Annotated in this window: 56 protein-coding genes, 4 tRNA genes, 1 rRNA gene and 1 pseudogene (1 of these 62 cut by a window edge); 5 read left to right on the top strand and 57 right to left on the bottom strand. The window is 60.3% G+C overall.

The genetic code is table 11. The features are described from left to right. A protein-coding gene (locus AB3X95_RS31120) for a penicillin-binding protein 1A (RefSeq protein ID WP_368623338.1) crosses the window boundary here: on the top strand, positions 1-512 show its end. The gene continues 1,885 nt to the left of window position 1, outside the view; 512 of the gene's 2,397 nt are visible here — the last part of the coding sequence; its start codon lies off the left edge, out of view; the stop codon is at positions 510-512. A gap of 100 nt (positions 513-612) precedes the next feature. Here AB3X95_RS31120 and cyaY read toward each other — a convergent pair whose 3' ends face one another. Next, the gene (gene cyaY / locus AB3X95_RS31125) at positions 613-933 is read right to left on the bottom strand and encodes an iron donor protein CyaY (RefSeq protein WP_176110110.1); all 321 of its coding nucleotides are present in this window, start codon (positions 931-933) and stop codon (positions 613-615) included. Positions 934-968: 35 nt separating this feature from the next. On the opposite strand from cyaY, the gene AB3X95_RS31130 reads away from it, so the two are divergent. Together AB3X95_RS31130 and lysA are read left to right on the top strand one after the other, a co-directional pair. Beyond that, the gene (locus tag AB3X95_RS31130; RefSeq protein WP_176124248.1) at positions 969-1,310 is read left to right on the top strand and encodes a lipoprotein; all 342 of its coding nucleotides are present in this window, start codon (positions 969-971) and stop codon (positions 1,308-1,310) included. Positions 1,311-1,319: 9 nt separating this feature from the next. Further along, on the top strand, positions 1,320-2,582 hold the full coding sequence (gene lysA / locus AB3X95_RS31135) for a diaminopimelate decarboxylase (protein ID WP_368623339.1): 1,263 nt from the start codon (positions 1,320-1,322) through the stop codon (positions 2,580-2,582). 120 nt (positions 2,583-2,702) lie between these two features. Here the strand turns inward: lysA and msrQ are convergent, their stop codons facing one another. The 5 genes from msrQ to AB3X95_RS31160 all read right to left on the bottom strand — a co-directional run bounded on the left by msrQ (position 2,703) and on the right by AB3X95_RS31160 (position 8,812). Further along, a complete protein-coding gene (msrQ, locus tag AB3X95_RS31140) occupies positions 2,703-3,404 on the bottom strand; it encodes a protein-methionine-sulfoxide reductase heme-binding subunit MsrQ (protein WP_368623340.1) in 702 nt (233 codons plus the stop codon). 10 nt (positions 3,405-3,414) lie between these two features. Beyond that, positions 3,415-4,410, bottom strand: a complete 996-nt coding sequence (gene msrP / locus AB3X95_RS31145) for a protein-methionine-sulfoxide reductase catalytic subunit MsrP (protein WP_368623341.1) — start codon at positions 4,408-4,410, stop codon at positions 3,415-3,417. Between the two features lie 206 nt (positions 4,411-4,616). Continuing rightward, positions 4,617-5,825, bottom strand: a complete 1,209-nt coding sequence (gene ccsB, locus AB3X95_RS31150; protein WP_368623342.1) for a c-type cytochrome biogenesis protein CcsB — start codon at positions 5,823-5,825, stop codon at positions 4,617-4,619. Positions 5,826-5,829: 4 nt separating this feature from the next. After that, positions 5,830-8,040: a cytochrome c biogenesis protein ResB gene (locus AB3X95_RS31155; protein ID WP_368623343.1), complete on the bottom strand. Its 2,211-nt coding sequence runs from the start codon at positions 8,038-8,040 to the stop codon at positions 5,830-5,832. A 118-nt stretch (positions 8,041-8,158) separates the two neighbouring features. Next, a complete protein-coding gene (locus tag AB3X95_RS31160) occupies positions 8,159-8,812 on the bottom strand; it encodes a cytochrome c (RefSeq protein WP_368623347.1) in 654 nt (217 codons plus the stop codon). 220 nt (positions 8,813-9,032) lie between these two features. Here AB3X95_RS31160 and yihA point away from each other — a divergent pair, with 220 nt between their 5' ends. Continuing rightward, positions 9,033-9,695 carry a ribosome biogenesis GTP-binding protein YihA/YsxC gene (yihA, locus tag AB3X95_RS31165; RefSeq protein WP_176124242.1) on the top strand — a complete coding sequence of 221 codons (663 nt, stop codon included), beginning with the start codon at positions 9,033-9,035 and terminating at the stop codon, positions 9,693-9,695. Between the two features lie 285 nt (positions 9,696-9,980). After that, complete coding sequence (gene hemB, locus AB3X95_RS31170; RefSeq protein ID WP_176124241.1) at positions 9,981-10,979, top strand: porphobilinogen synthase; 999 nt, start codon at positions 9,981-9,983, stop codon at positions 10,977-10,979. 117 nt (positions 10,980-11,096) lie between these two features. Here hemB and dsbD read toward each other — a convergent pair whose 3' ends face one another. From dsbD to rrf, 51 genes and pseudogenes are all read right to left on the bottom strand, one after another. Continuing rightward, positions 11,097-12,977, bottom strand: a complete 1,881-nt coding sequence (gene dsbD / locus AB3X95_RS31175; protein WP_368623344.1) for a protein-disulfide reductase DsbD — start codon at positions 12,975-12,977, stop codon at positions 11,097-11,099. Next, positions 12,970-13,296 carry a divalent-cation tolerance protein CutA gene (gene cutA / locus AB3X95_RS31180; protein WP_184228159.1) on the bottom strand — a complete coding sequence of 109 codons (327 nt, stop codon included), beginning with the start codon at positions 13,294-13,296 and terminating at the stop codon, positions 12,970-12,972. The genes dsbD and cutA overlap by 8 nt, the downstream gene beginning before the upstream one ends. 232 nt (positions 13,297-13,528) lie before the next feature. Further along, positions 13,529-13,949: pseudogene (locus tag AB3X95_RS31185) on the bottom strand (group II intron maturase-specific domain-containing protein); the annotation flags it as partial. Positions 13,950-14,402: 453 nt separating this feature from the next. Further along, positions 14,403-14,795, bottom strand: coding sequence for a 50S ribosomal protein L17 (gene rplQ, locus AB3X95_RS31190; protein ID WP_013090750.1), 393 nt, complete (start codon positions 14,793-14,795; stop codon positions 14,403-14,405). Positions 14,796-14,985: 190 nt separating this feature from the next. Further along, positions 14,986-15,963 (bottom strand): DNA-directed RNA polymerase subunit alpha, encoded by a 978-nt coding sequence (gene rpoA / locus AB3X95_RS31195; protein WP_007730697.1) that lies wholly within the window; start codon positions 15,961-15,963, stop codon positions 14,986-14,988. Between the two features lie 124 nt (positions 15,964-16,087). Beyond that, positions 16,088-16,711, bottom strand: a complete 624-nt coding sequence (gene rpsD, locus AB3X95_RS31200) for a 30S ribosomal protein S4 (RefSeq protein WP_013090752.1) — start codon at positions 16,709-16,711, stop codon at positions 16,088-16,090. 147 nt (positions 16,712-16,858) lie between these two features. Further along, positions 16,859-17,263: a 30S ribosomal protein S11 gene (rpsK, locus tag AB3X95_RS31205; protein WP_006052224.1), complete on the bottom strand. Its 405-nt coding sequence runs from the start codon at positions 17,261-17,263 to the stop codon at positions 16,859-16,861. Between the two features lie 28 nt (positions 17,264-17,291). Further along, entirely contained in the window at positions 17,292-17,657 is a 366-nt protein-coding gene (gene rpsM / locus AB3X95_RS31210; RefSeq protein ID WP_008923332.1) for a 30S ribosomal protein S13, read from the bottom strand. Positions 17,658-17,698: 41 nt separating this feature from the next. Then, positions 17,699-17,815, bottom strand: coding sequence for a 50S ribosomal protein L36 (rpmJ, locus tag AB3X95_RS31215; protein WP_004199844.1), 117 nt, complete (start codon positions 17,813-17,815; stop codon positions 17,699-17,701). Between the two features lie 20 nt (positions 17,816-17,835). Beyond that, complete coding sequence (infA, locus tag AB3X95_RS31220; RefSeq protein ID WP_004521905.1) at positions 17,836-18,054, bottom strand: translation initiation factor IF-1; 219 nt, start codon at positions 18,052-18,054, stop codon at positions 17,836-17,838. An 8-nt stretch (positions 18,055-18,062) separates the two neighbouring features. Beyond that, a complete protein-coding gene (gene secY, locus AB3X95_RS31225; RefSeq protein ID WP_013090753.1) occupies positions 18,063-19,409 on the bottom strand; it encodes a preprotein translocase subunit SecY in 1,347 nt (448 codons plus the stop codon). A gap of 46 nt (positions 19,410-19,455) precedes the next feature. After that, positions 19,456-19,890: a 50S ribosomal protein L15 gene (gene rplO / locus AB3X95_RS31230; protein ID WP_018420156.1), complete on the bottom strand. Its 435-nt coding sequence runs from the start codon at positions 19,888-19,890 to the stop codon at positions 19,456-19,458. A gap of 29 nt (positions 19,891-19,919) precedes the next feature. Further along, the gene (rpmD, locus tag AB3X95_RS31235) at positions 19,920-20,102 is read right to left on the bottom strand and encodes a 50S ribosomal protein L30 (protein WP_008923335.1); all 183 of its coding nucleotides are present in this window, start codon (positions 20,100-20,102) and stop codon (positions 19,920-19,922) included. Positions 20,103-20,113: 11 nt separating this feature from the next. After that, complete coding sequence (gene rpsE / locus AB3X95_RS31240) at positions 20,114-20,632, bottom strand: 30S ribosomal protein S5 (protein WP_004197945.1); 519 nt, start codon at positions 20,630-20,632, stop codon at positions 20,114-20,116. 14 nt (positions 20,633-20,646) lie between these two features. After that, positions 20,647-21,012 (bottom strand): 50S ribosomal protein L18, encoded by a 366-nt coding sequence (rplR, locus tag AB3X95_RS31245; protein WP_008923336.1) that lies wholly within the window; start codon positions 21,010-21,012, stop codon positions 20,647-20,649. A 12-nt stretch (positions 21,013-21,024) separates the two neighbouring features. Further along, entirely contained in the window at positions 21,025-21,555 is a 531-nt protein-coding gene (gene rplF / locus AB3X95_RS31250; protein WP_176110100.1) for a 50S ribosomal protein L6, read from the bottom strand. 18 nt (positions 21,556-21,573) lie between these two features. After that, the gene (gene rpsH, locus AB3X95_RS31255) at positions 21,574-21,969 is read right to left on the bottom strand and encodes a 30S ribosomal protein S8 (protein ID WP_006052216.1); all 396 of its coding nucleotides are present in this window, start codon (positions 21,967-21,969) and stop codon (positions 21,574-21,576) included. 14 nt (positions 21,970-21,983) lie between these two features. Further along, positions 21,984-22,289 (bottom strand): 30S ribosomal protein S14, encoded by a 306-nt coding sequence (gene rpsN, locus AB3X95_RS31260; RefSeq protein WP_090802162.1) that lies wholly within the window; start codon positions 22,287-22,289, stop codon positions 21,984-21,986. 7 nt (positions 22,290-22,296) lie between these two features. Beyond that, entirely contained in the window at positions 22,297-22,836 is a 540-nt protein-coding gene (gene rplE / locus AB3X95_RS31265; RefSeq protein ID WP_176110099.1) for a 50S ribosomal protein L5, read from the bottom strand. 16 nt (positions 22,837-22,852) lie between these two features. Continuing rightward, entirely contained in the window at positions 22,853-23,161 is a 309-nt protein-coding gene (rplX, locus tag AB3X95_RS31270) for a 50S ribosomal protein L24 (RefSeq protein ID WP_008923340.1), read from the bottom strand. Positions 23,162-23,170: 9 nt separating this feature from the next. Then, the gene (gene rplN, locus AB3X95_RS31275; RefSeq protein ID WP_006998478.1) at positions 23,171-23,539 is read right to left on the bottom strand and encodes a 50S ribosomal protein L14; all 369 of its coding nucleotides are present in this window, start codon (positions 23,537-23,539) and stop codon (positions 23,171-23,173) included. Between the two features lie 290 nt (positions 23,540-23,829). Beyond that, positions 23,830-24,102 carry a 30S ribosomal protein S17 gene (rpsQ, locus tag AB3X95_RS31280; protein ID WP_007180129.1) on the bottom strand — a complete coding sequence of 91 codons (273 nt, stop codon included), beginning with the start codon at positions 24,100-24,102 and terminating at the stop codon, positions 23,830-23,832. Continuing rightward, entirely contained in the window at positions 24,099-24,293 is a 195-nt protein-coding gene (gene rpmC / locus AB3X95_RS31285; protein ID WP_007180130.1) for a 50S ribosomal protein L29, read from the bottom strand. Before rpmC ends, rpsQ begins: the two co-directional genes overlap by 4 nt. A 10-nt stretch (positions 24,294-24,303) precedes the next feature. After that, positions 24,304-24,720, bottom strand: coding sequence for a 50S ribosomal protein L16 (gene rplP / locus AB3X95_RS31290; protein ID WP_008923342.1), 417 nt, complete (start codon positions 24,718-24,720; stop codon positions 24,304-24,306). Between the two features lie 2 nt (positions 24,721-24,722). Further along, entirely contained in the window at positions 24,723-25,529 is an 807-nt protein-coding gene (gene rpsC, locus AB3X95_RS31295) for a 30S ribosomal protein S3 (RefSeq protein ID WP_176110098.1), read from the bottom strand. Between the two features lie 11 nt (positions 25,530-25,540). After that, positions 25,541-25,870: a 50S ribosomal protein L22 gene (gene rplV, locus AB3X95_RS31300; protein WP_007730533.1), complete on the bottom strand. Its 330-nt coding sequence runs from the start codon at positions 25,868-25,870 to the stop codon at positions 25,541-25,543. A gap of 12 nt (positions 25,871-25,882) precedes the next feature. Further along, positions 25,883-26,158 carry a 30S ribosomal protein S19 gene (gene rpsS / locus AB3X95_RS31305; protein WP_006998484.1) on the bottom strand — a complete coding sequence of 92 codons (276 nt, stop codon included), beginning with the start codon at positions 26,156-26,158 and terminating at the stop codon, positions 25,883-25,885. Between the two features lie 10 nt (positions 26,159-26,168). Beyond that, positions 26,169-26,996 (bottom strand): 50S ribosomal protein L2, encoded by an 828-nt coding sequence (gene rplB, locus AB3X95_RS31310; protein ID WP_008923344.1) that lies wholly within the window; start codon positions 26,994-26,996, stop codon positions 26,169-26,171. Between the two features lie 2 nt (positions 26,997-26,998). Beyond that, on the bottom strand, positions 26,999-27,313 hold the full coding sequence (rplW, locus tag AB3X95_RS31315) for a 50S ribosomal protein L23 (RefSeq protein ID WP_008923345.1): 315 nt from the start codon (positions 27,311-27,313) through the stop codon (positions 26,999-27,001). Continuing rightward, entirely contained in the window at positions 27,310-27,930 is a 621-nt protein-coding gene (gene rplD / locus AB3X95_RS31320) for a 50S ribosomal protein L4 (RefSeq protein WP_008923346.1), read from the bottom strand. The genes rplW and rplD overlap by 4 nt, the downstream gene beginning before the upstream one ends. Next, positions 27,930-28,589, bottom strand: a complete 660-nt coding sequence (rplC, locus tag AB3X95_RS31325; RefSeq protein WP_176124239.1) for a 50S ribosomal protein L3 — start codon at positions 28,587-28,589, stop codon at positions 27,930-27,932. The genes rplD and rplC overlap by 1 nt, the downstream gene beginning before the upstream one ends. 199 nt (positions 28,590-28,788) lie before the next feature. Beyond that, positions 28,789-29,100 (bottom strand): 30S ribosomal protein S10, encoded by a 312-nt coding sequence (rpsJ, locus tag AB3X95_RS31330; protein ID WP_006998489.1) that lies wholly within the window; start codon positions 29,098-29,100, stop codon positions 28,789-28,791. A 127-nt stretch (positions 29,101-29,227) separates the two neighbouring features. After that, on the bottom strand, positions 29,228-30,418 hold the full coding sequence (tuf, locus tag AB3X95_RS31335) for an elongation factor Tu (RefSeq protein ID WP_013090760.1): 1,191 nt from the start codon (positions 30,416-30,418) through the stop codon (positions 29,228-29,230). Between the two features lie 48 nt (positions 30,419-30,466). Then, positions 30,467-32,569 (bottom strand): elongation factor G, encoded by a 2,103-nt coding sequence (gene fusA, locus AB3X95_RS31340; protein WP_013090761.1) that lies wholly within the window; start codon positions 32,567-32,569, stop codon positions 30,467-30,469. Positions 32,570-32,701: 132 nt separating this feature from the next. Next, positions 32,702-33,172 carry a 30S ribosomal protein S7 gene (rpsG, locus tag AB3X95_RS31345; protein ID WP_006053291.1) on the bottom strand — a complete coding sequence of 157 codons (471 nt, stop codon included), beginning with the start codon at positions 33,170-33,172 and terminating at the stop codon, positions 32,702-32,704. Between the two features lie 180 nt (positions 33,173-33,352). Next, positions 33,353-33,733, bottom strand: coding sequence for a 30S ribosomal protein S12 (gene rpsL, locus AB3X95_RS31350; RefSeq protein WP_006053290.1), 381 nt, complete (start codon positions 33,731-33,733; stop codon positions 33,353-33,355). Between the two features lie 220 nt (positions 33,734-33,953). Then, positions 33,954-35,801 carry a DNA helicase RecQ gene (gene recQ, locus AB3X95_RS31355; RefSeq protein WP_176124238.1) on the bottom strand — a complete coding sequence of 616 codons (1,848 nt, stop codon included), beginning with the start codon at positions 35,799-35,801 and terminating at the stop codon, positions 33,954-33,956. A 226-nt stretch (positions 35,802-36,027) separates the two neighbouring features. Then, positions 36,028-40,266 (bottom strand): DNA-directed RNA polymerase subunit beta', encoded by a 4,239-nt coding sequence (gene rpoC / locus AB3X95_RS31360; RefSeq protein WP_368623345.1) that lies wholly within the window; start codon positions 40,264-40,266, stop codon positions 36,028-36,030. Positions 40,267-40,287: 21 nt separating this feature from the next. Further along, entirely contained in the window at positions 40,288-44,394 is a 4,107-nt protein-coding gene (gene rpoB, locus AB3X95_RS31365) for a DNA-directed RNA polymerase subunit beta (protein ID WP_368623346.1), read from the bottom strand. Between the two features lie 369 nt (positions 44,395-44,763). Then, positions 44,764-45,141 carry a 50S ribosomal protein L7/L12 gene (rplL, locus tag AB3X95_RS31370; RefSeq protein ID WP_018420143.1) on the bottom strand — a complete coding sequence of 126 codons (378 nt, stop codon included), beginning with the start codon at positions 45,139-45,141 and terminating at the stop codon, positions 44,764-44,766. A 63-nt stretch (positions 45,142-45,204) separates the two neighbouring features. Beyond that, the gene (gene rplJ, locus AB3X95_RS31375; protein ID WP_176110093.1) at positions 45,205-45,708 is read right to left on the bottom strand and encodes a 50S ribosomal protein L10; all 504 of its coding nucleotides are present in this window, start codon (positions 45,706-45,708) and stop codon (positions 45,205-45,207) included. Positions 45,709-46,011: 303 nt separating this feature from the next. Continuing rightward, positions 46,012-46,710: a 50S ribosomal protein L1 gene (gene rplA, locus AB3X95_RS31380; protein ID WP_013090766.1), complete on the bottom strand. Its 699-nt coding sequence runs from the start codon at positions 46,708-46,710 to the stop codon at positions 46,012-46,014. Next, the gene (rplK, locus tag AB3X95_RS31385) at positions 46,711-47,142 is read right to left on the bottom strand and encodes a 50S ribosomal protein L11 (RefSeq protein WP_008922976.1); all 432 of its coding nucleotides are present in this window, start codon (positions 47,140-47,142) and stop codon (positions 46,711-46,713) included. 160 nt (positions 47,143-47,302) lie between these two features. After that, complete coding sequence (gene nusG / locus AB3X95_RS31390) at positions 47,303-47,860, bottom strand: transcription termination/antitermination protein NusG (protein ID WP_075303275.1); 558 nt, start codon at positions 47,858-47,860, stop codon at positions 47,303-47,305. Position 47,861: 1 nt separating this feature from the next. After that, positions 47,862-48,242 (bottom strand): preprotein translocase subunit SecE, encoded by a 381-nt coding sequence (gene secE, locus AB3X95_RS31395; protein WP_176124234.1) that lies wholly within the window; start codon positions 48,240-48,242, stop codon positions 47,862-47,864. A 35-nt stretch (positions 48,243-48,277) separates the two neighbouring features. After that, positions 48,278-48,353 (bottom strand) — tRNA-Trp (locus tag AB3X95_RS31400). A gap of 64 nt (positions 48,354-48,417) precedes the next feature. Beyond that, positions 48,418-49,608: an elongation factor Tu gene (tuf, locus tag AB3X95_RS31405; protein WP_013090760.1), complete on the bottom strand. Its 1,191-nt coding sequence runs from the start codon at positions 49,606-49,608 to the stop codon at positions 48,418-48,420. Between the two features lie 62 nt (positions 49,609-49,670). Further along, positions 49,671-49,745 (bottom strand) — tRNA-Thr (locus tag AB3X95_RS31410). A 16-nt stretch (positions 49,746-49,761) separates the two neighbouring features. After that, positions 49,762-49,835, bottom strand: a tRNA-Gly gene (locus tag AB3X95_RS31415). A gap of 40 nt (positions 49,836-49,875) precedes the next feature. Beyond that, positions 49,876-49,961 (bottom strand) — tRNA-Tyr (locus AB3X95_RS31420). Positions 49,962-50,117: 156 nt separating this feature from the next. Beyond that, positions 50,118-50,231, bottom strand: a 5S ribosomal RNA gene (gene rrf / locus AB3X95_RS31425). Positions 50,232-50,235 lie beyond the last annotated feature (4 nt).

A 50,235-nucleotide genomic window follows, 5' to 3' on the forward strand; every position in this document is an offset into this window, starting at 1 on the left:
GCCGAAACGCGCCGTATGCGATCCAACCGCGCAACGCCTATGTGATGAACAGCCTGCTGCAAAGCGTCGCGCAGCACGGCACCGGCGCGAAGAGCAACGTGCTCAAGCGCACCGATCTCGCCGGCAAGACCGGCACGACCAACGATTCCCGCGACGCCTGGTTCGCCGGCTATCAGCACACGCTCACCGCGATCGCGTGGATGGGCTACGACAATCCGCGCAGCCTCGGCGACAAGGAAACCGGCGGCGGCCTCGCGCTGCCGGTGTGGATCGAGTACATGGGACGCGCGCTGAAGGGTGTGCCCGAGTACAAGATGGCACGCCCCGACGACGTCAGCGAAATCGGCTCGGAGCTTTATTTCGACGATTTCACCCCGGGCCACGGGTTCATCGCAACGGTCGGCGTCAGTCAGGCGACGCTCGACGCCCAGGCGAGCGCCGCGGCCGCCGCGCCGGAACAGGTCGGCGAGCAGGAGAAGCAGGACATCATGAATCTGTTCCGCGGGCACTGAGGCCGCGTGGACGTACCGTTAGAAAGAAAAAACCGCCGCGTTCGTTACGCGGCGGTTTTGTTTTGAGAGCGTCTCGTGCTTCGCGCTCATTGCGCCACGCTCATTGCGCGGCGAACTGCACCGGCTCGCCAGCCTGCTCGGTCGCATACTGCGACAGCGCCGCGAAAAACTCCGAGCCGCTGCGCGTGTCGCGCCATTCGCCGTCGACGAAACGGAAGTGAAAACCACCGGCCTTCGCCGCGATCCAGATCTCGCTCATCGGCGGCTGAAGATTGACGATGATCTTCGTGCGGTTCTCGAATTCGAGCGTCAGAACGTTGCCGCTGCGCTCGAGCTCGATGTCGGCGTCGATGTCGTCGAGCGCGCTCTCGATGGCGGCCAGTACGGCTTCCGCACGGGTCAGGTAATCACTATCGGACATGCTAAACTCCATCGATTATTCATTCAGGGACAGTCATGCGAGTCGTAACTCGGATGCGCGCGGCAGCGCCCGGCCGCGCGATTGTAGCGGTTTTAGCCATTCTCGCAGGTTGTGCGCTCACCGGCTGCGGCCAACGCGGCTCGCTCTATCTGCCAACCGTACCGCCGCTGCCTGCCCCGCCGGCTCATCGCACGCAAACACCGTCGACCGATCAAACGCAGCCGGCTAACGGCGCGGCCAACGCGGACTCGATCCCGGACACCTCGGGCACGCCGCTCACGCTCGCCCCCGAAGACCAACTCAAGACGCCGCCCGCTTCGGCGGCATCGGCTCCCGCAGTGCCGCTGCCCGCCTCTGCCGTCCCTTCCGCTCAATAAGACTTTCGCATGACTCGATCCGCATTTGACTACGTCGACGGCGTATTGCACGCCGAAGGCGTGTCCGCCGTTTCCCTCGCCGAGCAGTTCGGCACGCCGCTGTACGTCTATTCGCGCGCCGCGCTCACCGCGGCGTGGAACGCCTATGCGGGCGCCTGCGCCGGGCGTCGCGCGAGCGTGCACGTGGCCGTCAAGGCCAATAGCAATCTGGCGGTGCTGAACGTATTCGCGCGCCTCGGCGCGGGCTTCGACATCGTGTCGGGCGGCGAACTCGCGCGCGTGCTCGCGGCCGGCGGCAAAGCGGAAAACACCGTGTTTTCGGGCGTCGGCAAGCAGGCGAGCGAAATGCGCGACGCGCTCGCGGCGGGCGTCAAATGCTTCAACGTCGAATCGATTCCCGAGCTCGATCGACTCAACGCGGTGGCGGGCGAGATGGGCAAGAAGGCGCCAGTGTCGCTGCGCGTGAATCCCGACGTCGACGCGAAAACGCATCCGTACATTTCCACCGGCCTGAAGACGAACAAGTTCGGCGTCGCGTTCGAGGATGCACGTGCCACTTATCAGGCGGCCGCGGCGATGGCGAATCTCGAGGTGGTCGGCATCGACTGCCATATCGGCTCGCAAATCACCGAAGTCGCGCCTTACCTCGACGCAATCGACAAAGTGCTGGAGCTCGTGGAGCAGATCGAGCAGGACGGCGTGACGATTCGCCATATCGACGTCGGCGGCGGCCTCGGCATCACATACGACGACGAAACGCCGCCGGAAATCGGCGAGTTCGTGCGCACGGTGCTCGATCGCATCGAAGCGCGCGGCCACGGTCACCGCGAAGTCTATTTCGAACCTGGCCGCTCGCTGGTCGGCAACGCGGGTGTGCTGCTCACGCGTCTCGAGTATCTGAAGCCGGGCGAGGACAAGAACTTCGCGATCGTCGACGCGGCGATGACCGATCTCGCACGCCCCGCGATGTACGACGCGTATCACGCAATCGAGCCGGTCGTGAAGCGCGACGTCCCTGCGCACGTCTATGACGTGGTCGGCCCGGTCTGCGAAAGCGGCGACTGGCTCGGCCGCGAACGGCTGCTCGCGGTCGAGCGCGGCGATCTGCTCGCGATCCGTTCGGCCGGCGCGTATGGCTTCGTGATGAGCTCGAACTACAACACCCGTGCGCGCGCCGCCGAAGTGATGGTGGATGGTACACAAGCGCACATAGTTCGCGCGCGCGAAGAGATCAGCCAGCTGTTTGCAGGCGAAACGATTCTGCCGGCGTAAACATTGGGGCTGGCTGCAGAGCCAACGGTAAATAAACCGCAGCAATAAAGAATGGCGATGCCTCCCCGGCATCGCCATTTTTCTTCGCAGCACCGTGCGTGACGCGAAAGGTTCGCGCAATCACCGTCGGCGCGTTGTCATCCTTCGCTCACGTATCCACACAACCAGCCGCCACCCCAGCAGCGCGATCATCACCGCGCCGTAAATCTTCGGCAGCAGCAGATCGTGCTTGCCCGCCTTCATCCACCAGAAATGCAGGATGGCGAGCGCGCCGATCACGTAGATCGCACGATGCAGCGTCTGCCAGCGACGCCCGAGCTTGCGCACCATCGCGCGCGGCGACGTGACCGCAAGCGCGATCAGCAGCACGAAGGCGGCGAAGCCCACCGTGATGAAGGGCCGCTTGCCGATGTCCTTCAGTATCTCCGCCACATCGAACCACTTGTCGAACCACAGGTACGTGGTGAAATGCAGCGTCGCATAGAAGAACGTATAGAGTCCGAGCATCCGACGGAAACGCACGAGCGCGGCGACGCCGGTCAGACGGCGCAGCGGCGTCACCGCTAGCGTGATGCACAGGAACACGAGCGTCCACAGGCCCGTCGAGCGGGTGATGAATTCGATCGGATTCGAACCGAGCCGGTCGGTCAGGCCAAACAGCACGAGGCGTGCGAGCGGATAGAGCGCCGCGACGAAGACCGCGACTTTCGCCGGGACGATCCAGCGCGCGCCGCCCGCGGCCCGCGGCTTGGCCGCCGACATCGGCGCCGTGCGCCGTGTCGCAGGCTCGCTGCGGGTGACAGTTTGCGTGTCGGTTGCCATCGCGCTCGCCTTAGAAGTTCTTCTTCAGGTCCATGCCTTGATAGAGCGATGCGACCTGATCGCCGTAACCGTTGAACATCAGTGTCTTGCGCTTCGGCGTAAAAAAGCCGTCTTCGCCGATACGCCGTTCCGTAGCCTGGCTCCAGCGCGGATGATCGACATTCGGATTCACATTCGAATAAAACCCATATTCGTTCGATGCGTACGTGTTCCAACTGGTCGGCGGCTGCTTCTCGACGAAACGAATTTTCACGAGCGACTTCGCGCTCTTGAAGCCGTACTTCCACGGCACCACCACGCGCACCGGCGCGCCGTTCTGATTCGGCAGCACCTGGCCGTAGAGGCCCATCGTCAGCAGCGTCAGTGGGTGCATCGCTTCGTCCATCCGCAGGCCTTCCGAGTACGGCCACTCGAGTATGGGCTGCGACAGCCCGGGCATCTGCGACGGATCGGCGAGCGTGATGAATTGCACGTACTTCGCATTGCCGGTCGGCTCGACGCGTTTAATTAACTCAGAAAGCGAGACGCCGATCCACGGCACCACGATCGACCAGCCTTCGACGCAGCGATGCCGGTACACACGTTCCTCGAGCGGCGCGAGCTTCAGCAGGTCGTCGATGTCATAGACCTTCGGATTCTTGATCTCACCCTCCACGCTCACCTTCCACGGATGCGGCCGCAACGTGCCCGCGTGCTGCGAGGGGTCGGATTTGTCGGTGCCGAACTCGTAGAAATTGTTGTAGGTGGTGATGTCCTTGTACGGCGTGATCTTGTCGAGCGCGACGAACCTGGTGTTGGTTTTCGCCGCGAGCTTCTGCGCCTTCGGATCGGGGGATGAGTATGTCGCGAGCGCCTCCCCGCTCACGCCGATCAGGCTGCCGAGCGCCATCGCGCCCGCTGCCTGCAGGATGCGTCGGCGGTTCTCGAACACGTGCCGCGGCGCGATTTCGCTGCGCGCGATGTCATCGCCGGTCAGTTGAATCCTGTCGCTTCGCTTGATCCACATCGTGCTGCTCCTTGCCGGCCCGCCGCGTCATGCGCGTTGCGGTGCCATATTGATGATCGCCCGTTTGGGGGCGCCTGTCATCCACGGGTACCTGCTCAGGTGCTTGATTGGTGAACACCGGGGCGCGACGAATATTCCGTCCACCATGAAAAAACCGCCGGTGCTAAAGCACGCGGCGGTTCTTAGTCGGTTCAGCGCGGCGGATCTTACAGCTTGCCGTAGCTATGCAAGCCCGACAGGAACATGTTCACGCCAAGGAACGCGAAGCTCGTGACCAGCAGGCCGGTCAGCGCCCACCATGCGGCGACCGCGCCGCGCAGGCCCTTCATCAGACGCATGTGCAGCCAGGCCGCGTAGTTCAGCCAGACGATCAGCGCCCAGGTCTCCTTCGGGTCCCAGCTCCAGTAGCCGCCCCACGCTTCGGCGGCCCACAGCGCGCCGAGAATCGTCGCGATCGTGAAGAACGCGAAGCCGACCGCGATCGACTTGTACATCACGTCGTCGAGCACGTCGAGCGCCGGAAGACGATCCGCAAGGACGCCGCGTTCCTTCGCCAGATAGGCGACGCCGACCATCGCCGACAGCGCGAAGCTGCCATAGCCGATGAAGTTCGCCGGCACGTGAATCTTCATCCACCAGCTTTGCAGCGCCGGCACGAGCGGCTGGATCTGCTGCGCATCGCGGGAGACCGAGTACCACATCAGGAAGCCGACGGCTGCGCTGATCACGAGCAGCACAAACGCGCCGAGCGCGCGCGTGTTGTAGTGCTGCTCGTAATACAGATAGAACAGCGCGGTGATCAGGCTGAACAGCACGAACACTTCATACAGATTCGAAATCGGAATATGGCCTACGTCCGAGCCGATCAGGTACGACTCGTACCAGCGCACCATCATGCCGACGAAACCCATCAGCACCGCCACCCACGTCATCTTCGAGCCGATCGCGGCGCCGGTCGGCGAGCGCGACAGCAAGGCGATCCAGTAGAACACGGTCGCGAAGACGAACAGCGCGCTCATCCACAGGATCGCGGACTGGCTGGACAGGAAATACTTGAGGAAGAACGCGTTGTCGGCGCGGCTCAGATCGCCTTGGTAGATCTGGATCGCAAGCAGCGACAGCGCGGCGATTCCCACCATCAGCGGACGCACCGGCTTCCAGCGCCAGCCGAGCACCAGGAAAACCGGCACCGAGCACACCAGCACCAGTTTGTCGTAGTAGTTCATGAACGGGTAGTACCGCGACAGCGCAAAGCCGGCGCCCCCGACCAGAGCGAGTGCGAACAGCCAGTCAAAGATACCCAGGCGTTTCAGGAACGGCCGTTCGTCGAATTGCTGGAGTTCGGGCGTGCTGCTCGCAAACGCCTTGTCGGCGCGTGAAGCAGAAGAAGAGGAGGAAACCTGAGTCAAGTCCATGATCTTACCGGGTCGAATCCTGTGAACTTGCCGACGGGGCGGCGGCCTGAGTGGCCGGACGGGCATCGGCTGCTTCGATGAGTTTCGCGCCCAGTGCGGCGCTCACGGCGTCGCGCGTCCGGACGAACTCCTTCTCGAAGTCTAGCGTCTTACGCGCGCTCGACATCGCCATCACGACGTTCGTGCCGTGGTCCGTATCCTTGAGCCAGAACCACAGACGCCGTTCGCGGACGTAGAACATCGAGAAGATGCCCAATACGAGAAGCAGGCTGCCAAGATACACGACTTTTTTGCCCGGCGCGCGCGTCAACTGAAATACCGAAGCTTGCACCTGCTTGAACGAGTCAAGCTGCAAATAGACCGGTGATCCATACAGAAAGCTGTCGGATATCGCATTAAGCGAGCTCTGAATGAAGCGGCTCGTATCGGCATTGGCCGGCGCGGCGGGCTCGCCGAGCCGCTGGCGCGACAGTTGCCATAGATCCCACGTGACGCCTTCGAGCATCCGAAGCAGCAGGCCCGCGGCCTTTTCCTGCTCGCCCTTCGGTACCGAGCGGTCGATAAACCCAGCGACTGCCTGGAAGCCGCCGAGCGTTTCGCCGTTCGGCATCTTCATGCTGGCGTCGGCGCCCGCAAAAAGGGTCAGCACGCGCAACGCGCTTTCCTCCAGATGTTGCTGCAACTCCGCATTCGAGCCCGACACCGAGCGCTGCGCAAACTGATGAGCGGCGATGGCGCGTTGGTTCGGGTCTTCGAGCGTGGCGCGCAGGTTCATCCATTCCTTCAGCGTGCCGCCGCTGTCAGCGGGAATGCGCAGGTAGCGGAAAGGATCGTCGGGATTCAGGCGCATGCCGGCGAGGAACATCTTCTCGCCGTTCACGTCGACGGGCAGCATGTAGTTGTTGTACTCGCGCGCCTGTCCATCCTTGCCGCGAATCTTGTACTGCACCGACGGGCCGACGTTGTGCAGGTCGAGCGGCTTCGAGGATTTCGCGCCGGAGCCGAGACGCTCGTCGAACGCTTCCTTCAGCGAGTGCTGCGCAGCGACCCCGCGCGCGTCGTTCTGGCCATTGGCGTTGGAGATGTTTTCGACGTTGATCGCGCGGAAGTCGGTGAATTCGACAGTCTGGCCGTCGGCGAGCGGCGTCGCTGAGCTCAACTGCGCGCTGCCGCCGATCGTGCCGCCAAACGGCGCGGGCTTCGCGCTCGGGCCGGACATCGGGAAGGCGGTCATCTGCATCTGCGAGCCGCCGTCCTGGAAACTCGACTGATAAATCGACACGCCGTCGTATTCGAACGGCTTGTTGACCTCGACGCGCGCCGGCACACGCGCGCCGGTCTTGTGATCGACCACGACGATGTCGCTCGCGAACAGCTTCGGCATGCCGGTCGTGTAGTAATCGACGATGAACTTGTTCAGTTCGATCGAAAACGGCAGGTCTTGGATCAGCGAACCGTTGGGCTGATTCAGGATTGCGGTCGACACGTGCTGCCCCTCGGGCACCCACGCGTAGCCGCGGAACGTCGGGTTCGACTGCGACAGCCGATGCTCGGGCGAAATCTCGCTGATAACGGTGTTCGAGTTGATCGGCGACTTGTCGAACAGCCACATTTGCAGCTTGATCGGCAGATTGCTGTCGAGCAGGCCGCCGAGGCAGATCACGACGATCGCGAGGTGCGCGGAGATGTAGCCGAACTTCGTCAGCGCGCCACGCTTTGCGGCGATCAGCGTCGCGCCGTCCGACTCACGCGTGACGAACTTGTAGCCGAGCTTCGCCGACAGTTTCGCGAGCACTGCCGCGGTCTGCGCGCGCGTGCCGTGCACGGCGAACTCGCCCTTGTGATGGAACGCACGAAGGCTGCCTTCGCGAACCTTGTCCTTCCAGCTCTTCGCATCGGCGAGCATCTTCGGCGCATTGCGGATCACGCAGAGCGACACCGACACCATCAGGAAGCCGAGAATCAGCATGAACCACCACGAGCTGTACACCGTGTAGAGGCTCAGCGCGCGGAAGATGTCCGCCCAGAACGGACCGAACTGGTTGACGTAGTTGGGATACGGATCGTCCTGCGTGAGGACGGTACCGATGATGCTGGCGATCGACAGAATCACGAGCAGCGCAATGGCGAAACGCATCGAGCTCAGGAGCTCGATGGAGCTGCGCATGACGCGATTGCCCGACTTCGACTGCAGACCCGACGTGGTGACGCTCATTCAAACTCCGACTGAACAGCAAAAAAGGGTGAAGGGCTGTCGTAGCTACGACACCCTCACCCTTTTCTTGTTTTTCACCGGCCTCGCCGGGCCGGTTGGATTCGCGCGGGCGAACCGCTTAATGCAGACCCGCGATGTAGTCGGCAACCGCCTTGATCTCGTTGTCCGACAAACGCGATGCTATCGCATGCATCGCGTCGCTGTTGTTACGAGCGCCCGGACCTTGCGTGAACGCGGTCAGCTGCGTCACCGAGTACTCGGCCCACTGTCCCGACAGGCGCGGATACTGGATCGGAATACCCTGTCCCGTGGGACCGTGGCAGGCCGCGCAGGCGGGCACGCCGCGGTCGGCAATCCCACCGCGATAGATCTGCTGCCCCACCGCGACCGTGTTCTTATTGTGCGCATAGCCAGGCTTGGGCGTCTGCGTCGAGAAGTAAGCCGCAACGTTGATCATGTCCTGATCGGAGAGCGCGGCGGCCATGCCTGCCATGATCGCATTATTGCGCGCGGCCTGTTTGGCGCCCGGTTGCGTCTTGAAATCTCGGAGCTGCTTGACGAGATACTCAGGATGCTGGCCCGCCAGCTTCGGATATGGACCGCCGGCACTGTTGCCGTCTGCCCCGTGACAAGACGCGCACACTTGTACCGCGATTGCCTGCCCCCGATTGATGTCCGGCTTTGCCGGATCTGCTGCTCGTGCCTGAATTGCCAAACCTGAAAGACCTGCCGTTACATGAAGCACCATCAGAGTCTTGCACAGTCGATTCATTCGCACACCCTGTCTCGTCTTGTGGGATTTTAGAGGTTCTGCAAAGTACGACGACGGCGACCGAGTGACCGCCAGGAGCCGCCAAGGCACGTGGGGCGGGCTCCCAAGGTTTTCAGTAAACCATCGTATTGTACAATAACTCGCTAATCGCTTAGACGCCAGTCGGGCTTGACCCCGTTCCCGCTGCGGGCTCCGCGGCGTCTCCAATCTGGCTTCCACCATGCCCTTCCTGCTCCACGAATCCCGCTTCTATACCACCGTCAATCATCTGCGTGACCTGCCGGCCACCGCGCAGCCCGAGATCGCTTTCGCGGGACGCTCGAATGCAGGCAAGTCGACGGCGATCAACGTGCTCTGCAATCAGAAGCGACTTGCGTTCGCGAGTAAGACGCCTGGCCGCACGCAGCACATCAATTATTTTTCGGTTGGCAAGGCAGATGAACCGGCCGGCTATCTGGTCGACCTGCCGGGCTACGGTTATGCGGAGGTGCCGGGAGCGGCGAAGGCTCACTGGGAAGCGTTGCTGTCCACGTACCTGCAATCGCGCTCGCAACTGCGCGGCATGATCCTGATGATGGATTCGCGCCGCCCGCTGACGGAGCTCGATCGACGCATGATCGAGTGGTTCGCGCCGACCGGCAAGCCGATCCACACGCTGCTCACCAAATGCGACAAATTGACGCGTCAGGAAAGCACGAACGCGTTGCGCACTGCGCAGAAGGGATTGGCCGAATATCGAGCCGCCGGCTATCGCGGCGAGTTGACCGCACAGCTCTTTTCGGCGCTCAAACGAACGGGCCTCGACGAAGCGCATGAGCTGATCGAGAGCTGGCTGATCCCCGGCGCGGTGGACGAAGCAGGTGAAAAGCCGGTTGCGGGCTGAATCACTATCGATGCCGGAATCCCTCAGCGCGCGTGACGCGTGATATGCCTTGAATACCCGTATGAGGGCGCATTTCCGTCCACCCATAAAAAAACCCGCCGCTTGAACGGCGGGTCAAACAGCCTAATCGAAAAACGACAGGCACCCGCTCAGGGAGGAGAAGCGGGGAGGTCAGCGCTAGGCGCCTTGCTCGATCGGTATGATATACCATTGTCTCGAAAAGTTTCCGGGAGCGGAGCCAGGTGCCATTTGTCCACTCCACCCATCCACGATCTTCGATTCGATATGAGCTTCTACCCGCACTACCGTCCGCGCCGCATGCGCCGTGACGACTTCTCGCGCCGCATGATGCGCGAAAACATCCTCACCACGAACGACCTGATTTACCCGGTATTTATCGTCGAGGGCACCAACGTTCGACAAGCGGTGCCGTCGATGCCGGGCGTCGAGCGCGTGTCGGTCGATCTGCTGATGGGCGTCGCGGAGCAGTGCGTCGAACTGGGCGTGCCGGTGCTGTCGCTGTTTCCCGCGATCGAGCACTCGCTGAAGACGCCCGAAGGCCGCGAAGCGGCCAACCCAGCGGGTCTGATCCCGCGCGCGGTGCGTGAATTGAAGAAAAATTTTCCGGAGCTCGGCGTGCTCACCGATGTCGCCCTCGATCCGTACACGAGCCACGGTCAGGACGGCGTGCTCGACGAAGCCGGCTACGTGATGAACGACGAGACCGTCGAAATCCTCGTCGAGCAGGCGCGCGCGCAGGCGGAAGCCGGCGTCGACATCGTCGCGCCGTCAGACATGATGGACGGCCGCATCGGCGCGATCCGCGAAATGCTCGAGAGCGAGGATCACATCCACACCCGCATCATGGCGTACGCGGCGAAGTACGCTTCGGCGTTCTACGGCCCGTTCCGCGATGCCGTCGGTTCCGCGACGAACCTCGGCAAGAGCAACAAGATGACCTACCAGATGGACCCGGCCAACTCGAACGAGGCGCTGCGCGAAGTGCAGGCCGACATCAACGAAGGCGCGGACATGGTGATGGTCAAGCCGGGCATGCCGTATCTGGACATCGTGCGTCGCGTGAAGGACGAGTTCCAGTTTCCTACCTACGTGTACCAGGTGAGCGGCGAATACGCGATGCTGAAAGCCGCCGCGCAGAACGGCTGGCTCGATCACGACAAGGTGATGATGGAATCGCTGCTGGCATTCAAGCGTGCCGGCGCGGACGGCGTGCTGACGTATTTCGCGCTGGATGCCGCGAAGATCCTGCGATCGCAAAAGTAAATCAACGCGCGGTTTAGCACGTCGAGACAACAAAAAGGAGACGAACCTTGGGTTTCGCCTCCTTTTTTTGCTGCTCGTTTGCGCCGGAGCGGCCTTTCAACACCCCGCGGCGTTCGATTACACCCCCGACGCACCAGCCCGATCCAGTGTGCGCAGGAATTTATCCGCCGATTCGTAGCCGACCACCCGCAGCACTTCCTTGCCCTCCTGATCGAAGAAAATAATCCCCGGCGGCCCGAACAGGTTGAAGCGCTTGAGCAGCGCCTGGTCGTCGGTATTGTTCGCAGTGACGTCGGCGCGCAGCAGATTCATCTGCTTCAGCTTCGCCTGAACGCGCGGGTCGCTGAAGGTGAATTTCTCCATTTCCCTGCAGCTCACGCACCAATCCGCGTAAAAATCGAGCATGGCAGGCTGTGCGGCCGTTTTGACGGCCTGGTCAAGCTGCTCCGATGAACGAACCGGTGCGAACGTCAAATCGCTTTGCGACGCCGTTGCGACCGCGCTGGAGCCATCTTTCGCGATGCCCGCCTGATTGCCGGCGCGAGCCGCGAGCACCGCCAGCGGGCGCAGCGGGTCCGACGATCCCGCGGCGAGGCCAATGAGAAGCGCGACCGCCCAGACGGCCATCACGACTCCGACCGCCCGCCCGAACCGGTGCCATATCGAGCCGCCCGCGACCGACCTGGAAAACAGGCCGAGGGCGACCGCCGCGATCAGCAGCCAGAGCGCACTCAACAGCATCGTCGCCGGGCCGCCGAGCACCGGCCAAACGATCCACAACGCCGCGGCGAGCAGAACCACGCCGAAAAACACTTTTACGCTGTCCATCCACTTGCCCGCGCGCGGCAGCAGCGTGCCCGCGCCGAGGCCAATAATTAGCAGCGGCAGCCCGAGCCCGATACCCATCGAGAAGAGCGCCGCGCCACCGAGCACGGCGTTGCCGGTGTGCGCGATGAACGCGAGCACCGCAAAAAGCGGTGCGGTCATGCACGCGCCGACAACCAGCGCCGACAGCGCGCCCATCACGGCGACTGCGGTAAATTTGCCGCCCGAGCGTCCCGCTGATACGCTCGACATCCGATCGCGCCAGCGCGGCGGCAGTTCGAGATCCACACCGGCGATCAGCAACAGCGCGAAAATCGTCAGAAGGCCGCCGAACGCGCCCAGCACCCACGGATTCTGCAGCCATGCGCCGAGACTCTGCCCGACGAGTGCCGCCGCGACGCCCAGCACCGTGTAGACGAGCGCCATCCCGATTACGTACGCGACCGACAGCGCGAAACCACGCCCACGCGTGACGCGCGCCCCCTCGCCGATGATGATCGCAGCCAGGATCGGAATCATTGGATACGAGCACGGCAGCAGGCTCAGAATTGCGCCCGCAACAAAATAAAGCCCTACGATCGCAAAGAAACCGCCTCGCTGTAGCAGCGTCTGCGCGTAGTCGGCGCTGGTCGCGCGTTCGTACCACGGTTCGTCATCAGCGGGCGCGAATTGGTGCGCGGTTGGACCCGCTGCTGCGCGGCCAGCCGGCTGCAGCGCCTCGCCGCTCACGTGATAAACGCGCTCCATCGGGGGGTAGCAGATGCCAGCTTCGGCGCAGCCCTGCGACGTCACCGCGAGATCGAACGGTCCGGCTGCCTGCTTCACCGGAATGTGAATCGTCACCTCGTTGTGATACGTCTCGACATTCTTGTTGAATGTCTGATCGAACTTCACGTGACCGTCGGGCAGTTGAGGCTCGCCAAGCGTCGCTGTGCCGTTGCGGGTCGCGAAAGCGAAGCGCTCGCGGTACATGTAGTAACCATCCGCAATCGTGTAGGTGACGACGACTTGCCCGGGCTGCTCGGTCGCACTGAACCGGAACGCGACCGACGGGTCGAGGAAGTCGTCCGCGGCGCGCGCGAGGGTGGCGAGTTGCGCGAGGAACACGCAGCCGAGCAGAAAGAATGCGGTGCGCAGCGTAGCGAGCGCGCGCCGGTCGAGACCGTTAAACATGAAGAGGGCGTTGGGTTTCAGCAGTGATCCACTGGCCGTAGGCGGCCGAGGCCGTCGCTTGCCATGAGAGGATTTCCGGCGTGTCGTAGGGATGGTGAGCCTGAATGTATTGTTCAAGTTCGAGCGCGCGAGCGGCGCTGGTCTTGAACAACAGCTGGATTTCCTGCGCAGTTTCGATCGCGCCCTGCCAGTGATAGCTCGAATGCACGCTGCCTAACTGCGTGACGCATGCACAAAGGCGCGCGGCGAGCGCGCTGGCGGCGAGTTTTTCAGCGACGGCCGCATCCGGCACCGTCGTCAGTACCAAGGTCACTTTCACACTCACACCAGGCTCCGGCGACGCAGGATTTCGATGCCGATATCGTATCACCTGGCCATATCGCCTCGCAGAGCGCCCCGCAGCGCGGCCGCGACATTTGGTCACTGCGACACGGCTTGCGGCATCGATGAAAAATTCGCCGCCAAATCGGCATAGGGGAGGGCCATGAGGCCGCACCCCTGCCACACCACCCGGCGTGCGGGTCCGCACCGGGCGGTTCGGGAAGTTGAGGTTATGAGAGCCGGGGTGCACCCAGCCGATCGAAGTATCCGAGAGTCAGCACGCTATTCAGGAGCTTGTCGCTGTCACGCCAGCAGCGGCGACTGCTCGCCGCCATCTGGTGCGCCACAGCGGGCGATGCCCCCAGCGCATGCATCGCTTAAGCTGGATGACACGCAACCGGTGACGCATCCACTCGTCCAGCGTCCGCCAGACTCGTGGCGTTTGCGCCAACCGGCGTACGCCTTCCAGCCCAGCACATAGGGCCGTAACCGTTCCACCACGTCCTTCATGCTGCGCCCGCCGTTACGGCCGGTCAGTTCACGAATGCGGCGTTTGAACGCCAGCAGCGGTTTGGTCGCCACCTTGCGCTTGATGACACCGCCGGACGCTACCCACAGGCTGTAGCCCAGGAACTTGCGACCGAACATCGACATGTCGCTGGACACTCCTTCCCGTTCGGCCCTTCGTCACCAGCTTCGGTCTCATCGACCTGTCCTGTGACTACTTCGGCCTCTGCTGACTTCTCGCTCCGGCTCGACGCCGTAGCCCTTTCAGGCATGAGGCGAGATCTCCCCAGGTAAGAACACACTCCTTCATCGCACAACCGCCGTATCTACGCCGCTTCGCCTTGGTCACGAGAGCTTTGTGGTTGCTTGCCCACTCGCCCTGCTCGACAGCGCCTTCTATCCGGTTCTTGTTCATCGGCTCGGGATTTACGCTCCACGCTTTCTCCCCACACCCGGTCGCCTTCATGCAGTTGCGCTTCACTTCATTCGCTATGACCAGCTTATGGCGGGACTTACACCCGCAGGAGTGCGCCCATGTTGCGCGCACAAACAAAAAAGCCAGGCGATGCGCCTGGCTTTTCGTTCAAACCAAAAAGCTTACTCAGCTTCTTGCACTTCCGTTTCTTCAACTTCCGGACGGTCGAGGAGTTCGACCAGTGCCATCGGCGCGTTATCGCCAACGCGGAAGCCGAACTTCAGCACGCGCAGGTAGCCGCCAGGACGGTTTGCGTAGCGCGGGCCGAGCACGTCGAACAGCTTCGTGACCGAGTCACGGTCGCGCAGGCGGTTGAACGCCAGACGACGGTTTGCCAGCGACGGCTTCTTGCCGAGCGTGATCAGCGGCTCGACGACTTTACGGAGTTCCTTCGCCTTCGGCAGCGTGGTCTTGATGACTTCGTGCTCGATCAGCGAGTTGGACATGTTACGGAGCATTGCCAGACGGTGGCTGCTCGTGCGGTTCAGTTTCCGCAGACCATGACGGTGACGCATGTTAATTCCTTCAGTTCAAAGTTTTGGTCCAGCTCTTCTATCGCACTCGTTCTGCAGCGTCGGCAGCAAACAGTGAGCGCACGGGCCGGTAGTTAAAAAAGACAAGACGCGGATTTTAAAGGAAAATCCGCGTCCTTGCCAGTCTAGTGCAACGGTGCAATCGCGGGTTATCCCCGACCGAGTTGTCCGCTTACTTGTCGAGACCAGCCGGCGGCCAGTTCTCGAGCTTCATGCCGAGCGTCAGACCGCGCGATGCCAGAACTTCCTTGATCTCGTTCAGCGACTTGCGACCGAGATTCGGAGTCTTGAGCAGTTCGTTCTCGGTACGTTGGATCAGGTCGCCGATGTAGTAGATGTTTTCGGCCTTCAGGCAGTTCGCGGAACGAACCGTCAGTTCGAGATCGTCGACCGGGCGCAGCAGGATCGGATCGATCTGCGGTGCGCGCGACGGCGCTTCCGCCGCTGCTTCGGTACCTTCCAGCGCCGCGAACACCGACAGCTGATCGACCAGAATGCGCGCCGATTGGCGGATCGCTTCTTCCGGCGAAATCACACCGTTGGTTTCGATGTTCATCACGAGCTTGTCGAGGTCGGTGCGCTGCTCGACGCGGGCGCTTTCGACCGCGTAGCTCACGCGACGAACCGGCGAAAACGACGCGTCCAGCACGATTCGGCCGATGATCTTGGCCGACTCTTCACCGTAACGACGCACATTGCCCGGCACATAGCCGCGGCCCTTTTCCACCTTGATCTGCACGTCGAGCTTGCCACCCTTCGACAGATGCGCAATCACGTGATCCGGATTGATGACTTCGCAGTCATGTGCGAGTTCGATATCGCCCGCTGTGACCACGCCTTCGCCTTCCTTGCGCAGCGTAACCGTCACTTCGTCACGGTTATGCAGCTTGAAGACGACGCCCTTCAGGTTCAACAACAGGTTGACCACATCCTCTTGCACACCGTCGAGCGTCGAATACTCATGCACAACGCCTGCAATCGTCACCTCGGTCGGGGCATAGCCGACCATCGACGACAACAGCACGCGCCGAAGCGCGTTACCCAAGGTGTGGCCATAACCGCGTTCAAACGGTTCCATGACCACTTTCGCGTGGCTCTCGCCAAGCGATTCAACTGCAATGATCTTGGGCTTCAACAAACTGGTTTGCATAGGTTTTCCTTTTCAATACCCTCGGCTCGTTACACCGATAAGGCTGACCGGTAACAACCTGAAAATAAACAGCCGAGACGCCCCCTTGCGCAACGCAATCAGGGCGCCCCGGCCGTCAATCCGATTACCGCGAATACAATTCGACGATCAGGCTTTCGTTGATGTCGCCAGCGATGTCGCTGCGTTCCGGCTTCTGCTTGAAGGTACCTTCGAACTTCTTCGCGTCGACCGCGACCCAGCTCGGCATGCCGCCTTGTTCAGCGAGCGACAACGCCTCGATGATGCGAGCCTGCTTGCGCTTCTGTTCGCGCACGGCAACGACGTCGCCAGCCTTCACTTGCATCGACGGGATGTTCGTCACGACGCCGTTCACCGTGATCGCCTTGTGGCCAACCAGCTGACGTGCTTCGGCACGCGTCGAGCCGAAGCCCATCCGATACACGACGTTGTCCAGACGCGATTCGAGCAGTTGCAGCAGGTTTTCACCCGTGTTGCCCTTCAGGCGGTCTGCTTCAGCGAAGTAGCGACGGAACTGGCGCTCGAGGACACCGTAGATACGCTTTACTTTTTGCTTCTCGCGCAATTGCGTGCCATAGTCGGACGTACGCGCGCCCGAAGTACGGCCGTGCTGGCCGGGCTTGCTGTCCAGCTTGCACTTGTCAGCGAGCGAGCGGCGCGCGCTCTTCAGGAAGAGGTCAGTGCCTTCACGGCGGGACAGCTTGGCCTTGGGGCCGATATAACGTGCCACGTTGATTCCTTCTGTGATTAATCACGCGAATGCTTCCACTCGCGCTAGTCCGAACCCTTTGGGTCGAACGGTGGGCTTAGTCTATTCAATAACGCGCGCAGCCCGCCACCGCGCAAGGCGGCAACAGGCGCTCGCAAAACCAGCGTCTTAGATACGACGACGCTTCGGCGGACGGCAGCCGTTATGCGGGACCGGCGTCACGTCGGAGATCGCGGTAATCTTGATGCCAAGACCATGCAACGCGCGCACCGCCGATTCGCGGCCAGGACCGGGGCCCTTGATCCGCACTTCGAGGTTCTTCACGCCGTATTCCATCGCCACTCGGCCAGCCGATTCAGCTGCGACCTGAGCTGCAAACGGGGTCGACTTACGCGAACCCTTGAAGCCCTGACCACCCGACGTTGCCCAAGCAAGCGCGTTGCCTTGACGGTCGGTGATCGTGATGATGGTGTTGTTGAACGACGCGTGAACGTGAACCACGCCCTCGGCGACGTTCTTCTTGACCTTCTTGCGAACGCGTTGCGCCGCGGAGTTGTTCGAAGCCTTAGCCATTACGTTTTCCTGTAACTGTCAGTTCCGCTTACTTCTTCAGCGATTGCGCTGCACGACGCGGACCCTTGCGCGTACGGGCATTCGTACGCGTACGCTGGCCGCGCAGGGGCAGACCCTTACGATGCCGCACGCCACGATAGCAGCCGAGATCCATCAGGCGCTTAATGTTCATCGTCGTTTCACGGCGCAAATCGCCTTCAACGATGAACTTGCCGACTTCTTCACGCAGCTTTTCGAGGTCTGCGTCAGTCAGGTCTTTGACCTTCTTCGAAAATGCCACACCAGCAGCGACGCAAATGTCGCGCGAGCGCGTGCGACCGATACCGTAAATAGCCGTCAGGCCGATTTCAGTATGCTGGTGATTCGGGATGTTAACCCCTGCGATACGAGCCATTGTTTTTCCTCAAACAAAAAGCGCAAGCAAAAGCGCGGCGTTCAGCCTTGACGCTGTTTGTGGCGCGGATCAGAGCTGCAAATCACGCGCACAACGCCTTTGCGCTTGATGATCTTGCAATTGCGGCAAATGCGCTTAACCGATGCCATCACTTTCATGATATTACCCTTTTTTCAAATCACTTCGCCCGGAACACGATCCGCGCACGCGACAGATCGTAAGGCGTCAATTCAACCGTCACCTTGTCGCCCGGCAGAATTCGGATGTAGTGCATCCGCATCTTGCCGGATATGTGTCCCAACACGACATGGCCGTTTTCCAGCTTCACCCTGAAGGTAGCGTTAGGCAGGTTTTCAATTACTTCGCCCTGCATCTGGATCACATCGTCTTTGGCCATAAGTCCTTTCAACGCATCGGGACGCCGCCGCCTTTGAAATTAGCTTTCTTCAGCAGCGATTCATACTGTTGCGACATAACGTACGACTGCACCTGCGCCATGAAATCCATTGTGACGACGACAATGATCAGCAGCGACGTTCCACCAAAATAAAACGGCACGTTCCAGCGCAGCACCAGAAATTCGGGCAGCAGGCAAACGAACACGATGTAGATCGCACCGGCCAGCGTCAGACGCGTAAGGATGCGGTCGATATATCGCGCCGTCTGATCGCCCGGGCGGATGCCAGGGACGAAAGCGCCACTCTTTTTCAGGTTGTCGGCCGTTTCCCTGCTGTTGAACACCAGTGCGGTGTAGAAGAAGCAGAAGAAAACGATCGCCAACGCGTACAGCAACACGTACACGGGTTGACCGGGCTTCAGGGCTTCGGCCACATTGTGCAACGTGTCTGCGAACCAGCTGGTACGCGAACCCGAACTGAACCAGTTCAGGATAGTTGCCGGGAAGAGAATGATCGACGATGCGAAGATCGGCGGAATCACGCCCGACATGTTCAGCTTCAGCGGCAAATGCGAAGACTGCCCGCCGTAAATCTTGTTGCCTACCTGCCGCTTTGCGTAATTCACAAGAATCTTGCGCTGGCCGCGTTCGATGAACACCACCAGATACGTCACAGCAGCAATCAGCGCGACGACGATAATCGCCGAGATGATACTCATCGAGCCGGTTCGCACCAGTTCAAAGAGACCACCAATTGCGTTCGGGAAGCCCGCCGCAATACCGCCGAAAATGATGATCGAGATACCATTGCCGAGCCCGCGCTCCGTGATTTGCTCCCCCAGCCACATCAGGAACATCGTGCCGGTCACAAGCGTCACGACCGTCGTCAACCGGAAAACCATCCCCGGATCAATCACGAGGCCAGGCTGATTTTCCAGCGCCACGGCAATGCCGAACGCCTGAAATGTCGCCAGCACGACCGTAAAGATCCGCGTGTACTGCGTAATCTTCCGCTGACCTGCCTGCCCTTCCTTTTTCAGCGCTTCGAGTTGCGGCGAGACAATCGCCAGCAACTGCATGATGATCGACGCCGAAATGTACGGCATGATCCCCAACGCGAAAATGGTGAACCGCGAAAGTGCGCCACCCGAGAACATGTTAAACATGCCAAGGATGCCGCCCGACTGGCTTTGGAACAACTTCGCCAGTTGGTCCGGGTCGATACCCGGCACCGGAATATGCGCGCCGATGCGGTAGACGACCAGCGCCAGCAGCAGGAATACTGCTCGCCGACGCAGATCGCCAAACTTCGCCGCGCTGCGACCGGGTTTTGCGAGACTCGGGCTGTTAGCCAAGTACCTTCTCCGATGCAAATGCTAGTGACGGCAAATAACTTGCGCGTTACTCGGCAAACGAGCCACCGGCTGCTTCGATAGCAGCACGTGCGCTCTTCGTCGCACCCAGACCCTTCACAACGACCTTGCGCTTGAGCTCGCCGGTCGCGATGATCTTGGCGCTACGGATCAGCTCGCCGACTAGGCCGGCTTGTTTGAGAGCCAGCAGATCGATTTCGTCAACCGGCAGCTTCTCCAGATCCGAGAGACGCACTTCACCGACGAATTCCTTCGTCAGCGAGGTGAAGCCACGCTTCGGCAGGCGACGTTGCAGCGGCATTTGACCGCCTTCGAAGCCAACCTTGTGAAAGCCGCCCGAACGCGACTTCTGACCCTTGTGACCACGGCCAGCGGTCTTGCCGAGGCCGGAGCCGATGCCGCGACCAACGCGACGCTTTGCGTGCTTCGCGCCTTCAGCCGGCTTCAGGTTATTCAATTCCATTATCAACTCCTTGAGTCCTGGTCAGCCGCTTAGCTGATGACCTTAACGAGGTACGAAACCTTGTTGATCATGCCGCGCACAGCCGGCGTATCCTGCAACTCGCTAACCGAGTTGAGTCGGCGCAGGCCCAAGCCACGCACCGTTGCGCGGTGCGATTCACGGGTGCCGATCAGGCTCTTGACGAGCTGGACCTTGACAGTTTTATCAGACATGGTGTCCACCTTTAGCCCAGAATTTCTTCGACGGACTTGCCGCGCTTCGCAGCGATGTCGGCCGGCGTGGACTGCTTGCGCAGGCCGTCGAGCGTCGCACGAACGAGGTTATACGGGTTCGTCGAACCGTGGCTCTTGGCCACGACGTTCTGCACGCCCATCACGTCGAACACTGCGCGCATCGGACCGCCAGCGATCACGCCGGTACCGTCCTTCGCCGGAGCGAGGAGAACCGTTGATGCGCCGTGCTTACCATGCACTTCGTGTTGCAGGGTACCGTTCTTCAGCGGCACCTTGAACATGTTGCGGCGAGCCTGTTCCATCGCCTTCTGGACAGCGACCGGCACTTCCTTCGCCTTGCCCTTGCCCATACCGACGCGGCCATCACCGTCGCCAACCACGGTCAGTGCAGCGAAGCCGAGAATACGGCCACCCTTCACGACCTTGGTCACGCGGTTGACCGAGATCATCTTTTCACGGAGGCCGTCGTCGCGTTCGTCAGCCTGAACTTTAGCTTGCATCTTTGCCATGACGAATTCTTCCCTTAGAACTTGAGTCCGGCTTCGCGCGCCGCATCAGCCAACGCTTTCACGCGGCCGTGGTAACGGAAACCCGAACGGTCGAAGGCGACGGATTCGATGCCGGCAGCCTTAGCCTTTTCTGCAATGCGCTTGCCGATCAGGGTTGCAGCAGCAACGTTGCCGCCCTTGCCCGATTGATCGGCCAGTTGCGCACGCACTTCGGCTTCGAGCGTCGACGCGCTGGCGAGCACCTTGGTGCCGCACGGCGAGAACACTTGCGCATAGATGTGCGTGTTCGTGCGATGCACGGCGAGACGCGCGACCTGCAGCTCAGCGATCTTGATACGCGTCTGACGAGCGCGGCGCAGGCGAGATTGAGTCTTATCCATGATTGCGCACCCTTACTTCTTCTTCGTTTCTTTGAGGATCACAACCTCATCGGCGTAACGCACGCCCTTGCCCTTATAGGGCTCCGGCGGACGGTAGCCGCGCACTTCTGCAGCGACTTGACCGACTTGTTGCTTGTTGATCCCCTTGATCACGATTTCGGTTTGCGACGGGGTTTCTGCCTTGACGCCAGCCGGCATCTGGTGCACCACCGGGTGCGAGAAACCCAACGACAAGTTCAGCTTGTCGCCTTGCGCCTGTGCGCGATAACCGACGCCAACCAGCGTCAGCTTGCGCTCGAAACCCTTCGTCACGCCGTACACCATATTCGCAACCAGTGCGCGCATGGTGCCCGACATCGCATTCGCTTCGCGGCTTCCGTCGACCGGCTCGAACTTCAGCGTGCCGTTGTCGTTAACCACCTTCACGAGACTGTTGGCAGCCTGCGAAATCGTACCCAGCGGACCCTTGACAGTAATGCTGTCGGCGCTCAGGGCCACTTCCGCGCCTTGCAGCGCGATCGGGCTCTTACCTACTCGAGACATGTTTCTCTCCTTTCGGCCTTAAGCGACGTAGCAGATGACTTCGCCGCCAACGCCCGTTGCACGTGCCTTGCGGTCCGTCATCACGCCCTTGGGCGTCGACACGATTGCCACGCCGAGGCCATTCATGACCACGGGGATGTCGTTACGGCCGCGGTACACACGCAGACCAGGCTTCGAGACGCGTTCGATGCGCTCGATGACCGGGCGGCCAGCGTAATACTTCAACACGATGTTCAATTCCGACTTCGCACCTTCGGACTTCACTGCGAAATCGTCGATATAACCTTCGTCCTTCAGGACCTGCGCAATCGCAACCTTGACTTTCGACGAGGGCATAGTCACCGAAACCTTCTCGACCATCTGCGCATTGCGGATGCGAGTCAGCATATCGGCGATAGGATCACTCATGCTCATTTATGTTTCTCCTATTACCAGCTCGCCTTGGTCAGGCCAGGGATCTCGCCGCGGAACGCGATTTCACGAATCTTGTTACGCGCCAGGCCGAATTTACGGAACGTCCCGCGCGGACGACCGGTAATTGCGCAACGGTTGCGCTTACGGGTCGGGTTAGAGTTGCGCGGCAGTTGCTGCAGTTCCAGACGTGCTGCGTAATGCTCTTCTTCCGACTTGCTCGTGTCGCCAATGATTGCCTTCAGTGCAGCACGCTTGGGAGCGTACTTGGCGGCGAGGCGAGCACGCTTCTTTTCACGTTCGATCAGTGCCAGTTTAGCCACGGTAACCTCAGTTTCTGAACGGGAACTTGAAGCCGGCGAGCAGAGCCTTTGCTTCGTCGTCAGTCTTCGCAGTCGTCGTGATGCTGATGTTCAGCCCACGCAGTGCGTCGATCTTGTCGTAATCGATTTCGGGGAAAATGATCTGCTCTTTCACACCGATGTTGTAGTTGCCGCGACCATCAAACGCCTTACCCGACACGCCACGGAAGTCGCGCACACGGGGGAGCGCAACCGTCACGAAACGGTCGAGGAATTCGTACATTGCCTGGCCACGCAGCGTGACCATGGCGCCGATCGGATAGCCCTGACGGATCTTGAAGCCAGCAATTGCCTTGCGCGCCTTCGTGATCACCGGCTTCTGACCTGCGATCTTCGTCAGATCGCCAACCGCGTTTTCGATGATCTTCTTGTCAGCGACGGCTTCGCCAAGACCCATATTCAGGGTGATCTTGGTGATGCGCGGCACTTCCATCACGGACTTGTAACCGAACTTCTCGATGAGGCCGGGTACAACCTTTTCTTTGTAAAACTCTTGCAAACGAGCCATTTTTTACTCCGCAGCGTCAGGCGCTCAGCACGGCACCGGTCGTCTTCAGGAAACGGACCTTCTTGTCTCCTTCGACCTTGATGCCTACACGCGATGGCTTGCCATTCGCGTCGACCAATGCGACGTTCGAAATTTGCAGCGGCATCGTCTTGGCTTCCACGCCGCCCGTCGTACCCTTCATCGGGTTCGGCTTGACGTGCTTCTTGACGAGATTGATGCCCTCGACGGTCACGGTCTCCCCGTGAACGGCCAGCACAACGCCACGCTTGCCCTTATCTTTGCCGGTGATGACGATAACTTCGTCACCCTTGCGAATCTTGTTCATCGCGACTCCTTACAGCACTTCAGGCGCCAGCGAAACGATCTTCATGAATCGTTCGCTACGCAACTCGCGCGTGACTGGCCCGAAAATACGGGTGCCGATCGGTTCGAGCTTGGTGTTGAGCAACACAGCTGCGTTGCCGTCGAACTTGATCAGCGAGCCGTCCTGACGGCGCACGCCCTTGGCGGTGCGAACCACCACGGCGTTGTAGATTTCGCCTTTCTTCACGCGCCCGCGCGGCGTTGCCTCTTTGACGGTCACCTTGATGATGTCGCCAATGCTGGCATAACGACGCTTCGAGCCGCCGAGCACCTTGATGCACATGACTTCACGTGCACCCGTGTTGTCGGCCACTTCAAGCCGAGTTTCGGTCTGGATCATGGTTTATCTTTCCCAACTTAATCCGGTCACACCACCATGGTGCTCCCCGGTCAGTCTTGGTCCCGTCAGCCGATCGGCTGCTTGGGTTAGAACAGCAGCGACGGCAAACGAAACCCGCCATCGCAATCCGGTGAATCCTTCGGCACAGGCTGGCGCCCGGACCGCTTCCCCCACCAACTTCGCCCGCGACGGGGCTCCCATAAAGAGGGAAGACCGAGATTATATCAAATAATCCCGGTCTTGCAAGCGAAACTTACTGCGATTTCAACTACTTCTACTGCTTTTCGACATCAGATGACGCGAGCAGCCTCGACCAGGCGAGCCACAACCCAAGCCTTCGTCTTCGAAATCGGACGAGTTTCCTGGATCTCAACGAGGTCGCCCTCGTTGTACGTGTTCGCGTCGTCATGCGCGTGGTACTTCTTCGAACGCACGACGTACTTGCCGTAGATCGGGTGCTTCACGCGGTGCTCGACCAGCACGGTAACCGTCTTGTCCATCTTGTTGCTGACGACCTTGCCGACCAGCGTCCGCTTGAGCGAGGTTTTTACGCTATCGTTCATTTCTGGTTCGCCTTCTCAGTCAGGACGGTCCGCACACGTGCGATGTCGCGACGAACCTTCTTCAGCTGGCTCGTGTTCGTGAGCTGCTGGGTCGCGAGTTGCATGCGCAGGCCGAATTGCGCCTTCAACAGGTCCGACAGCTCCTTGTTGAGCGCGGCCTGATCTTTCTGGTGAAGTTCGGAAGCCTTCATCATTTGCTCCTTAGGCGCCGAGCTGACGCACGATAAACGTCGTCTTCAGCGGCAGCTTCGCTGCGGCCAGACGGAACGCTTCGCGCGCCAGTTCTTCGGTTACGCCGTCCATTTCGTACAGCATCTTGCCCGGTTGAATCTCAGCGACGTAGTACTCTGGGTTACCTTTACCGTTACCCATACGAACTTCCGCCGGCTTGGTCGAGATCGGCTTGTCCGGGAAGATCCGGATCCAGATGCGGCCACCGCGCTTGATGTGACGCGTCATTGCACGACGCGCCGCTTCAATCTGGCGCGCGGTCAGACGGCCACGACCGACAGCCTTCAGGCCGAACTCACCGAACGACACCGCGTTGCCGCGGGTAGCAACGCCGGTGTTACGACCTTTCTGCTCTTTGCGATACTTTCTGCGTTTCGGTTGCAGCATCGTTATTCTCCAGTCTTCCCGTCGCCGCCGGTACCGCCAGCACGACGAGGAGCGCCACGGCGTGCACCTGCCGGGCCACCACCTTCACCATCACGACGCGGACGGCGATCGCCACCCGGACGTGCGTTGCGGCGCGGACGCTTTTCTTCGGCGACTTCTTCGACCACCGGTGCGTCATTGCGGCCGAGCGTATCGCCCTTATAGACCCACACCTTCACGCCGATGATGCCGTACGTCGTCTTTGCTTCCGACGTTGCGTAGTCGATATCTGCACGCAGCGTGTGAAGCGGCACGCGACCTTCGCGGTACCATTCCGTGCGAGCGATTTCGATACCGTTCAGACGGCCTGCGCTCATGATCTTGATGCCTTGAGCACCCAGACGCATCGCGTTCTGCATCGCACGCTTCATCGCGCGACGGAACATGATCCGGCGCTCGAGCTGCTGCGTGATCGAATCAGCGATCAGTTGCGCGTCGGTTTCCGGCTTGCGGATTTCTTCGATGTTGACGTGAACCGGAACGCCCATGCGCTTTTGCAGCTCGGACTTCAGCAGTTCGATGTCTTCACCCTTCTTGCCGATCACGACACCCGGACGCGAGCTGAAAATCGTAATGCGCGCGTTCTTTGCAGGACGCTCGATCACGACGCGGCCGACGGACGCGTTCTTCAGCTTCTTCTTCAGGTATTCACGAACACCGATGTCTTCCTGCAACATCGCCGCGAAATTGTTGTTGTTCGCGTACCAACGCGAAGCCCAATTGCGGCTGACGGCCAAACGGAAGCCAGTCGGATGAATTTTCTGTCCCATCGTATGACCCCTTAATTCCCGACCGTCACAGTGATGTGACAGGATTGCTTCTCGATGCGGTTACCGCGGCCTTTAGCGCGCGCGGTGAAACGCTTCAGCGACGCTGCCTTGTCGACGTAGATGCTCGTGATCTTGAGCTCGTCGATATCGGCACCTTCGTTGTGCTCCGCATTCGCGATCGCCGACAGCACGACCTTCTTCACGATTCCCGCAGCCTTCTTCGGCGAGAACGTCAGGACGTTCAGCGCCTTGTCGACCGGCAAACCGCGGATCTGGTCAGCCACAAGGCGCGTTTTCTGCGCCGAGATGCGGGCACCGCGATGAATTGCTTTCACTTCCATCTTGATTGCCCCTTATTTCTTGGCCTTCTTGTCGGCCGCGTGACCCTTGAACGTACGGGTCAGTGCGAACTCGCCAAGCTTGTGGCCGACCATGTTTTCCGTGACATACACCGGAACGTGTTGACGGCCGTTATGAACGGCGATCGTCAGACCGATGAAGTCCGGCAGGATCGTCGAGCGACGCGACCAGGTCTTGATCGGTTTCTTGTCACGCGATGCTGCAGCCGCCTCAACCTTCTTCAGCAAATGGGCGTCGCAGAACGGACCTTTCTTAATAGAACGTGCCATTGCCTACTCCTTAACGCTTGTGACGGCGCTGGACGATCATGCTCGTCGTGCGCTTGTTGCTGCGGGTACGATAGCCCTTCGTCGGCGTGCCCCACGGGCTCACCGGATCGCGGCCTGCCGCAGTCTTGCCTTCGCCACCACCGTGCGGGTGGTCGACCGGGTTCATTGCAACGCCACGCACCGTCGGGCGGATGCCGCGCCAGCGGTTCGCGCCCGCCTTACCGATTTGACGGAGGCTGTGCTCTTCGTTGCCCACTTCTCCGATTGTCGCGCGACATTCAACGTGCACGCGGCGGATTTCGCCCGAACGCAGGCGAACCTGCGCGTAGACGCCTTCGCGAGCAAGCAGCATCGCCGACGTGCCAGCCGAACGCGCCATTTGCGCGCCCTTGCCCGGCAGCATTTCGATGCAGTGAATCGTCGTACCGACCGGAATGTTGCGGATCGGCAACGTGTTACCTGCGCGGATCGGCGCTTCCGAACCCGACATCAGTTGCTGACCGACGGTGACACCCTTCGGAGCGATGATGTAGCGGCGCTCGCCGTCTGCGTACAGAACCAGCGCGATGTTCGCGCTACGGTTCGGGTCGTACTCAAGACGTTCGACCTTTGCCGGAATACCATCCTTCGTGCGACGGAAGTCGACGACACGGTAGTGATGCTTGTGACCACCGCCCTTGTGACGCGTAGTGATGTGACCGTTGTTGTTACGGCCGGCGGTCGACGACTGTGTGTCGAGCAGCGCCGCAAACGGCTTGCCCTTGTGCAGTTCTTTGTTGACCACCTTGACCATCGCGCGGCGGCCCGGCGAAGTCGGCTTAACTTTCACGATTGCCATGATTACTTGGCCTCCGCTTCAAAGTTGATTTCCTGGCCGGGCTTCAGGCAGACGTACGCCTTCTTCACGTCTTTGCGCTTGCCCATGAAGCGGCCAAAGCGCTTGGCTTTGCCCTTCGCGACCAGCACGTTGACGGAGTCGACTTCCACCTTGAACAGCAGCTCGACTGCAGCTTTCACTTCCTGCTTCGTAGCATCCGGCGCGACTTCGAACACAACCTGCTCGTTCTTGTCGGCAACCAGCGTCGCCTTTTCGGAGACCACCGGCGCGAGCAGGACCTGCATCAAACGATGATCGTTCTTGCGAATCTCGCTCATGACAGCAACTCCTCGATCTGGGCGACCGCAGCCTTCGTGATCAGGACCTTCTTGAAGTAGATCAGCGACAGCGGGTCGGCGTAACGCGGCTCGACAACCGCCACGTGGGCGAGATTGCGCGACGCGAGGTACAGGTTTTCGTCAACCGTGTCGGTAATCACCAGCACGGAGTCGAGACCCATCGCCTTGAATTTTTCGGCCAGCAGCTTCGTCTTCGGCGCCTCGAGCGTCAGCTCGTCGACCACCGAGATGCGGCCTTCGCGGGCCAGCTGCGAAAAGATCGAGCAGAGACCTGCGCGATGCATCTTCTTGTTGACCTTGTGCGAAAAGTTTTCTTCCGGCGAATTCGGGAAGATGCGGCCACCGCCGCGCCACAGCGGGCTCGAGGACATACCGGCGCGGGCGCGGCCTGTACCCTTCTGGCGCCACGGCTTCTTGGTCGTGTGCTTGACCTGCTCACGATCCTTCTGCGCGCGATTGCCGCTACGGGCGTTCGCCTGGTACGCAACCACCACCTGGTGAATCAGCGCTTCGTTATAGTCGCGGCCGAACACGACGTCCGACGCGCTAACGCCCGCACCTTCCTGACCATTGGCATTCAGGAGCTTAAGTTCCATTATTTCGCTCCTTTCACGGCACGCGTCTTCACGGCCGGCGTAACGAATACCTTGCCACCCTTCGCACCCGGAACGGCGCCCTTGACCAGCAGCAGCTTGCGGTCAGCGTCGATACGAGCGATTTCGAGGTTTTGCACCGTTACCTTCTCGTCACCCATGTGACCAGTCATGCGCTTACCCGGGAAAACACGACCCGGATCCTGCGCCATACCGATCGAGCCCGGCACGTTGTGCGAGCGCGAGTTACCGTGCGAGGCACGGCCCGACGAGAAGTTATAACGCTTGATGGTACCGGCGTAGCCCTTACCGATCGACACGCCTTGCACGTCGACCTTCTGGCCCACTTCGAACAGCTCGGGACCAACCACGGTGCCGTTCGACAACTCGGCGGCCTTAGCGGGGTCGATCTGAAATTCTTTGAGGATTTCACCGGCTTGAACGCCGGCTTTGGCGAGATGACCTGCCAACGGCTTCGTCACGCGCGATGCGCGGCGCGTACCGAAGGCAACCTGCACGGCCGTGTAGCCGTCGGTTTCAACAGTCTTGATCTGCGTCACGCGGTTGTCGGACACGTCCAGCACGGTGACGGGAATCGAATCCCCCTCAGCCGTGAAGATACGGGTCATGCCAACCTTGCGACCTACGAGTCCAAGGCTCATCGTTTTCTCCATTCCCGACTGCGATTGGTCGGGGCTAATTTACAAAATGTCGGCGCCGTTTCGGGCATGAGACCATGCTGCAGCACACCGACTTTTTACGCAAATGCGCGAAAAGCTCACTAGTATAGCGAGCCTTTTCGTTTTCCGCAAGCAATCAAAGACTTAGCGCTGCCCGGATCGCCGGACAAGGGCTGAAGCCTTATTGCAGCTTGATTTCAACGTCGACGCCAGCCGGCAAATCGAGCTTCATGAGCGCATCAACGGTCTTGTCCGTCGGGTCGACGATGTCCATCAGACGCTGGTGCGTGCGGATTTCGAGCTGATCGCGCGACGTCTTGTTGACGTGCGGCGAACGCAAAATGTCGAAGCGTTGAATGCGGGTCGGCAGGGGCACGGGGCCACGAACGATTGCGCCAGTCCGCTTCGCCGTGTCGACGATTTCAGCTGCCGATTGATCGATCAGGCGATAGTCGAAAGCCTTCAGGCGGATGCGGATTTTCTGGTTCTGCATGACAAATTCCTTGGAAAGAGCGAGGCGATGTTGCACCGCCGAGTAGAAAAAGAACGTAGGCTCGGGCGCTCGCGGAGAGCAAGCGCCCGAGCCCGGGCGCTACATACTGTTACAGCAATCGTCGACTTTACTCGATGATCTTGGCGACGACACCAGCACCGACCGTACGGCCACCTTCGCGGATTGCGAAGCGGAGGCCCTCTTCCATCGCGATCGGGTTGATCAGCTTCACCGTGATCGACACGTTGTCGCCCGGCATCACCATTTCCTTGTCCTTCGGCAGCTCGATCGAGCCCGTCACGTCCGTCGTACGGAAGTAGAACTGCGGACGGTAGTTGTTGAAGAACGGCGTGTGACGGCCGCCCTCGTCCTTGCTCAGCACGTACACTTCAGCCGTGAAGTGCGTGTGCGGGTTGATCGAACCCGGCTTGGCCAGAACCTGACCACGCTCCACGTCTTCACGCTTCGTGCCGCGCAGCAGGATACCAACGTTGTCGCCGGCCTGACCCTGATCGAGCAGCTTGCGGAACATCTCCACGCCCGTGCAGGTCGTCTTGGCCGTTGCACGGATACCGACGATCTCGATTTCCTCGCCGACCTTGATCACACCACGCTCGACGCGGCCCGTCACCACCGTGCCACGACCCGAGATCGAGAACACGTCTTCCACCGGCATCAGGAACGAACCGTCAACCGCGCGTTCCGGCGTCGGGATGTACGTGTCCAGCGCGTCGGCCAGGTTCATGATCGCCACTTCACCCAGCTCGCCCTTGTCGCCTTCCAGCGCCAGCTTGGCCGAACCCTTGATGATCGGCGTGTCGTCGCCCGGGAAGTCGTATTTCGACAGAAGTTCGCGAACTTCCATCTCGACGAGCTCCAGCAGCTCAGCGTCGTCCACCATGTCGCACTTGTTCAGGAACACGATGATGTACGGAACGCCAACCTGACGCGCCAGCAAAATGTGCTCACGCGTTTGCGGCATCGGGCCGTCAGCAGCCGAGCACACCAGGATCGCGCCGTCCATCTGCGCCGCACCCGTGATCATGTTCTTCACGTAGTCAGCATGGCCCGGGCAGTCAACGTGTGCGTAGTGGCGATTAGCCGTTTCGTACTCGACGTGCGCGGTGTTGATGGTAATGCCGCGCGCCTTTTCTTCCGGCGCCGCGTCGATCTGGTCGTACGCCTTCGCTTCGCCGCCAAACTTCTGCGTCAGAACCGTCGTGATCGCTGCCGTCAGCGTGGTCTTGCCGTGGTCAACGTGACCGATCGTGCCCACGTTCACGTGCGGCTTGGTCCGTTCGAATTTACCTTTAGCCATGTTTCTCTTCTTTCAGTAAGTTAATCGTTGAATGACTTTGCCGCGCGATTACTTCGACTTCGCGTTGATGATCGCTTCCGACACGTTGCGCGGAGCTTCAGCGTAGTGCTTGAACTCCATCGTGTACGTTGCACGACCCTGCGTCAGCGAACGCAGCGACGTCGAGTAGCCGAACATTTCCGACAGCGGTACTTCGGCGCGAACGATCTTGCCGCCACCAACCATGTCTTCCATGCCCTGGACGATACCGCGACGGCCCGACAGGTCGCCCATCACGTTGCCCATGTAATCTTCCGGCGTTTCGACTTCCACAGCCATCATCGGTTCGAGGATGACCGGGCTTGCCTTACGCATTGCTTCCTTGAACGCCATCGAACCGGCCATGCGGAACGCATTTTCGTTCGAGTCAACGTCGTGGTACGAACCGAACGTCAGGTGAACCTTCACGTCAACGACCGGGAAGCCTGCCAGCACACCAGCCTTCAGCGTTTCCTGGATACCCTTGTCGACTGCCGGAATGTATTCACGCGGAATCACGCCGCCCTTGATCTCGTCGAGGAACTCGTAACCCTTGCCTTGTTCGTTCGGCTCGAGCGTGATGACTGCGTGACCGTACTGACCGCGGCCGCCCGACTGCTTGACGAACTTGCCGTCAACGTCAGCCGCCGTGCTGCGGATCGTTTCGCGGTAAGCCACCTGCGGCTTGCCGACGGTCGCTTCCACGCCGAATTCACGCTTCATCCGGTCGACCAGAATTTCGAGGTGCAGTTCGCCCATACCCGAAATGATCGTTTGACCCGATTCTTCGTCCGTCTGAACGCGGAACGACGGATCTTCCTGGGCCAGGCGGTTCAGTGCCAGACCCATCTTTTCCTGGTCAGCCTTGGTCTTCGGCTCGACAGCCTGCGAAATCACCGGCTCCGGGAAAATCATGCGTTCGAGCACGATCGGGTTCTGCGGATCGCACAGCGTGTCGCCCGTGGTCGCCTCTTTCAGGCCGACCGCGGCAGCGATGTCGCCTGCGCGCACTTCCTTGATTTCTTCGCGCTGGTTCGCGTGCATCTGCAGAATACGACCCAGACGTTCCTTCTTGTCTTTGGTCGCGTTCAGCACCGTGTCGCCCGAATTGACGACGCCCGAGTACACACGGAAGAAGATCAGCTGGCCGACGAACGGGTCGGTCATGATCTTGAATGCCAGTGCCGAGAACTTTTCGTCGTCGGCCGCGCGGCGCTCCGCCTTTTCACCGTTTTCCAGTTCGCCAGTAACCGGCGGAATGTCGATCGGCGACGGCAGGAAGTCGAGCACGGCGTCCAGCATGCGCTGCACACCCTTGTTCTTGAACGCGGTGCCGCACAGCATCGGCTGGATTTCGCAAGCGATCGTACGGTCGCGCAGACCCTTGATGATTTCCTCTTCGGTCAGCTCGCCCGACTCGAGGTACTTGTTCATCATGTCTTCGTTCGCTTCAGCCGCGGCTTCGACCATCTTTTCACGCCATTCGTTGCACGTGTCGACGAGTTCTGCCGGGATGTCTTCGTACGAGAACTTGGTACCTTGGGACGCGTCGTCCCAAATGATCGCCTTCATCTTCATCAGATCGACGACGCCCGTGAAGTTCTCTTCCGCGCCAATAGGCACGACGACCGGAACCGGGTTCGCCTTAAGACGCAGCTTCAGCTGGTCGTAGACCTTGAAGAAATTCGCGCCGGTACGGTCCATCTTGTTGATGAACGCGAGACGGGGAACCTTGTACTTGTTAGCTTGACGCCACACGGTTTCCGACTGGGGCTGCACACCGCCCACAGCGCAGTACACCATGCACGCGCCATCGAGCACGCGCATCGAGCGCTCGACTTCGATCGTGAAGTCGACGTGACCCGGGGTGTCGATGATGTTGATGCGGTGCTCGGCGCGGTCGCCCGCCATGCCCTTCCAGAATGCCGTGGTAGCAGCGGAAGTAATCGTGATGCCGCGTTCCTGTTCCTGCTCCATCCAGTCCATGGTGGCAGCGCCGTCGTGAACTTCACCAATCTTGTGGTTCACGCCCGTGTAGAACAGAATGCGCTCGGTCGTCGTCGTTTTGCCGGCGTCGATGTGAGCGCTAATACCGATGTTACGGTAGCGCTCGATAGGAGTCTTGCGAGCCACTTTGATCCTCTATTGGGATGGCGCGATGCGAGAGATACCCATCGCGCTGTAACACAAACGGGCGAGGCGCCCTTGAAGCGCACCCGCCCGGAATTTCTTTCCGTTTTCCGCTAAACCCGGGGTCGGGAAAGCTTAGAAACGGAAGTGCGAGAACGCCTTGTTGGCTTCTGCCATCCGGTGAACTTCGTCGCGCTTCTTCATCGCGCCGCCACGGCCTTCGGCCGCTTCGGAGAGTTCACCTGCCAGGCGCAGGGCCATCGACTTCTCGCTGCGCTTCTTCGCGGCTTCACGCAGCCAACGCATCGCCAATGCCATACGACGCGACGGGCGCACTTCGACCGGAACCTGATAGTTCGCACCACCAACGCGGCGGCTCTTCACTTCGACCACCGGCTTGACGTTGTTGAGCGCCACCGTGAACACTTCCAGCGGGTCCTTGCCACCCTTGGTCTGGATCTGTTCGAAAGCGCCGTACACGATACGCTCGGCAACCGACTTCTTGCCGGAGAGCATCAGGACGTTCATGAATTTTGCTACATCAACGTTGCCGAACTTCGGATCCGGCAACACTTCCCGCTTGGGGACTTCGCGACGACGCGGCATGTTTCTTCCTTTACCTTTTCAGTTGGAGCTGATTGCAGCCCCGCGGCCACCAACTAACCCGATTCATCCGTAAGACTAACCAGCCTGGTCGGGTGACCACTTACTCGATAGCACCGGCGATTCCGGCACCATCGCTATTACCGCCTTTGCAGGCGACCTGAACTACGATTGACGGGCTAATTACTTGCCAGCCTTGGCACGCTTCGCACCGTACTTCGAGCGAGCCTGCTTACGATCCTTGACGCCCTGGGTATCCAGCGAGCCGCGAACCATGTGGTAACGCACACCCGGCAAGTCCTTCACACGGCCGCCGCGAATCAGCACGACCGAGTGCTCCTGCAGGTTGTGGCCTTCACCACCGATATACGAAATGACTTCGAAGCCATTCGTCAGGCGAACTTTAGCGACCTTACGGAGTGCCGAGTTCGGCTTCTTCGGCGTCGTGGTGTACACACGGGTGCACACGCCGCGACGCTGGGGGCAGTCCTGCAAAGCCGGGCTCTTGCTCTTCGTCGTTTCCGACGTGCGGCCTTTGCGAACCAGTTGATTGATGGTTGGCATTGTTTATTCCTGAAATTGAACAAAATCGACGCATCTGTTTCCGGGCAAAGCGGAAACGCCTGCGCATCGAACTTCCGGTTGGCCTACCTACGCACGAACTGAAGCCGCGCGCACGCATGCCAAGAACCGGAACCTAGCATAATATTCCGAAAATACTAAGGCAGTCAACAGGTTGCGATGTTTCGCATCCCTGTCAATCCGGCGAAACAGCCAGATGAGGTCAGTCGGCCGCTACAACGTTTAGCAATTCGTAACCGAAACGGTCAAGTTTACGGGCGCCCATGCCAGGAATCCCACGCAGATCCTCGATCGAATCCGGGCCGAGACGGGCGATTTCCGCAAGCGTCGCGTCATGGAAAATCACATAAGCCGGCACGCCGTCGCTCTTCGCGGTTTCGGTGCGCCACATGCGTAGACGCTCCCAGCGGGCGCGCTCGCGAGGGCCCATGCCGATGGTCGGATCGGCGCGTTCGCTCGTACGCCCGGCCGATTGACGCGTCCGTGTGGGCTTGACGTAGCGCCGCATCGTCACCTTCTGCTCGCCCTTTAGCACCGGCTTGCTCGCCTCCGTGAGCACGAGCGAACCGAAGCCCTCGTGGTCGACCGTCAGGTAGCCGAATGCGACTAGCTGACGGAAGATCGCACGCCACTCCGGCTCACCGAGCGCTGCGCCGATACCAAACGTGGTCAGCTTCTCGTGCCCGCGCTGCAGGATTTTCTCGCTGCGGGTGCCGCGCAAAATATCGATCAGGTGTCCGGCGCCAAAATGAAAGCCACTCGCGCGCTGCGCGCGAAACACGCACGACAGCGCCATCTGAGCCTCGCGCGTCGCATCCCAGGTCGGGGGCGGCTCGAGGCAGTTGTCGCAGTTGCCGCACGGTTGGCTCGTTTCGCCGAAGTACGCGAGCAGGCGCACCCGTCGGCATGTCGCCGTTTCGCACAAACCGAGCAGCGCATCGAGCTTGCCCGTCTGGACGCGCTTGTGGGCGTCATCGGCTTCGGATTCGTCGATCATCTTGCGCTGCTGCACGACGTCGCCGAGCCCGTAAGCCATCCACGCATTCGACGGCAGCCCGTCGCGGCCCGCCCGGCCGGTCTCCTGGTAGTACCCTTCGACGCTCTTTGGCAAGTCCAGATGGGCGACGAACCGCACGTCGGGTTTGTCGATGCCCATGCCGAACGCGATCGTCGCGCACATCACGATGCCTTCCTCGCGCTGGAACATTTCCTGATGCTTCTGGCGCACTTCGAATTCCATGCCGGCGTGGTATGGCAGCGCGCGCATGCCCTTTTCCTTCAGCCACTCGGCGGTCTCCTCGACCTTGCGGCGCGACAGGCAATAGACGACGCCCGCGTCGGTCGTGCCGTCGGCCTTCGTATGCTCGGCGCGGATGAAGTCGAGCAGCTGCGTACGCGCGTTGTCTTTTTCGGCAATGCGATAGCGAATGTTCGGCCGATCGAAACTCGACACGAACACGCGCGCATCCTCGAGCGCGAGACGGTGGATGATTTCGTCGCGCGTGATCGCGTCGGCGGTCGCCGTCAGCGCAATGCGCGGCACATTCGGAAAGCGCTCATGCAGCACCGACAGCTGGATATATTCGGGCCGGAAATCGTGTCCCCATTGCGACACGCAGTGCGCTTCGTCGATCGCGAAAAGACCGATGCGCGTGCGCTCGAGCAGTTCCTGGAAGCGCGACGTCATCAGCCGCTCCGGTGCGACGTAGAGCAGGTCGATGTCGCCGTCGCGAAGCGCCCGCTCGGTGGCCATCGCCTCCGCGCTCGACAGCGTCGAGTTCAGGTACGCGGCCCGCACGCCGACTTCGGTCAACGCGGCCACCTGATCCTGCATCAACGCGATCAGCGGCGACACCACGATGCCTGTGCCAAAGCCGCGTTCGCGCCGGACCAGCGACGGAATCTGATAGCACAGCGATTTGCCCCCGCCCGTCGGCATCAGCACGAGGCAATCGCCGCCATCGGCGACGTGCTCGACAATTTCGCCCTGCTGCCCTCTGAACGCGGGATAACCAAAGACTTCGTTGAGGATTTCGAGCGGACGGGACATGTATTTGACAGAGACGGCGAAGGGAACGGCACGCAGGCGGTGAGACGAATTTTACCAACGCATTCGCGCCGCGCCCGCGCTTTGCGACAACCTTGGCCATCCGGCCTAGGGATGCGCCGGCGCCTGGCACCGATGCACGCGCAAAAAATGAGCAAAAAAAAGCCGCTCAGTCGAAACTGAGCGGCTTTCGTGGCTCGTCAGGCAAGGCGGCTTGCGCCGCCAGCGCTTACTCGCCCGAGTGCTGCTGCTCGGCAGCCGGGGTTTCCGGCGTACCGAATTCGAACGACTCTTCCGCTGCGATCTGATCGAAACGCTCGCGGTCGGCCAGTTCCTTGCTCTTGCGCGCCTTGTGGAACGCGAGACCGGTACCGGCCGGAATCAGACGGCCGACGATCACGTTTTCCTTCAGGCCACGCAGGTCGTCGCGCTTGCCCATGATCGCCGCTTCGGTCAGCACGCGGGTCGTTTCCTGGAACGACGCCGCGGAGATGAACGAATCGGTCGACAGCGACGCCTTCGTGATACCGAGCAGCACGTTTTCGTACGTTGCCGGACGCTTGTCTTCCGCGATCATACGGTCGTTCTCGTCGAGCATGTCCGACCGCTCGACCTGTTCGCCCGGGATGAAACGCGTATCGCCGTTGTCCGTGATCTGGACGCGGCGCAGCATCTGACGCACGATCACTTCAATGTGCTTGTCGTTGATCTTCACGCCTTGCAGACGGTACACGTCCTGCACTTCGTCCACGATGTAGCGCGACAGCGCCTCGACGCCCTGCAGACGCAGGATGTCGTGCGGATCCGCCGGTCCGTCGACGATCATTTCGCCCTTGTTGACGACCTGACCATCGTGCACCAGAACCTGCTTTTCCTTCGCGATCAGGAACTCGTGCTGGTTGCCCTCGAGGTCCGTGATAACGAGACGCTGCTTGCCCTTCGTGTCCTTACCGAACGACGTCGTACCCGTGACTTCCGCCAAGATACCTGCATCCTTCGGCGAACGTGCTTCGAACAGTTCCGCCACACGCGGCAGACCACCGGTAATGTCGCGCGTCTTCTGCGATTCGGTCGGGATACGTGCAAGCACTTCACCGACCTGCACCTGCTGACCGTCCTTCACGGTGATCAGCGCGCCGACCTGGAAGCCGATCTGCACCGAGTGCTCGGTGTTCGGGATCTTCACTTCCTCGCCGTTCGCATCGAGCAGCTTGACCTGCGGACGCACCGTCTTCGACGCCTGCGAACCACGACGCTTCACGTCGATCACGACGAGCGTTGACAGACCCGTCACGTCGTCGATCTGCTTCGCGACCGTCACGCCTTCCTCGACGTTCTCGAACTTCACCGTACCACCGTACTCGGTGATGATCGGGCGCGTCATCGGATCCCAGGTGGCCAGTTGCGTGCCGGCCTTGATCTGCGCGCCGTCGAGCTGCAGCAGCGTGGCGCCGTACGGCACCTTGTGACGCTCGCGCTCGCGGCCGTGATCGTCGGTGATCATCGCTTCGCCCGAACGCGAGATGACGATCTGCTCGCCCTTCGCATTCGTAACGTAACGCATCGTGGACGTGAAACGCACCGTACCGTTCGACTTCGCTTCGACCGAGGAAGCCACCGCCGCACGCGACGCTGCGCCACCGATGTGGAACGTACGCATCGTGAGCTGCGTGCCCGGTTCACCGATCGACTGCGCTGCGATCACGCCGACCGCTTCGCCGACGTTCACCAGCGAGCCGCGGCCGAGGTCGCGACCATAGCAGGCCGCGCACAGACCATAACGGGTTTCGCAGGTGAGCGGCGTGCGCACGCGCACTTCGTCGATGCCGAGACGTTCGATGTCTTCGACCGCGTCTTCGTCGAGCAGCGTGCCCGCTTCGAACAGCGTTTCCTGCGATTCCGGGTCGACGATGTCAGCCACGGCCACGCGACCCAGAATACGGTCACGCAGCGCTTCGACCACTTCACCGCCTTCCACGAGCGCCTTCATCGCCACGCCGTTCGACGTGCCGCAATCTTCTTCGACGACGACCAGATCCTGCGTCACGTCGACCAGACGACGCGTCAGGTAACCCGAGTTCGCGGTCTTCAGTGCCGTATCAGCCAGACCCTTACGTGCGCCGTGGGTCGAGATGAAGTACTGCAACACGTTCAGACCTTCGCGGAAGTTCGCCGTAATCGGCGTCTCGATGATCGAGCCGTCCGGCTTCGCCATCAGGCCGCGCATACCGGCCAGCTGACGGATCTGAACCGCGGAACCACGAGCGCCCGAGTCCGCCATCATGTAGATGGAGTTGAACGACTCCTGACGCGTCTGGTTGCCGTCACGGTCCGTGACCGGTTCCGTCGACAGCTGCTCCATCATCGCCTTGCCGACCGCTTCCGACGTTGCCGACCAGATGTCGACCACGTTGTTATAGCGTTCCTGCGCGGTGACGAGACCCGACATGTACTGACGGTCGTATTCCTTCACCTTCTTCGCGGCATCGCCGACGATGGTTTCTTTCTGCGGCGGCACGAGCATGTCGTCGACGCAGATCGAAATACCGGCGCGCGTTGCCAGGCGGAAGCCCGACTGCATCAGCTGGTCGGCGAAAATCACCGTCTCACGCAGACCGCACTTGCGGAACGCGGTGTTGATCAGACGCGAGATTTCCTTCTTCTTCAGCGGCTTGTTCAACACCGAGAACGGCAGACCCGGCGGCAGGATTTCCGACAGGATCGCGCGGCCAACCGTGGTCGCGTACAGCGTGATCTTCGGCACGAACGCCGGCGCGCCTTCCGACTTGTCTTCGTTGTGGACCATTTCGGTGATCCGCACGTTGACGCGCGATGCAAGCTCGACTTCCTTGTTCTCGTACGCGCGCAGCACTTCCGACACGCCCGTGAACGTCAGGCCTTCGCCCTTGCCGTTCACCGCTTCGCGCGTCGCGTAGTACAGGCCGAGCACGATGTCCTGCGACGGCACGATCGACGGATCGCCGTTGGCCGGGAACAGCACGTTGTTCGACGCGAGCATCAGCGTGCGCGCTTCCATCTGCGCTTCGAGCGACAGCGGCACGTGAACGGCCATCTGGTCACCGTCGAAGTCGGCGTTGAACGCCGCGCAGACGAGCGGGTGCAGCTGGATTGCCTTACCTTCGATCAGCACCGGCTCGAAAGCCTGGATGCCGAGACGGTGCAGCGTCGGCGCGCGGTTCAGCATGACCGGATGCTCGCGGATCACCTCTTCGAGGATGTCCCACACCACCGGCGTCTGGTTCTCGACTTCCTTCTTCGCAGCCTTGATGGTGGTAGCGACACCCATCACTTCGAGCTTGTTGAAGATGAACGGCTTGAACAGTTCGAGCGCCATCAGCTTCGGCAGACCGCACTGATGCAGCTTGAGCGTCGGGCCGACCACGATCACCGAACGGCCCGAGTAGTCGACGCGCTTACCGAGCAGGTTTTGACGGAAGCGACCGCCCTTACCCTTGATCATGTCTGCGAGCGACTTCAGCGGACGCTTGTTCGCGCCGGTCATCGCTTTGCCGCGACGGCCGTTGTCGAGCAGCGAGTCGACGGCTTCCTGCAGCATCCGCTTTTCGTTGCGGACGATGATCTCAGGCGCCTTCAGCTCGAGCAGACGCTTCAACCGGTTGTTACGGTTGATCACGCGGCGATACAGGTCATTCAGGTCCGACGTCGCGAAACGGCCGCCGTCGAGCGGCACCAGCGGACGCAGTTCCGGCGGCAGCACCGGCAGCACTTCGAGGACCATCCAGTCCGGCTTGATGCCCGAACGCTGGAATGCCTCGAGCACCTTCAGGCGCTTCGCGTACTTCTTGATCTTCGCTTCCGAGCCGGTGTTGCGCAGCTCCGTGCGCAGCATTTCGACCTGCTCGTCGATGTTGATCGCGCGCAGCAGCTCGCGAATACCTTCCGCGCCCATTTCGGCACGAAATTCGTCGCCATATTCCTCGACCTTGTTGTAGTAATCCTCTTCGGTCATGATCTGCCGCGCTTTGAGCGGCGTCATGCCCGGATCGATCACCACGTATGCTTCGAAGTACAGCACGCGCTCGATGTCGCGCAGCGTCATGTCGAGCACCATGCCCAGACGCGACGGCAGCGACTTCAGAAACCAGATGTGCGCAACCGGCGAGGCCAGTTCAATATGGCCCATGCGCTCGCGACGCACCTTCGCGAGCGTCACTTCGACGCCGCACTTCTCGCAGATCACGCCGCGGTGCTTCAGGCGCTTGTACTTGCCGCAAAGGCATTCGTAGTCCTTGATCGGACCGAAAATCTTCGCGCAGAACAGACCATCGCGCTCCGGCTTGAACGTGCGGTAGTTGATGGTTTCCGGCTTTTTGACTTCACCGAACGACCACGAACGGATCTTGTCCGGCGAGGCCAGACCGATCTTGATCGCGTCAAAAACTTCAGGTTGTTGGACTTGCTTGAATAGATCGAGCAAAGCTTTCATCGCTTCTCTCCAGTAGTCCGATTAGTTCCGGTCCAGGTCGATGTCGATACCCAGCGACCGGATTTCCTTCACCAACACGTTGAACGACTCAGGCATGCCGGCATCGATCACGTGATCGCCCTTGACCAGGTTCTCGTAAACCTTGGTCCGGCCCGTCACGTCGTCCGACTTCACCGTCAGCATTTCCTGCAGCACGTACGATGCGCCGTACGCTTCGAGCGCCCACACTTCCATTTCACCGAAACGCTGGCCACCGAACTGCGCCTTACCGCCCAACGGCTGTTGCGTCACGAGCGAGTACGGACCCGTGGAGCGCGCGTGCATCTTGTCGTCGACCAGGTGGTGCAGCTTCAGGTAGTGCATGTAGCCGACCGTCACCGTACGTTCGAACATCTCGCCCGTGCGGCCGTCAAACAGACGCACCTGGTTCTTCGACGGCGTCATGCCGAGGTTCTCAGCGATCTCGTCCGGGAACGCCAGATCCAGCGCGCGCGACATTTCTTCTTCCGTCGCACCGTCGAATACCGGCGTTGCAAACGGCACACCTTCGCGCAGATTCTTCGCCAGCTCGAGGATTTCGTCGTCGCTAAAGCTGTCCAGCTCTTCGGCGCGGCCCGATTCGTTGTAGATCTTGATCAGGAATTCGCGCAGTTCAGCGATCTTCGCCTGACGCTGCAGCATTTCGCCGATACGCCAGCCGAGACCCTTCGCGGCCCAGCCCAGATGCACTTCGAGAACCTGACCCACGTTCATCCGCGACGGCACGCCGAGCGGGTTCAGAACGACGTCAGCCGGACGGCCGTCGGCCATGTACGGCATGTCTTCGATCGGCACGATCTTCGACACGACACCCTTGTTACCGTGACGGCCTGCCATCTTGTCGCCAGGCTGCAGACGGCGCTTCACTGCCAGATACACCTTGACCATCTTCAGCACGCCCGGGGGCAGTTCGTCGCCCTGGGTGAGCTTCTTGCGCTTCTCTTCGAACGCGAGGTCGAACTGGTGACGCTTCTCTTCGATCGAGTTCTTGATCGCTTCGAGCTGGGCCGCTGCTTCTTCATCCGCGAGGCGGATGTCGAACCAGTGGTAGTGGTCCAGATCTTCGAGGTAAGCGCGCTCGATCTTCGTGCCCTTCGCGAGCTTCTTCGGACCGCCGTTCGCAACCTTGCCTTCGAGCATTCGCGCGAGACGCTGGAACGCATCGCCTTCCACGATACGCAGCTGGTCGTTCAGGTCGAGACGATAGCGCTTCAGTTCATCGTCGATGATCTGTTGGGCGCGCTTGTCGCGCTGGATGCCTTCACGCGTGAACACCTGAACGTCGATCACGGTACCGCTCATGCCCGACGGCACACGCAGCGACGTGTCCTTCACGTCAGATGCCTTCTCACCGAAGATCGCGCGCAGTAGCTTTTCTTCCGGCGTCAGCTGGGTTTCGCCCTTCGGCGTGACCTTGCCGACCAGCACGTCGCCCGCTTCGACTTCCGCGCCGATGTACACGATGCCCGACTCGTCGAGACGGCCAAGCTGCACTTCCGCGAGGTTCGAGATGTCGCGCGTGATTTCTTCCGGTCCGAGCTTCGTGTCGCGAGCAACGACATTCAGTTCTTCGATGTGGATCGACGTGTAACGGTCGTCCGCCACCACCTTCTCCGAGATCAGGATCGAGTCTTCGAAGTTGTAGCCGTTCCAGGGCATGAACGCGATCAGCATGTTCTGGCCGAGCGCGAGCTCGCCCAGATCGGTTGATGCGCCGTCAGCCAGCACGTCACCTCGCGCAACCTTGTCGCCCATCTTCACGATCGGACGCTGGTTGATGTTCGTGTTCTGGTTCGAACGCGTGTACTTGATCAGGTTGTAAATGTCGACACCGACTTCACCTGCGACCGCTTCGTCGTCGTTCACGCGAATCACGATACGGCCCGCGTCGACGTAATCGACCGCACCGCCACGCAGTGCCTGAACCGTCGTGCCCGAGTCGACCGCCACGGTGCGCTCGATGCCCGTACCGACAACCGGCTTTTCCGGACGCAGACACGGCACAGCCTGACGCTGCATGTTCGAGCCCATCAATGCGCGGTTCGCGTCGTCGTGCTCGAGGAACGGGATCAGCGATGCTGCAACCGACACGATCTGTGACGGCGCCACGTCCATGTACTGGATGCGATCCGGCGTGACCATCAGCGTTTCGCCCGCCTCACGCGACGACACGAGTTCGTCGGTCAGCGTGCCGTCGTCGGCCACCGCCGCGTTCGCCTGAGCGATCACGTAACGGCCTTCTTCGATCGCCGACAGGTAGTCGATCTGGTCGGTCACCTTGCCGTCCGCAACCTTGCGATACGGCGTTTCGAGGAAGCCGTATTCGTTCAGGTGCGCGTACAGAGCGAGCGAGTTGATCAGACCGATGTTCGGACCTTCCGGCGTTTCGATCGGGCACACGCGGCCGTAGTGGGTCGGATGCACGTCGCGGACTTCGAAGCCGGCGCGCTCACGCGTCAGACCGCCCGGGCCCAGCGCGGAAACACGACGCTTGTGCGTGATTTCCGACAGCGGGTTGGTCTGGTCCATGAACTGCGACAGCTGCGACGAACCGAAGAACTCGCGAATCGCCGACGAGATCGGCTTCGAGTTGATCAGGTCGTGCGGCATCAGGTTTTCGCTTTCGGCCTGGCCGAGGCGTTCCTTCACAGCACGTTCGACACGCACGAGGCCCGCACGGAACTGGTTCTCTGCGAGTTCGCCGACGCAACGCACACGACGGTTGCCGAGGTGGTCGATGTCGTCCACTTCGCCCTTGCCGTTGCGCAGTTCGACGAGGATCTTGATCGTCGCGAGGATGTCGTCGTCCTGCAGCGTCATCGGGCCGACGATTTCATCACGGCCGACGCGGCGGTTGAACTTCATACGACCCACCTTCGACAGGTCGTACGCTTCTTCGCTGTAGAACAGGCGGTTGAACAACGCCTCGACCGCTTCTTCGGTCGGCGGCTCGCCCGGACGCATCATGCGGTAGATTGCAATACGCGCGGCCATCTTGTCGGCCGTTTCGTCGATACGCAGCGTCGACGAGATATACGGACCCTGGTCCAGATCGTTCGTGTAGAGCGTCTGGATGTCCTTGATCTTCGCTTCGCGCAGCTTCTCGAGCACGGATTCCGTGATTTCGTCGTTCGCGTTCGCGATGACTTCACCCGTATCGCCGTCAATTACGTTCTTCGCGAGCACGCGGCCGAGCAAATAATCTTCCGGTACCGAGATGAACTTGGTCTTCGCGTTGTCGAGATCGCGAATGTGCTTGGCGTTGATCCGCTTGTCCTTCTGGACGATGACGTTGCCGTCGCGGTCCGTGATATCGAAGCGCGCGACTTCACCGCGCAGACGCTCCGGCACGAATTCCATCTGCGCGCCTTCCGGCATCAGCGTGAAATTGTCGAACACGAAGAAGTTTGCGAGGATCTGTTCCGGCGTCAGGCCGATTGCCTTCAGCAGGATCGTGACCGGCATCTTACGACGGCGGTCGACGCGGAAGTAAAGCACGTCCTTCGGGTCGAACTCGAAGTCGAGCCATGAGCCACGGTAAGGAATAATACGTGCCGAAAACAACAACTTGCCCGAGCTGTGCGTCTTGCCCTTGTCGTGCTCGAAGAACACACCCGGCGAACGGTGCAGCTGCGAAACGATCACACGTTCCGTGCCGTTGATGACGAACGAACCGGTCGGTGTCATGAGCGGGATTTCGCCCATGTACACTTCCTGTTCCTTCACTTCCTTGACGACCGGCCTGCTCGGCGATTCCTTGTCGAGCAGCACCAGACGTACCTTGGCGCGCAGCGCCGAACAGTACGTCAGACCGCGCTGCTGGCATTCCTTGATGTTGAATGCTGGCGGCGACAGCATGTAGCTGACGAACTCGAGACGCGCGAAGCCGTTGTGCGAAACGATCGGGAAAACAGAAGTAAACGCGGCCTGCAGGCCTTCCGGCTTGCGTTGCGTAGACGACGTATCTGCTTGCAGAAACGTGCTGAATGATTCAAGCTGGGTAGCCAGCAGGAAAGGTACTTGGTGAACGATGGGGCGCTTCGCAAAACTCTTGCGAATACGCTTCTTCTCGGTGAAGGAATATTGCATACGATCTCCGAATCACGGCGGGCATAGTTGTCGAGGCAGGATACCTTGATGAGACAACCCGAGTGTTCACCGACTGAGACCCGATGGCCGTCCGATGGCTTGAACGAGCCTAGAAGCTTGGTGGTTGGCCGCTACCAACCGCTGGCTGACGGCAGCGGATGCCTGTGTTGCCCGCTACCCGACCAAACTTGCCTTCTGCAGTCGCTTCAGAAGACAAAGAGAAACACCGGTCAATATTACGGAAGGCGTTTTTCTTTGGCTTCTGGAAATCACATTTCTGCTGGCGTACACCTGCAAAAACGCGTCCTCCACAAAGCACAAAAAGGCCGGCGGTGAAAAACCGCCAGCCTTCGCACAGCGCGTTGAAGCTTACTTGATTTCAACCTTCGCGCCGGCTTCTTCCAGCTTCTTCTTGGCTTCTTCAGCAGCAGCCTTGGGCACCGCTTCCTTGACGGGCTTCGGTGCGCCATCGACCAGATCCTTCGCTTCCTTCAGGCCGAGACCCGTCAGTTCGCGAACAGCCTTAATTACCGAAACCTTGTTTGCACCGGTTTCAGCCAAAATGACCGTGAATTCGGTCTGCTCTTCAGCAGCAGCTGCGCCGCCGGCCGCACCTGCCGGGCCTGCCACTGCAACAGCAGCTGCCGACACGCCAAACTTTTCTTCGAACGCCTTGACCAGCTCGTTCAGTTCCAGAACCGACATCGAGCCGACGGCTTCGAGGATGTCTTCTTTTGCGATTGCCATTTGAAATACTCCTAAATTGAATTCGGATACAGCCAGCGATCAATTACGCTCGACTGAAGTGCATTACGCAGCGGTTTCTTCGCCTTGTTTCTTTTCTGCCAGCGCGGCAAGGGCGCGCGCAAAGCCCGAAACAGGTGCCTGCATAACGAACAACAGCTTGGAGAGCAGTTCCTCGCGGCTCGGGATGTTTGCCAGCGCTTGCACGCCAGCCTTGTCCATCACCTTGCCTTCGTAGGAACCAGCCTTGATGACCAACTTGTCATTGCCCTTGCTGAAGTCATTGACGACCTTAGCAGCAGCAATTGCATCTTCCGAGATGCCGTAGATCAGGGGGCCAGTCATCTGCTCTGCCAGCGGAGCAAACGGGGTACCCTCAACGGCGCGACGCGCCAGCGTGTTCTTCAACACGCGAAGGTAAACCTGTTGCTCGCGCGCTTTCGCGCGCAGCTTGGTCAGATCGCCAACCGCGATTCCACGATACTCAGCCAGAACCACGGTCTGAGCTTTCGCGACTTGCGCGGCAACCTCAGCGACGACGGCCTGCTTGCTTTCTTTGTTGAGTGGCACGGTTAACCTCCAGATTCGATACACGCAGCGTGCGCCTTGTGTACCGCGTTCAATAACGGCGTCCGACCAGTCAGGAGTATTTCGACCGTCCTAAGCCCGCATTCCTACGGACATCGGACGGCTTCATCACTACAAAACCATTTCGGGTTCGCCATCTGCGTTGGCCTTACATTAAGGACCCGCCTGCCTGCTGCGTGCCCGCCAACGGTCTTTGACAACCGGTTGCGCAATGCAGACTACCACCTCGCAACCGCCCAAAGCCCTTAAAAACCGCCCCGATTCGCACCAGAGCGGCCAAATTCATTACTGTGCAGCGATCGACGTCTGGTCGACGCGAACGCCCACACCCATCGTGCTCGACAGCGCGACCTTGCGGAGGTACACGCCCTTGCTCGTTGCCGGCTTCGCCTTTTGCAGCGCTTCGATCAGCGCGTTCAGGTTGTTGCGCAGGGCTGCCGGTTCGAACGAAGCACGACCGATCGTTGCGTGGATGATACCGGCCTTGTCGACACGGAATTGCACCTGACCCGCCTTGGCGTTCTTGACCGCAGTCGCGACGTCCGGGGTGACCGTGCCAACCTTCGGGTTCGGCATCAGGCCGCGCGGCCCCAGGATCTGACCGAGCGTACCGACAATACGCATCGTGTCCGGCGAAGCGATTACGATGTCGAAGTTCAGGTTGCCGGCCTTGACCTGTTCAGCCAGGTCTTCCATACCGACGACGTCAGCACCAGCGGCACGAGCCTGCTCAGCCTTGTCCCCCTGCGCGAACACAGCGACGCGCACCGATTTACCGGTGCCAGCCGGCAACACGACCGACCCACGAACCACTTGATCCGACTTCTTTGCGTCGATGCCGAGTTGCACGGCGACGTCGATCGACTCGTCAAACTTCGCGCTTGCACATTCCTTCACGAGCGACAGAGCATCCTCAATCGGATACAGCTTCTGACGATCCACTTTGGCTGCAAATGCTTGCAGACGCTTCGAAAGCTTGGCCATTTACACGCCCTCCACGGTGATGCCCATCGAGCGGGCGCTACCAGCGATTGTACGAACCGCTGCATCCAGATCAGCAGCCGTCAGATCGGGCATCTTGGTCTTGGCGATATCTTCGGCTTGAGCGCGGGTGATCTTGCCGACCTTATCGGTATGCGGCTTGCTCGAACCCTTGTCGAGCTTCGCTGCCTTCTTGATCAGAACCGTTGCCGGCGGCGTCTTCAGAACAAAAGTGAAGCTCTTGTCTGCGAATGCCGTAATCACGACAGGAATCGGCAGACCCGGCTCCATTGCTTGAGTCTGCGCGTTGAACGCCTTGCAGAACTCCATGATGTTCAGGCCGCGCTGACCCAGTGCCGGACCAACCGGCGGCGACGGGTTGGCTTTACCTGCAGGAATCTGCAGCTTGATAAAGCCGATAATTTTCTTTGCCATTTCGAGAACCTCTTTGGAACGCCGACCTACGTGCGGACGCTCAGTGAGTAGTAGCGCGTGTTCGCCGACAGTTGGCTAATTACGCTCCTCAACGGCCATTACGCGGACCGTAAGCGCGAAATACGGAACGCACCTAGCGATGCGCTCCGTAAAACTTGGACTACAACTTTTCGACCTGACCGAATTCCAACTCGACCGGTGTTGCCCGGCCGAAGATCGTAACGGAAACACGGACTCGCGACTTTTCGTAGTTCACTTCTTCGACGCTGCCGTTGAAATCTGTGAACGGCCCTTCTTTTACCCGCACCATCTCGCCTACTTCGAACAGGGTCTTCGGACGCGGTTTCTCTACGCCCTCCTGCATCTGCGACATGATTTTTTCAACTTCCCGAGGGGAAATCGGACTCGGGCGGTTGCGCGCCCCGCCTACAAAACCGGTCACCTTCGCCGTGTTCTTCACGAGGTGCCACGTTTCATCTGTCATTTCCATCTCGACTAAAACGTAGCCGGGGAAAAAACGACGTTCCGTCACTGATTTGTGACCACCCTTTACCTCAACAACTTCTTCTGTGGGAACGAGGATCTGCCCGAACTGATCCTGCATGCCAGCCCGCTCGATGCGCTCCTGAAGCGCTCGCTGCACACTCTTCTCCATACCTGAGTATGCGTGCACCACGTACCAACGCTTGCCACTCGGGGATGCCGGAGTATCACTCATATCATTTCCAACCCAGAATCGCCGAGAAAATCGCCCACTCGATGGATTTATCACAAACCCAGAGAAAGATGGCCATCACGACTACGAAGCCGAACACTACAAGCGTCGTTTGCGTGGCTTCTTTGCGAGTCGGCCAAACGACCTTACGGACTTCTTTATACGAGTCTTTGGCGAAAGCGATGAAACCCTTGCCCGGCGCCGAGAGAAGCCCGACTGCGACACCCGCGATCGCACCAACAGCCAAGGCAGCTCCGCGGATGTACCATTCCTGGCCACTAAGCCAGAAGAACCCCACGAACCCGGCCAAGACCAGCAACACACCGGCGATCAACATCATCTTGTCGCCGGATGTATTTACAGTTTCGACGGAAGGATTCGCCATAACACCTTAACGAAGCGCCACTACGACGCGATAGTTGGCAGGGGCAGAGGGAATCGAACCCCCAACCTTCGGTTTTGGAGACCGACGCTCTGCCAGTTGAGCTATACCCCTAAACCATTTGGGGTTGACGACACCGCCAACCCCGATACAACCGATTATCGAGAACTGTCTGGCGTTACTCGATGATCTTGGCGACGACACCGGCACCGACCGTACGGCCACCTTCGCGGATTGCGAAGCGGAGGCCCTCTTCCATCGCGATCGGGTTGATCAGCTTCACCGTGATCGACACGTTGTCGCCCGGCATCACCATTTCCTTGTCCTTCGGCAGCTCGATCGAGCCCGTCACGTCCGTCGTACGGAAGTAGAACTGCGGACGGTAGTTGTTGAAGAACGGCGTGTGACGGCCGCCCTCGTCCTTGCTCAGCACGTACACTTCAGCCGTGAAGTGCGTGTGCGGGTTGATCGAACCCGGCTTGGCCAGAACCTGACCACGCTCCACGTCTTCACGCTTCGTGCCGCGCAGCAGGATACCAACGTTGTCGCCGGCCTGACCCTGATCGAGCAGCTTGCGGAACATCTCCACGCCCGTGCAGGTCGTCTTGGCCGTTGCACGGATACCGACGATCTCGATTTCCTCGCCGACCTTGATCACACCACGCTCGACGCGGCCCGTCACCACCGTGCCACGACCCGAGATCGAGAACACGTCTTCCACCGGCATCAGGAACGAACCGTCAACCGCGCGTTCCGGCGTCGGGATGTACGTGTCCAGCGCGTCGGCCAGGTTCATGATCGCCACTTCACCCAGCTCGCCCTTGTCGCCTTCCAGCGCCAGCTTGGCCGAACCCTTGATGATCGGCGTGTCGTCGCCCGGGAAGTCGTATTTCGACAGAAGTTCGCGAACTTCCATCTCGACGAGCTCCAGCAGCTCAGCGTCGTCCACCATGTCGCACTTGTTCAGGAACACGATGATGTACGGAACGCCAACCTGACGCGCCAGCAAAATGTGCTCACGCGTTTGCGGCATCGGGCCGTCAGCAGCCGAGCACACCAGGATCGCGCCGTCCATCTGCGCCGCACCCGTGATCATGTTCTTCACGTAGTCAGCATGGCCCGGGCAGTCAACGTGTGCGTAGTGGCGATTAGCCGTTTCGTACTCGACGTGCGCGGTGTTGATGGTAATGCCGCGCGCCTTTTCTTCCGGCGCCGCGTCGATCTGGTCGTACGCCTTCGCTTCGCCGCCAAACTTCTGCGTCAGAACCGTCGTGATCGCTGCCGTCAGCGTGGTCTTGCCGTGGTCAACGTGACCGATCGTGCCCACGTTCACGTGCGGCTTGGTCCGCTCAAACTTACCCTTGGCCATTTTCGACTCCTAAGAGGATTTTCCGTACGTTGCGCCGGGCGCAAACAATCACCGATTACTTCTGGTGCCCATGGGCAGGATCGAACTGCCGACCTCTCCCTTACCAAGGGAGTGCTCTACCACTGAGCCACATGGGCGCTACATCTGTGCTGCTGGAGCGGGTGAAGGGAATCGAACCCTCGTCGTAAGCTTGGAAGGCTTCTGCTCTACCATTGAGCTACACCCGCAAGGATCATGGATTCCCAACAACTGCTGCAACTTGCATTCTGGTGGAGGAGGTTGGATTCGAACCAACGTAGGCGTAAGCCAACAGATTTACAGTCTGCCCCCTTTAGCCACTCGGGCACCCCTCCGCAGAGAACTGATGATTATGGGGGAACAACATCCTTTTGTCAAGACCTGCTTGACCGTTCCGATCCCAACGCTCTCACTTATATAGTGATTGGCTGTTAGCTTTCCGTAAACGCAGAAACCCCACCGCTGCGGGTGGGGTTTCTGGCTTTGGGGGAGCCTGACGATTACCTACTTTCACACGGGCAATCCGCACTATCATCGGCGTGGAGTCGTTTCACGGTCCTGTTCGGGATGGGAAGGGGTGGGACCGACTCGCTATGGTCATCAGGCATG

Origin of the sequence: Paraburkholderia sp. BR13444 (assembly GCF_040948755.1) — a bacterium.
GTDB classification, from domain to species: domain Bacteria; phylum Pseudomonadota; class Gammaproteobacteria; order Burkholderiales; family Burkholderiaceae; genus Paraburkholderia; species Paraburkholderia youngii.

Excerpts from the sequence above, each read along its gene's own strand:
- cyaY (WP_176110110.1), bottom strand. The coding sequence starts at position 933 with ATGTCCGATAGTGATTACCTGACCCGTGCGGAAGCCGTACTGGCCGCC.
- AB3X95_RS31130 (WP_176124248.1), top strand. The coding sequence starts at position 969 with ATGCGAGTCGTAACTCGGATGCGCGCGGCAGCGCCCGGCCGCGCGATT.
- lysA (WP_368623339.1), top strand. The coding sequence starts at position 1,320 with ATGACTCGATCCGCATTTGACTACGTCGACGGCGTATTGCACGCCGAA.
- msrQ (WP_368623340.1), bottom strand. The coding sequence starts at position 3,404 with ATGGCAACCGACACGCAAACTGTCACCCGCAGCGAGCCTGCGACACGG.
- msrP (WP_368623341.1), bottom strand. The coding sequence starts at position 4,410 with ATGTGGATCAAGCGAAGCGACAGGATTCAACTGACCGGCGATGACATC.
- ccsB (WP_368623342.1), bottom strand. The coding sequence starts at position 5,825 with ATGGACTTGACTCAGGTTTCCTCCTCTTCTTCTGCTTCACGCGCCGAC.
- AB3X95_RS31155 (WP_368623343.1), bottom strand. The coding sequence starts at position 8,040 with ATGAGCGTCACCACGTCGGGTCTGCAGTCGAAGTCGGGCAATCGCGTC.
- AB3X95_RS31160 (WP_368623347.1), bottom strand. The coding sequence starts at position 8,812 with ATGAATCGACTGTGCAAGACTCTGATGGTGCTTCATGTAACGGCAGGT.
- yihA (WP_176124242.1), top strand. The coding sequence starts at position 9,033 with ATGCCCTTCCTGCTCCACGAATCCCGCTTCTATACCACCGTCAATCAT.
- hemB (WP_176124241.1), top strand. The coding sequence starts at position 9,981 with ATGAGCTTCTACCCGCACTACCGTCCGCGCCGCATGCGCCGTGACGAC.
- dsbD (WP_368623344.1), bottom strand. The coding sequence starts at position 12,977 with ATGTTTAACGGTCTCGACCGGCGCGCGCTCGCTACGCTGCGCACCGCA.
- rplQ (WP_013090750.1), bottom strand. The coding sequence starts at position 14,795 with ATGCGTCACCGTCATGGTCTGCGGAAACTGAACCGCACGAGCAGCCAC.
- rpoA (WP_007730697.1), bottom strand. The coding sequence starts at position 15,963 with ATGCAAACCAGTTTGTTGAAGCCCAAGATCATTGCAGTTGAATCGCTT.
- rpsK (WP_006052224.1), bottom strand. The coding sequence starts at position 17,263 with ATGGCTAAGGCTTCGAACAACTCCGCGGCGCAACGCGTTCGCAAGAAG.
- rpsM (WP_008923332.1), bottom strand. The coding sequence starts at position 17,657 with ATGGCTCGTATCGCAGGGGTTAACATCCCGAATCACCAGCATACTGAA.
- rpmJ (WP_004199844.1), bottom strand. The coding sequence starts at position 17,815 with ATGAAAGTGATGGCATCGGTTAAGCGCATTTGCCGCAATTGCAAGATC.
- infA (WP_004521905.1), bottom strand. The coding sequence starts at position 18,054 with ATGGCCAAAGACGATGTGATCCAGATGCAGGGCGAAGTAATTGAAAAC.
- rplO (WP_018420156.1), bottom strand. The coding sequence starts at position 19,890 with ATGGAATTGAATAACCTGAAGCCGGCTGAAGGCGCGAAGCACGCAAAG.
- rpmD (WP_008923335.1), bottom strand. The coding sequence starts at position 20,102 with ATGTCTGATAAAACTGTCAAGGTCCAGCTCGTCAAGAGCCTGATCGGC.
- rpsE (WP_004197945.1), bottom strand. The coding sequence starts at position 20,632 with ATGGCAAAGATGCAAGCTAAAGTTCAGGCTGACGAACGCGACGACGGC.
- rplR (WP_008923336.1), bottom strand. The coding sequence starts at position 21,012 with ATGGATAAGACTCAATCTCGCCTGCGCCGCGCTCGTCAGACGCGTATC.
- rplF (WP_176110100.1), bottom strand. The coding sequence starts at position 21,555 with ATGTCTCGAGTAGGTAAGAGCCCGATCGCGCTGCAAGGCGCGGAAGTG.
- rpsH (WP_006052216.1), bottom strand. The coding sequence starts at position 21,969 with ATGAGCATGAGTGATCCTATCGCCGATATGCTGACTCGCATCCGCAAT.
- rplE (WP_176110099.1), bottom strand. The coding sequence starts at position 22,836 with ATGGCTCGTTTGCAAGAGTTTTACAAAGAAAAGGTTGTACCCGGCCTC.
- rplX (WP_008923340.1), bottom strand. The coding sequence starts at position 23,161 with ATGAACAAGATTCGCAAGGGTGACGAAGTTATCGTCATCACCGGCAAA.
- rplN (WP_006998478.1), bottom strand. The coding sequence starts at position 23,539 with ATGATCCAGACCGAAACTCGGCTTGAAGTGGCCGACAACACGGGTGCA.
- rpsQ (WP_007180129.1), bottom strand. The coding sequence starts at position 24,102 with ATGAACGATAGCGTAAAAACCTCGCTCAAGCGGACGCTGGTCGGCAAG.
- rpmC (WP_007180130.1), bottom strand. The coding sequence starts at position 24,293 with ATGAAGGCTTCCGAACTTCACCAGAAAGATCAGGCCGCGCTCAACAAG.
- rplP (WP_008923342.1), bottom strand. The coding sequence starts at position 24,720 with ATGCTGCAACCGAAACGCAGAAAGTATCGCAAAGAGCAGAAAGGTCGT.
- rpsC (WP_176110098.1), bottom strand. The coding sequence starts at position 25,529 with ATGGGACAGAAAATTCATCCGACTGGCTTCCGTTTGGCCGTCAGCCGC.
- rplV (WP_007730533.1), bottom strand. The coding sequence starts at position 25,870 with ATGGAAGTGAAAGCAATTCATCGCGGTGCCCGCATCTCGGCGCAGAAA.
- rpsS (WP_006998484.1), bottom strand. The coding sequence starts at position 26,158 with ATGGCACGTTCTATTAAGAAAGGTCCGTTCTGCGACGCCCATTTGCTG.
- rplB (WP_008923344.1), bottom strand. The coding sequence starts at position 26,996 with ATGGCAATCGTGAAAGTTAAGCCGACTTCGCCGGGCCGCCGCGCGATG.
- rplW (WP_008923345.1), bottom strand. The coding sequence starts at position 27,313 with ATGAGCGAGATTCGCAAGAACGATCATCGTTTGATGCAGGTCCTGCTC.
- rplD (WP_008923346.1), bottom strand. The coding sequence starts at position 27,930 with ATGGAACTTAAGCTCCTGAATGCCAATGGTCAGGAAGGTGCGGGCGTT.
- rplC (WP_176124239.1), bottom strand. The coding sequence starts at position 28,589 with ATGAGCCTTGGACTCGTAGGTCGCAAGGTTGGCATGACCCGTATCTTC.
- rpsJ (WP_006998489.1), bottom strand. The coding sequence starts at position 29,100 with ATGCAGAACCAGAAAATCCGCATCCGCCTGAAGGCTTTCGACTATCGC.
- tuf (WP_013090760.1), bottom strand. The coding sequence starts at position 30,418 with ATGGCTAAAGGTAAATTCGAACGGACCAAGCCGCACGTGAACGTGGGC.
- rpsG (WP_006053291.1), bottom strand. The coding sequence starts at position 33,172 with ATGCCGCGTCGTCGCGAAGTCCCCAAGCGGGAAGTGTTGCCGGATCCG.
- rpsL (WP_006053290.1), bottom strand. The coding sequence starts at position 33,733 with ATGCCAACCATCAATCAACTGGTTCGCAAAGGCCGCACGTCGGAAACG.
- recQ (WP_176124238.1), bottom strand. The coding sequence starts at position 35,801 with ATGTCCCGTCCGCTCGAAATCCTCAACGAAGTCTTTGGTTATCCCGCG.
- rpoC (WP_368623345.1), bottom strand. The coding sequence starts at position 40,266 with ATGAAAGCTTTGCTCGATCTATTCAAGCAAGTCCAACAACCTGAAGTT.
- rpoB (WP_368623346.1), bottom strand. The coding sequence starts at position 44,394 with ATGCAATATTCCTTCACCGAGAAGAAGCGTATTCGCAAGAGTTTTGCG.
- rplL (WP_018420143.1), bottom strand. The coding sequence starts at position 45,141 with ATGGCAATCGCAAAAGAAGACATCCTCGAAGCCGTCGGCTCGATGTCG.
- rplA (WP_013090766.1), bottom strand. The coding sequence starts at position 46,710 with ATGGCCAAGCTTTCGAAGCGTCTGCAAGCATTTGCAGCCAAAGTGGAT.
- rplK (WP_008922976.1), bottom strand. The coding sequence starts at position 47,142 with ATGGCAAAGAAAATTATCGGCTTTATCAAGCTGCAGATTCCTGCAGGT.
- nusG (WP_075303275.1), bottom strand. The coding sequence starts at position 47,860 with ATGAGTGATACTCCGGCATCCCCGAGTGGCAAGCGTTGGTACGTGGTG.
- secE (WP_176124234.1), bottom strand. The coding sequence starts at position 48,242 with ATGGCGAATCCTTCCGTCGAAACTGTAAATACATCCGGCGACAAGATG.
- tuf (WP_013090760.1), bottom strand. The coding sequence starts at position 49,608 with ATGGCCAAGGGTAAGTTTGAGCGGACCAAGCCGCACGTGAACGTGGGC.